53 protein-coding genes, 4 tRNA genes and 3 rRNA genes (2 of these 60 running past the window's edge) are annotated in these 56824 nt (G+C 62.1%); 20 read left to right on the top strand and 40 right to left on the bottom strand.

Annotated features, from left to right (window positions below; translation table 11 throughout):
* Positions 1-663, top strand: partial view of a response regulator transcription factor gene (locus ATK23_RS14700; RefSeq protein WP_066143553.1) — the 3' portion only. It extends 6 nt beyond the left edge of the window; the window shows 663 of its 669 coding nt (coding positions 7-669); its start codon lies off the left edge, out of view; it ends in the stop codon at positions 661-663.
* An 18-nt stretch (positions 664-681) separates the two neighbouring features.
* Here the strand turns inward: ATK23_RS14700 and ATK23_RS14695 are convergent, their stop codons facing one another.
* The 6 genes from ATK23_RS14695 to ATK23_RS14670 form a co-directional block, all read right to left on the bottom strand.
* Positions 682-1500 carry a polyphosphate polymerase domain-containing protein gene (locus ATK23_RS14695; protein WP_052253847.1) on the bottom strand — a complete coding sequence of 273 codons (819 nt, stop codon included), beginning with the start codon at positions 1498-1500 and terminating at the stop codon, positions 682-684.
* Complete coding sequence (locus ATK23_RS14690) at positions 1500-2168, bottom strand: DUF4956 domain-containing protein (protein WP_066143549.1); 669 nt, start codon at positions 2166-2168, stop codon at positions 1500-1502. Before ATK23_RS14690 ends, ATK23_RS14695 begins: the two co-directional genes overlap by 1 nt.
* A gap of 243 nt (positions 2169-2411) precedes the next feature.
* Positions 2412-2828 (bottom strand): DUF3151 domain-containing protein, encoded by a 417-nt coding sequence (locus tag ATK23_RS14685; RefSeq protein WP_066143546.1) that lies wholly within the window; start codon positions 2826-2828, stop codon positions 2412-2414.
* A gap of 2 nt (positions 2829-2830) precedes the next feature.
* Positions 2831-3853 (bottom strand): class II fructose-bisphosphate aldolase, encoded by a 1023-nt coding sequence (gene fbaA / locus ATK23_RS14680; RefSeq protein WP_066143544.1) that lies wholly within the window; start codon positions 3851-3853, stop codon positions 2831-2833.
* Between the two features lie 196 nt (positions 3854-4049).
* On the bottom strand, positions 4050-5330 hold the full coding sequence (locus ATK23_RS14675) for a M23 family metallopeptidase (RefSeq protein WP_066143540.1): 1281 nt from the start codon (positions 5328-5330) through the stop codon (positions 4050-4052).
* Positions 5331-5552: 222 nt separating this feature from the next.
* Entirely contained in the window at positions 5553-6209 is a 657-nt protein-coding gene (locus ATK23_RS14670) for a TrmH family RNA methyltransferase (protein WP_066143537.1), read from the bottom strand.
* 139 nt (positions 6210-6348) lie between these two features.
* Here ATK23_RS14670 and ATK23_RS14665 point away from each other — a divergent pair, with 139 nt between their 5' ends.
* From ATK23_RS14665 to ATK23_RS14650, 4 genes are all read left to right on the top strand, one after another.
* Positions 6349-7191 carry an HAD-IIA family hydrolase gene (locus ATK23_RS14665; RefSeq protein WP_100339296.1) on the top strand — a complete coding sequence of 281 codons (843 nt, stop codon included), beginning with the start codon at positions 6349-6351 and terminating at the stop codon, positions 7189-7191.
* A gap of 80 nt (positions 7192-7271) precedes the next feature.
* Entirely contained in the window at positions 7272-7910 is a 639-nt protein-coding gene (locus ATK23_RS14660; RefSeq protein ID WP_066143532.1) for a TetR/AcrR family transcriptional regulator, read from the top strand.
* Positions 7911-7945: 35 nt separating this feature from the next.
* On the top strand, positions 7946-8731 hold the full coding sequence (locus ATK23_RS14655) for an ABC transporter ATP-binding protein (RefSeq protein ID WP_083515664.1): 786 nt from the start codon (positions 7946-7948) through the stop codon (positions 8729-8731).
* On the top strand, positions 8728-9453 hold the full coding sequence (locus ATK23_RS14650; protein ID WP_066143528.1) for an ABC transporter permease: 726 nt from the start codon (positions 8728-8730) through the stop codon (positions 9451-9453). The genes ATK23_RS14655 and ATK23_RS14650 overlap by 4 nt, the downstream gene beginning before the upstream one ends.
* A 3-nt stretch (positions 9454-9456) precedes the next feature.
* On the opposite strand, the gene ATK23_RS14645 is transcribed toward ATK23_RS14650, so the two are convergent.
* Genes ATK23_RS14645 through ATK23_RS14630 form a run of 4 tightly spaced genes read right to left on the bottom strand, consistent with a single transcriptional unit; the run spans position 9457 to position 15067 of the window.
* A complete protein-coding gene (locus tag ATK23_RS14645) occupies positions 9457-11787 on the bottom strand; it encodes a glycoside hydrolase family 3 N-terminal domain-containing protein (RefSeq protein ID WP_066143525.1) in 2331 nt (776 codons plus the stop codon).
* 48 nt (positions 11788-11835) lie between these two features.
* Entirely contained in the window at positions 11836-12723 is an 888-nt protein-coding gene (locus ATK23_RS14640; RefSeq protein ID WP_066143523.1) for a carbohydrate ABC transporter permease, read from the bottom strand.
* Positions 12720-13760, bottom strand: a complete 1041-nt coding sequence (locus ATK23_RS14635) for a carbohydrate ABC transporter permease (protein ID WP_083515705.1) — start codon at positions 13758-13760, stop codon at positions 12720-12722. Before ATK23_RS14635 ends, ATK23_RS14640 begins: the two co-directional genes overlap by 4 nt.
* Before the next feature lie 8 nt (positions 13761-13768).
* Positions 13769-15067 carry an ABC transporter substrate-binding protein gene (locus ATK23_RS14630; protein ID WP_066143520.1) on the bottom strand — a complete coding sequence of 433 codons (1299 nt, stop codon included), beginning with the start codon at positions 15065-15067 and terminating at the stop codon, positions 13769-13771.
* 216 nt (positions 15068-15283) lie between these two features.
* On the opposite strand from ATK23_RS14630, the gene ATK23_RS14625 reads away from it, so the two are divergent.
* Entirely contained in the window at positions 15284-16348 is a 1065-nt protein-coding gene (locus tag ATK23_RS14625; RefSeq protein WP_066143517.1) for a LacI family DNA-binding transcriptional regulator, read from the top strand.
* A gap of 80 nt (positions 16349-16428) precedes the next feature.
* Here the strand turns inward: ATK23_RS14625 and pyrE are convergent, their stop codons facing one another.
* On the bottom strand, positions 16429-16986 hold the full coding sequence (gene pyrE, locus ATK23_RS14620; RefSeq protein ID WP_174520620.1) for an orotate phosphoribosyltransferase: 558 nt from the start codon (positions 16984-16986) through the stop codon (positions 16429-16431).
* Positions 16987-17025: 39 nt separating this feature from the next.
* Between pyrE and ATK23_RS14615 the strand changes: the two genes are divergently transcribed.
* On the top strand, positions 17026-17463 hold the full coding sequence (locus ATK23_RS14615; protein ID WP_038992004.1) for a MarR family winged helix-turn-helix transcriptional regulator: 438 nt from the start codon (positions 17026-17028) through the stop codon (positions 17461-17463).
* 92 nt (positions 17464-17555) lie between these two features.
* On the top strand, positions 17556-18380 hold the full coding sequence (gene nadE / locus ATK23_RS14610) for an NAD(+) synthase (RefSeq protein WP_066143511.1): 825 nt from the start codon (positions 17556-17558) through the stop codon (positions 18378-18380).
* Positions 18381-18383: 3 nt separating this feature from the next.
* Here the strand turns inward: nadE and ATK23_RS14605 are convergent, their stop codons facing one another.
* Positions 18384-18683, bottom strand: a complete 300-nt coding sequence (locus tag ATK23_RS14605) for a winged helix-turn-helix domain-containing protein (RefSeq protein ID WP_066143508.1) — start codon at positions 18681-18683, stop codon at positions 18384-18386.
* A gap of 105 nt (positions 18684-18788) precedes the next feature.
* The gene (locus ATK23_RS14600) at positions 18789-19931 is read right to left on the bottom strand and encodes an acyl-CoA dehydrogenase family protein (protein ID WP_066143505.1); all 1143 of its coding nucleotides are present in this window, start codon (positions 19929-19931) and stop codon (positions 18789-18791) included.
* 72 nt (positions 19932-20003) lie between these two features.
* Here ATK23_RS14600 and ATK23_RS14595 point away from each other — a divergent pair, with 72 nt between their 5' ends.
* Positions 20004-20507, top strand: a complete 504-nt coding sequence (locus ATK23_RS14595) for a MarR family winged helix-turn-helix transcriptional regulator (protein ID WP_066143502.1) — start codon at positions 20004-20006, stop codon at positions 20505-20507.
* Here ATK23_RS14595 and mmsB read toward each other — a convergent pair.
* Both mmsB and ATK23_RS14585 read right to left on the bottom strand, forming a co-directional pair.
* Positions 20502-21398: a 3-hydroxyisobutyrate dehydrogenase gene (mmsB, locus tag ATK23_RS14590; RefSeq protein WP_066143500.1), complete on the bottom strand. Its 897-nt coding sequence runs from the start codon at positions 21396-21398 to the stop codon at positions 20502-20504. The genes ATK23_RS14595 and mmsB overlap by 6 nt on opposite strands.
* On the bottom strand, positions 21395-22447 hold the full coding sequence (locus tag ATK23_RS14585) for a 3-hydroxyisobutyryl-CoA hydrolase (protein ID WP_066143497.1): 1053 nt from the start codon (positions 22445-22447) through the stop codon (positions 21395-21397). The genes mmsB and ATK23_RS14585 overlap by 4 nt, the downstream gene beginning before the upstream one ends.
* A 105-nt stretch (positions 22448-22552) precedes the next feature.
* Between ATK23_RS14585 and ATK23_RS14580 the strand changes: the two genes are divergently transcribed.
* Positions 22553-23353, top strand: coding sequence for an exodeoxyribonuclease III (locus ATK23_RS14580; protein ID WP_066143494.1), 801 nt, complete (start codon positions 22553-22555; stop codon positions 23351-23353).
* Between the two features lie 14 nt (positions 23354-23367).
* On the top strand, positions 23368-24210 hold the full coding sequence (locus ATK23_RS14575; protein WP_052253858.1) for a DUF8083 family protein: 843 nt from the start codon (positions 23368-23370) through the stop codon (positions 24208-24210).
* A 56-nt stretch (positions 24211-24266) separates the two neighbouring features.
* Here ATK23_RS14575 and ATK23_RS14570 read toward each other — a convergent pair.
* From ATK23_RS14570 to ATK23_RS14555, 4 genes are all read right to left on the bottom strand, one after another.
* A tRNA-Asp gene (locus tag ATK23_RS14570) sits at positions 24267-24340 on the bottom strand.
* Positions 24341-24401: 61 nt separating this feature from the next.
* Positions 24402-24474 (bottom strand) — tRNA-Phe (locus ATK23_RS14565).
* Between the two features lie 49 nt (positions 24475-24523).
* Positions 24524-24597: transfer RNA gene (locus tag ATK23_RS14560), tRNA-Asp, on the bottom strand.
* Between the two features lie 55 nt (positions 24598-24652).
* A tRNA-Glu gene (locus ATK23_RS14555) sits at positions 24653-24725 on the bottom strand.
* A gap of 150 nt (positions 24726-24875) precedes the next feature.
* On the opposite strand from ATK23_RS14555, the gene ATK23_RS14550 reads away from it, so the two are divergent.
* Both ATK23_RS14550 and ATK23_RS14545 read left to right on the top strand, forming a co-directional pair.
* Positions 24876-25235, top strand: coding sequence for a metallopeptidase family protein (locus ATK23_RS14550; RefSeq protein ID WP_223308857.1), 360 nt, complete (start codon positions 24876-24878; stop codon positions 25233-25235).
* A gap of 793 nt (positions 25236-26028) precedes the next feature.
* On the top strand, positions 26029-27552 hold the full coding sequence (locus tag ATK23_RS14545; protein ID WP_066143489.1) for a C40 family peptidase: 1524 nt from the start codon (positions 26029-26031) through the stop codon (positions 27550-27552).
* 76 nt (positions 27553-27628) lie between these two features.
* On the opposite strand, the gene ATK23_RS14540 is transcribed toward ATK23_RS14545, so the two are convergent.
* Positions 27629-28606 carry a universal stress protein gene (locus tag ATK23_RS14540; protein WP_066143486.1) on the bottom strand — a complete coding sequence of 326 codons (978 nt, stop codon included), beginning with the start codon at positions 28604-28606 and terminating at the stop codon, positions 27629-27631.
* A gap of 169 nt (positions 28607-28775) precedes the next feature.
* Between ATK23_RS14540 and ATK23_RS14535 the strand changes: the two genes are divergently transcribed.
* Positions 28776-30227: an NCS2 family permease gene (locus ATK23_RS14535; RefSeq protein ID WP_038992017.1), complete on the top strand. Its 1452-nt coding sequence runs from the start codon at positions 28776-28778 to the stop codon at positions 30225-30227.
* Between the two features lie 91 nt (positions 30228-30318).
* Positions 30319-30828: a DUF2087 domain-containing protein gene (locus ATK23_RS14530; protein WP_052253852.1), complete on the top strand. Its 510-nt coding sequence runs from the start codon at positions 30319-30321 to the stop codon at positions 30826-30828.
* On the opposite strand, the gene ATK23_RS14525 is transcribed toward ATK23_RS14530, so the two are convergent.
* Positions 30825-31628 (bottom strand): spermidine synthase, encoded by an 804-nt coding sequence (locus ATK23_RS14525; RefSeq protein WP_100339295.1) that lies wholly within the window; start codon positions 31626-31628, stop codon positions 30825-30827. The genes ATK23_RS14530 and ATK23_RS14525 overlap by 4 nt on opposite strands.
* Positions 31629-31644: 16 nt before the next feature.
* Positions 31645-32151: a GNAT family N-acetyltransferase gene (locus ATK23_RS14520; RefSeq protein ID WP_223308856.1), complete on the bottom strand. Its 507-nt coding sequence runs from the start codon at positions 32149-32151 to the stop codon at positions 31645-31647.
* Between the two features lie 152 nt (positions 32152-32303).
* Here ATK23_RS14520 and ATK23_RS14515 point away from each other — a divergent pair, with 152 nt between their 5' ends.
* Complete coding sequence (locus tag ATK23_RS14515; protein WP_157066419.1) at positions 32304-32684, top strand: hypothetical protein; 381 nt, start codon at positions 32304-32306, stop codon at positions 32682-32684.
* 9 nt (positions 32685-32693) lie between these two features.
* On the opposite strand, the gene ATK23_RS14510 is transcribed toward ATK23_RS14515, so the two are convergent.
* The 7 genes from ATK23_RS14510 to ATK23_RS14480 are packed head-to-tail and all read right to left on the bottom strand — an operon-like array spanning position 32694 to position 37107.
* On the bottom strand, positions 32694-33383 hold the full coding sequence (locus tag ATK23_RS14510) for an O-methyltransferase (RefSeq protein WP_066143475.1): 690 nt from the start codon (positions 33381-33383) through the stop codon (positions 32694-32696).
* Entirely contained in the window at positions 33380-33700 is a 321-nt protein-coding gene (locus ATK23_RS14505; RefSeq protein WP_038992021.1) for a thiamine-binding protein, read from the bottom strand. Before ATK23_RS14505 ends, ATK23_RS14510 begins: the two co-directional genes overlap by 4 nt.
* 53 nt (positions 33701-33753) lie before the next feature.
* Positions 33754-34071, bottom strand: a complete 318-nt coding sequence (locus ATK23_RS14500) for an AzlD domain-containing protein (RefSeq protein ID WP_083515661.1) — start codon at positions 34069-34071, stop codon at positions 33754-33756.
* Complete coding sequence (locus ATK23_RS14495) at positions 34068-34799, bottom strand: AzlC family ABC transporter permease (RefSeq protein WP_245858444.1); 732 nt, start codon at positions 34797-34799, stop codon at positions 34068-34070. The genes ATK23_RS14500 and ATK23_RS14495 overlap by 4 nt, the downstream gene beginning before the upstream one ends.
* A complete protein-coding gene (locus ATK23_RS14490; RefSeq protein WP_066143472.1) occupies positions 34780-35466 on the bottom strand; it encodes an alanyl-tRNA editing protein in 687 nt (228 codons plus the stop codon). The genes ATK23_RS14495 and ATK23_RS14490 overlap by 20 nt, the downstream gene beginning before the upstream one ends.
* 5 nt (positions 35467-35471) lie before the next feature.
* On the bottom strand, positions 35472-36545 hold the full coding sequence (locus tag ATK23_RS14485) for a glycerophosphodiester phosphodiesterase (RefSeq protein ID WP_157066418.1): 1074 nt from the start codon (positions 36543-36545) through the stop codon (positions 35472-35474).
* A 4-nt stretch (positions 36546-36549) separates the two neighbouring features.
* Positions 36550-37107, bottom strand: a complete 558-nt coding sequence (locus tag ATK23_RS14480; RefSeq protein ID WP_066143466.1) for a dihydrofolate reductase family protein — start codon at positions 37105-37107, stop codon at positions 36550-36552.
* 234 nt (positions 37108-37341) lie between these two features.
* On the opposite strand from ATK23_RS14480, the gene ATK23_RS14475 reads away from it, so the two are divergent.
* Positions 37342-37863, top strand: coding sequence for a hypothetical protein (locus tag ATK23_RS14475; RefSeq protein WP_066143462.1), 522 nt, complete (start codon positions 37342-37344; stop codon positions 37861-37863).
* A 378-nt stretch (positions 37864-38241) separates the two neighbouring features.
* On the opposite strand, the gene rrf is transcribed toward ATK23_RS14475, so the two are convergent.
* The 4 genes from rrf to ATK23_RS14455 all read right to left on the bottom strand — a co-directional run bounded on the left by rrf (position 38242) and on the right by ATK23_RS14455 (position 45163).
* Positions 38242-38358, bottom strand: a 5S ribosomal RNA gene (rrf, locus tag ATK23_RS14470).
* A gap of 164 nt (positions 38359-38522) precedes the next feature.
* A 23S ribosomal RNA gene (locus tag ATK23_RS14465) occupies positions 38523-41656 on the bottom strand.
* Between the two features lie 596 nt (positions 41657-42252).
* Positions 42253-43778, bottom strand: a 16S ribosomal RNA gene (locus ATK23_RS14460).
* The 16S, 23S and 5S rRNA genes sit together here, the layout of an rRNA operon.
* A gap of 620 nt (positions 43779-44398) precedes the next feature.
* Positions 44399-45163 carry a hypothetical protein gene (locus ATK23_RS14455; protein WP_038993642.1) on the bottom strand — a complete coding sequence of 255 codons (765 nt, stop codon included), beginning with the start codon at positions 45161-45163 and terminating at the stop codon, positions 44399-44401.
* A gap of 113 nt (positions 45164-45276) precedes the next feature.
* Between ATK23_RS14455 and ATK23_RS14450 the strand changes: the two genes are divergently transcribed.
* Together ATK23_RS14450 and ATK23_RS14445 are read left to right on the top strand one after the other, a co-directional pair.
* Positions 45277-46467: an alanine racemase gene (locus ATK23_RS14450; protein ID WP_066144663.1), complete on the top strand. Its 1191-nt coding sequence runs from the start codon at positions 45277-45279 to the stop codon at positions 46465-46467.
* Positions 46464-47765, top strand: a complete 1302-nt coding sequence (locus ATK23_RS14445) for an FAD-linked oxidoreductase, L-gulonolactone oxidase family (RefSeq protein ID WP_245858442.1) — start codon at positions 46464-46466, stop codon at positions 47763-47765. The genes ATK23_RS14450 and ATK23_RS14445 overlap by 4 nt, the downstream gene beginning before the upstream one ends.
* Here ATK23_RS14445 and ATK23_RS14440 read toward each other — a convergent pair.
* On the bottom strand, positions 47762-48799 hold the full coding sequence (locus ATK23_RS14440) for an endonuclease/exonuclease/phosphatase family protein (RefSeq protein ID WP_066144659.1): 1038 nt from the start codon (positions 48797-48799) through the stop codon (positions 47762-47764). The two genes, ATK23_RS14445 and ATK23_RS14440, sit on opposite strands and share 4 nt — an antisense overlap.
* A gap of 73 nt (positions 48800-48872) precedes the next feature.
* Entirely contained in the window at positions 48873-50543 is a 1671-nt protein-coding gene (locus ATK23_RS14435; RefSeq protein WP_066144657.1) for a thiamine pyrophosphate-binding protein, read from the bottom strand.
* Between the two features lie 312 nt (positions 50544-50855).
* Between ATK23_RS14435 and ATK23_RS14430 the strand changes: the two genes are divergently transcribed.
* Entirely contained in the window at positions 50856-51137 is a 282-nt protein-coding gene (locus tag ATK23_RS14430; RefSeq protein WP_066144655.1) for a hypothetical protein, read from the top strand.
* A gap of 63 nt (positions 51138-51200) precedes the next feature.
* Here the strand turns inward: ATK23_RS14430 and ATK23_RS14425 are convergent, their stop codons facing one another.
* The 5 genes from ATK23_RS14425 to ATK23_RS14405 all read right to left on the bottom strand — a co-directional run.
* Positions 51201-51746 carry a gluconokinase gene (locus ATK23_RS14425; RefSeq protein ID WP_244213537.1) on the bottom strand — a complete coding sequence of 182 codons (546 nt, stop codon included), beginning with the start codon at positions 51744-51746 and terminating at the stop codon, positions 51201-51203.
* Positions 51743-52972, bottom strand: a complete 1230-nt coding sequence (gene manD / locus ATK23_RS14420; protein WP_066144652.1) for a D-mannonate dehydratase ManD — start codon at positions 52970-52972, stop codon at positions 51743-51745. The genes ATK23_RS14425 and manD overlap by 4 nt, the downstream gene beginning before the upstream one ends.
* A gap of 59 nt (positions 52973-53031) precedes the next feature.
* Positions 53032-54468: a mannitol dehydrogenase family protein gene (locus ATK23_RS14415; protein WP_066144649.1), complete on the bottom strand. Its 1437-nt coding sequence runs from the start codon at positions 54466-54468 to the stop codon at positions 53032-53034.
* On the bottom strand, positions 54465-55874 hold the full coding sequence (gene uxaC / locus ATK23_RS14410) for a glucuronate isomerase (RefSeq protein ID WP_066144646.1): 1410 nt from the start codon (positions 55872-55874) through the stop codon (positions 54465-54467). The genes ATK23_RS14415 and uxaC overlap by 4 nt, the downstream gene beginning before the upstream one ends.
* 77 nt (positions 55875-55951) lie before the next feature.
* Positions 55952-56824: the 3' portion of a LacI family DNA-binding transcriptional regulator gene (locus ATK23_RS14405; protein ID WP_066144643.1), read on the bottom strand. Its footprint extends 147 nt past the window's final position; 873 of the gene's 1020 nt are visible here — the last part of the coding sequence; the start codon falls outside the window, past its right edge — the gene reads right to left on this strand; the stop codon is at positions 55952-55954.

Genomic DNA, 56824 nt, shown 5'->3' with positions numbered 1-56824 from the left:
CAGATACTGATTATTGAAGATGAGCCGCGCATCAGTTCGTTCGTTGCCAAGGGGCTGCGTGCCGCGGGACTGACCTCATCCATCGCGGAAACCGGGCATGACGGTTTCAGCCAGGCCATTGAAGGCGACCATGAGCTGATCATCCTCGATCTGGGCCTGCCCGATGAGGACGGATTCTCGGTGCTGCGCCGCCTGCGCGCCGCGCAGATCGATACGCCGGTAATCATCCTGACCGCGCGCGGCAGCGTGGAAGACACGGTCGCCGGCCTGCAGAACGGCGCCGATGACTACATGGCCAAGCCGTTCCACTTCGACGAGCTGCTGGCCCGCGTACGCCTGCGCCTTCGCTCGGAGGACAATGCCCCCGAGGTGTCTTCGCTGACCCACGAGAACCTGCATATGGATTTGCTGCGCCGCCGCGTGACGGTCGATGAACGCGAGGTCGACCTGTCGGCACGCGAGTTCGCGCTGGCCGAAGCGTTCTTGCGCAACCCCGGACAGGTGCTCAGCCGGGAGCAGCTGCTGTCCCGGGTCTGGGGCTATGACTTCGACCCCGGTTCCAACGTGGTGGACGTGTATGTCCGCTACCTGCGCAACAAGCTCGGAACTGAACGCTTTGAGACGGTGCGCGGATTCGGCTACCGTCTCGCCTCGGATCGGTAGCCGAATCCGCTGCCGGTGCTAGCGCAGCGCCGGGTCCGGGACGAAGCTCTGCTGCAGCAGCCGGCTCCAGCGGTTGGCCGGCAGCTGCGGGTTCAGCAGCGCAATGCCGATGCAGTACTTGGACATCGACACCTCGCGGATGCCCAGCTCTGCCAGAGCCTGGTCCGAAACGCCGCGGCCGTCGGCTGACTTGGTCTCCACGACAATCAGGTCCGGCCCGTCGACTTTCGCCTCGCCATGGGCGTATTCCAGCTCGACATCGCAGGTCAGCCGTTCACCATCGATCGGGTTCACGAACGTCGCGCGGCGGTAGGCGCTGTCCAGGACCGGCTGCAATTGGGGTGCCTCCTGCCCGTACTCGCTGCGCAGCACCGATTCGAGGAATTCCCGGTTTTCCTTGGTCAGTTCGCCAGCAGTGTCCAGGTCCTGCTCTACACGGTGCTTCACCGTGGCGCCACGCAGCCCCTTGGTCTTGATCTCGAACATCGACAGCCCGGTGTCCGCATAGGTGCGCGAGCGCACCTTGTAGCGCCGGCGCCGGCCCTGGCGGTGGGCGCGGTACTGGTCGTAGTCCTCGGTGTCGAAATACACCGATTCGTAGCGGAAGGTGCGCCGGCCGTCGATCTGCATGATCTTGAACTGGTCGCCCAAGCGCTCGGATAGCGCGGTGAATTCCTCCGGGGTCAGCAGGAACTTCTTGTCGACGCGGGTCTGCAGCGCAGCTTCGGAGATCACATCTTCGAGGCTGATGGGCTCCCGGCCGATGACGGCTGCCTCCAGAGCCGCCCTGGCTTGGGAGGAGGCGAGGTCCACACGCTTGTCGGCAAGGGCAGTCATCAAGACCACGACCCCTGCTTCGCTCCGTTCTGCGTGGCCGGGGCGGTCTGGCTGTTGGCCAGTTCATAGGTGCCGGAGAAGCTCTCGGAGGCGCTGGCCTTGGACGCAGGCTTGCTGCCGGCGGCGTTGGTGCGGAAGCGGACATCGACGATGGTCAGGTCGCGCACCATGTCCAGCTCGACAACCACGGTTCGCAGCACCTTGGCATCCAGCAGTTCTTCAAGCGCGGCCTGCAGGTCGACCTTCTTCGGGTAGGCGCGTTCCAGGGTCACGGTCTGGCGTTCGGTGCGCGGGGCGAAGCTCGGGTGGTCGGCAAGGAACATCACCAGAACCAGGGCCGCGGTCGCTGCCGGAGCCAGCCATGCAGGTTCCGGGTGCAGGCCGTTGACCAAGCCGATGGCCAGCGAGATGAAGTAGTAGGCCACTTCTTCCTGGGTCAAGGTGTCGGACCGAAGGCGGATGATCGAGAGGATGCCGAAGAGGCCGAGACCCAGCCCCATGCCCGCACCGCTGCCCGAGAGCAGCAAGGTGACGGCGAAGATGCCCATGCTCAAGGCGATGTAGGCCAGCACGAGGTCGCGGCGGAAGTGGCGGCGGAAGTATACGAAGCACACGAGAACCGTAATACCGATGATGTTGGAGCCCAGTCCCATCCAGAATGACAACATTGCTCTCCCTTTCGAAGACGTGAGGTGATGATCTCTTCGAAATGAACTTTAGGTGAACTAGATGAGTCCGGAAGTAGAACAACATGAGAACGCCCTCATGTTTCTTAATGAGTCATGACCTGCCGGTTTGCTGTTTGTTGAAGGTGACGACGAGACCTTCGCAGGGTTGGAAGCCTGCGTTAAATACCGCTCGGCGGCTCTTCTCCTTGCGAGAAGAGCCGCCGAGCGGTGTTGCGAAATTGGCTACTTGCCGGCTTCGATTTCAGCCTTGGCGGTAGCATCCGAGTCGTTCAGGAACTTGCCGATGCGCTCGACTTCCTCGGTCTCCCCGATGGCAGCAGCCGCCCGGCCCAGCGCGTACAGCGAGCGCAGGAAGCCGCGGTTCGGCTCGTGGCGCCAAGGCACCGGGCCCTGTCCGCGCCAGCCGGCCTTGCGCAGCGAGTCCAGGCCGCGGTGGTAGCCCACGCGTGCGAACGCATAGGACTCCACGATGCGGCCTTCGTTATGCGCTTCGTTGGCAAGCAGTGCCCAAGCCAGTGACGAGGCAGGGAATTTTGCCGCCAAGTCCGCGGCTTCGTCCCCGGCTTCGTGGCGTGACAGCACTTCGGTTTCTTCCGGAAGCAGGGTTTCCGGGATGCCCAGCAGGTTTTCTCCGACCATGGTTACTTCAGCGACTTTCCGGCCGAGCCGAGCTGCTGGGCAGCTTCAACGATGCGGGCAGCCATGGACTCTTCGGCCTTGGCGCCCCACACGCGTGGGTCGTAGGTCTTCTTGTTGCCAACTTCGCCGTCAACCTTCAGCACACCGTCATAGTTGGCAAGCATGTGGCCAGCTACCGGGCGGGTGAAGGCGTACTGGGTGTCGGTGTCGATGTTCATCTTGATCACGCCATAGGCAACTGCGTCAGCAATTTCCTGCTCAGAAGAGCCCGATCCGCCGTGGAATACCAGGTCGAATGGGTTCGCCTTGCCAATCTTGGCGCCAACCTGGGCCTGGATATCCTTCAGGATCTCTGGGCGCAGCTTTACGTTGCCTGGCTTGTAAACGCCGTGCACGTTGCCGAAGGTCAGCGCGGTGATGTAACGGCCCTTCTCGCCGGAGCCCAGGGCTTCAATGGTGGCCAGAGCGTCTTCGACGGTGGTGTAGAGCTTGTCATTAATGGCGTTCTCCACGCCGTCTTCCTCGCCGCCCACGGTGCCGATCTCGACCTCGAGGATCTGCTTGGCGGCATGGGTGCGCGGCAGCAGTTCGGCGGCAATGCGCAGGTTCTCTTCGAGGGTTTCAGCCGAACCGTCCCACATGTGGGAGTTGAAGAATGGATCGCGGCCTGCGGCAACTTCGGCTTCCGAAGCGGCCAGCAGCGGCAGCACGAAACCGTCCAGCTTGTCGGCTGGGCAGTGGTCGGTGTGCAGCGCGATGTTCACGCCGTAGTTCTTGGCAACCTGGCGGGCGAAGGCCGCGAAGCCCAGCGAGCCGGCAACCATGTCCTTGATGGACGCACCTGACCAGTATGCGGCGCCGCCGGTGGAGACCTGGATGATGCCGTCGGATTCAGCCTCTGCGAAACCGCGGATTGCGGCGTTCAAAGTCTGCGAGCTGGTCACGTTCACTGCTGGGAAGGCGTAGCCGCCTGCCTTGGCAGCATCGATCATTGCATTGTACTTATCGGGGGTTGCGATAGGCATGCTTCACTCCTGGTGATTAGCGAGGTTACGCGTCTCCATTGACGGCGGTTCGCCATCCATCCTATCGGCTATGGCACTGGCTGAGTCCTAAATCTCAGATCGTGACACGGGGATTTCCGAGGTTTACGGCAAAGCGAACGGCCAACCCAGACGAGAACTAGTCTCATGACGGTTGGCCGTTGGCTTATTGCGTTCCTTATTCGTTTGTTGCGCTCTGGGAACTGCTTCCCGATGGAGCCACCTGCGTGGTGCCAGTTCTGCTTGGAGCTGGCGCCGAGCTCGTGGACGCATTCGGAGTTTCGCTTCCGGTTGACGTCGACTTCGACGAATCCGTTTCAGCCTCAGGAGCTGGCGTCGTTGGAGACTTCTCGACCGAACCTTTTTCTTCCTTGGATCCCTCAGTGGGCGCGGGGGCTGTTGTCTCAGGAGCAGTCGTCTCAGGCCCCGTAGGCGAGCTCTCGTCAGGGCTCGTCGAACCGTCTGGACTCTGCGACTCGCTTGGGCTCGTCGACGCGTCCGGACTCTTGGAGTTATCCGGACTCTTGGAGCTATCCGGGCTCTGCGAGCCATCTGGCGACTGCGAACCGTTTGGGGATTCGCTCTCGCTTGGCGACGGGCGCTTCGTTTCCGATGGGGTCGGTTTCGGCCGAGGAATGACTGGAGTATCGTCCTCGGGAACGATCACATCTGGATCCGGGCCGCTTGGAGCGCGATCTGGCGTCTGGGAGCCGTTGCCCTTCGGAGCGGTGCCGGCGTTGACCGTCAGGCGCTGCGAATTAATCATTGCCTGACGCTGTCCAGGAATGGTTGGCAGGTAGTTGCGCGGATCGTGCCAACGGCCATCGATGATGACCTCGAAGTGCACATGGCAACCGGTCGAGTTGCCGGTAGTGCCGGCCAAGGCAATCAGCTCGCCCTGTTCGACCCGCTGCCCCACCTTGGCAATCAACTTTGAATTGTGGCTGTAGCCAGTCTGGACATTGCTGCCGTGATCAATAGTCACACGCATGCCTGAGTGGCCTGCCCATGAGGATACGGTGACCGTTCCAGCCTCGGAAGCGTAAACGGGCGAGCCGCAGGCAATCGGGTAGTCCTGGCCGATGTGGATCTGGTTGCCCGGACCGGTTGGGTTGGCACGCCAGCCGTAGGGGCTGGAAATCTTGCGCGTCTTGACCGGGTGCATCAGCTGCAGGTCGCCAGGCAGCTTGCCCAGTTCACCTACCATGCCGGCGAGCAATGCGGAGGATTCGTTGTCATCGCCGGATGCTTCGGACTCAGCATCAGCGCCATCGATCATGCCCACTGGACGTCCGTCAATTGCCAGTTCCTTGCCGGAACCGCCGAAGGCATTCAGTGGAGCGTCGGCGCTGACATAGACAGGCCCGTTGAACATCGACGGATCAGCGACAGCGTCGATGCCTACGGGGATATTTCCCTGCCTGGTATCTCCGACCTGCGCCATGATTGGGATCGCCAAGGCTCCTGTCAGCCCGAGCGCAGCGACGATAGAAGTCGACCATATAACCAATGGTTTCCTGCGTCGCGGCAAACCCGGCAACAACAAGTCGTGGTTCACTTGATGACGTCGTTTCACGACCGCCCTCTCCCAGATCACATTTTCATAACCAAAATCCAGCGTAGGCCGAAAATGGTAACTAATCCAGATGCTCGACTAAACTCGCCAGTATTAAATTTCCAGTTAACCTACATTTTGCCCAAACACGTGCCTGCGCACCCATGCGTGCATGGCAATCCCGGCGGCGGAAGCCGCATTGATTGAACGAGTCGACCCGAACTGCTCGATGGACAAGGTGTCCTTGGCCGCGGCATGGACTTCCGGGCTGAGTCCGGGACCTTCTTGCCCGAAGACCAGCACGCAGTTCTTCGGAAGATCGTAGGTTTCCAATGGAACGGAATCCGGGAAGATATCGATGCCCAGAATGGTCAGCCCTTCGCCTTCGGCCCAGGCAACGAACTCCTCCACCGTTGCATGGTGGCGTACATGCTGGTAACGATCCGTGACCATGGCGCCTCGCCGATTCCAGCGGCGGCGGCCGATGATATGTACTTCCTTGGCCAAGAAGGCATTGGCGCTGCGCACCACAGTGCCGATGTTCATATCGTGCTGCCAGTTTTCAATCGCGATATGGAAATCGTGGCGGCGTTCGTCAAGATCAGCAATGATGGCGTCCATCGTCCAGTAGCGGTATTTGTCCGCGACGTTGCGCCGGTCGCCCTCGGCAAGCAGCTGCGGATCGTATCTTCCGTCGGTAGGCAGCTCCCCTTCCCAGGGGCCCACACCGATGACATGCTGCGCACCGGGATCATTCACTGGTTCATGCGTTTCTTCGTTCACAGTATTAAGCCTAGTTCGTTATGTTCGTGCCCTTGTTCACGGTGCATTTGCACGAGCCTGTGTAATCTCTTAATAGAAGGGGATACTTTCAGTGCCGATAGCTCCCACCACATACTTTCCCAGGGAGGATCCACGCCTCGTGACTACTTCAATCCGCGGTACCCGAACTGTCCACGACATCAAATGCTGGCTCACCGACATGGACGGCGTATTGGTGCACGAGAACCAGGCCATCAAGGGCGCCGCCGAGCTTTTGGGCTACTGGCGCGAAAACAACCTGCGCTTCCTGGTGCTGACCAACAACTCCATCTTCACCCCGCGCGATTTGCGCGCCCGCTTGCTGGCCTCGGGCCTGGACGTCCCGGAGGAGAACATCTGGACGTCCGCGATGGCCACCGCCGAGTTCCTGGCTCGCCAGCGTCCAGGTGGCCGCACCTTCGTCATCGGCGAAGCCGGCCTGACCACCGCACTGCACGATGCAGGTTTCATCATGACCGATCAGAATCCTGACTACGTGGTTCTGGGCGAGACCCGCACCTACTCTTTTGAAGCCATCACCAAGGCCATCCGGCTGATCGAAGGCGGGGCGAAGTTCATCGCCACGAATCCGGACGCCACCGGCCCCTCCACCGAGGGCATCATGCCGGCCACCGGCGCCATCGCGGCCCTGATCTCGCGCGCAACCAACCGCGACCCATACGTGGTGGGCAAGCCGAACCCGATGATGTTCCGCTCCGCCTTGAACCGGATCGACGCGCACTCGGAAACCACCGCGATGATCGGCGACCGCATGGACACCGATATCGTTGCGGGCATGGAAGCCGGACTCCTGACGGCATTGGTGTACACCGGCATCACCGCCCGGGAAGACATGGATACCTTCCCGTTCCGCCCGGACCTTCAGTTCCCTTCCGTGGCTAACCTGCATGCGGAACTCGCCAAGGGCGCCGCGGCAGCGGAAACGCCAGCCGCCAAGAAGTAGCCTTCAGCTGACCCATGTAAGGCCGGGCTTTTGCCCGGCCTTACTGCGTTGGCGCACGGTTCCGGACGTATGCTGAGACCGTGAGCGAGCAAGTACCGAACGAGGTTCCGGGTGCGCGGAAGCGCGGGCGCCCCAAGGGCAGCACCACCGGGACAACCAAGGCGGCCATCCTCAGGGCCGCCTCCAAGGAATTTTCCCATGCCGGATACGAGGCAGCCAGCCTCCGTTCGGTAGCGCGCCGAGCCGGGGTGGATCCTGCGCTGGTGCACCATTACTTCAAGGACAAGGACGACCTGTTCGTCCAGACCATGCACATCCCCGTCAATCCAGGGGAAATCATTGCCCAGGCCGCCACGGCGCCGTTGGAGCAGATGGGCGAGGCGCTGGTTCGCGCGTTGCTCACCACCTGGCGCAAGCCCGCCTTCCGCACGGCGGCAACGGCCATGATCCGGGGACTAATTTCCAGCAGCAGCGCGACGAAGATCCTCCGCCCCTTCCTGCAGAAGGAGATCTTCTCGCGCTTGGGTTCGCGTTTACCCGAAGATAGCGCCGAACCCCGGGTGGCCCTGGTGGCCAGCCAGATTATCGGGCTCATTGTCGCGCGCTACATCATTGACTTGGAGCCTTTGGCCTCCATGGATGACGAGCAGGTGATCAAGCTGGTAGCTCCCACTATCCAGCGCTACCTCACCGGTGAATTGCCTGCGCTGGACCATTGACATACCGCTGGCGGGGGTCTCTAATTCATTATGTGATGAATAAAAAGGCTTGTGTCGATGTGCAGCGCCTCGTGGTCAGACGCGGAAGGTCCCTGGTCCTGGACCAGGTGGGCTTCCAACTAGCGCCGGGACTGATCATCGGCTTGCTCGGACCCAGCGGCAGCGGCAAGAGCACCCTGCTGCGCAGCATCGTGGGCAACCAGATCATCAGCGGTGGAACTGCCACCGTTCTCGGACAGCCCGCCGGGCACAAATCCCTGCGCCATCGGGTCGGCTACATGACCCAGGCCGCCAGCGTCTATGACGATTTGAGCGTCAAGCAGAACATCGCCTATTTCGCCAAGATCCTCGGGCAGCGGGCAGCCGAAGTGGAGCGAGTCATGGAAACCACGGACCTCACGGATCAGTCCGACCGGCTGGCCATGGATCTATCCGGCGGGCAGCGCAATCGCGTGTCCTTGGCCATCGCATTGCTCGGCTCGCCGGACATTGTCATCCTGGATGAACCCACGGTGGGCTTGGACCCTGTCCTGCGGGCGGATTTGTGGGCGATGTTCTCGCGACTGGCGGCCACCGGCCTTTGCCTTGTCGTCTCCAGCCATGTCATGGACGAAGCCATGCGGTGCGATGAAGTACTGCTGCTGCGCGAGGGGAAACTGCTCGGCCAGATGACCCCGGAAGCGTTGATGGAATCAACCGGTGCGCAGAATCCCGAAGATGCTTTCGTTGCGCTGATCGCGGCAGGCGGCACCGCGCAGCCGCCAAGCCGCAAGGCATCTGTTCCGAAGCATCGGGCCGCGGCGGAAGGGAAGCAGCCATGAAACGCACACTCGCCACCACCGGGCGGGTCTTGGCCCAGGTGCGCCACGACCCGCGGACCATCGCGTTGATGCTCATCGTGCCCAGCCTGCTGATCGGCCTGATCGCCTGGATCTTCACCGACACCCCGGCCTTCAGCCGCATCGGTCCGGCCATGATCGCGTTGTTCCCCTTCGTGGTGATGTTCCTGGTCACCAGCATCGCCACCCTGCGCGAGCGGCGCAGCGGCACCCTCGAGCGCCTGCTGAGCATGCCGCTGGCCAAGGGCGAGTTCATCTTCGGCTATGCGCTGGCCTTTACCCTGGTCGCGATTTTCCAAACCATGATCGCTGTCAGCTTCGCCATCTGGGTTTGCGGCCTGGAAATCGAAGGCAGCTTCTGGCTGCTGTTTGCTGTGGCAGCCCTCGACGCGCTGCTGGGAATCAGCCTCGGGTTGATGGCCAGCGCCTTCGCGCGCACCGAATTCCAAGTAGTCCAGTTCATGCCTGCACTGGTCATCCCGCAGTTCCTGCTGGCCGGCATCATCCTGCCCCGCGAGCAGCTGCCCGGAGTGCTGGAAGCCATTGGAGACTGGCTTCCACTGTCCCACGCCATCGACGACCTCTCAGATGTCGCGGCGGGAACAGTGGATTCCGCGACGGCAGGCAGCATGCTGGTCATCGTCGCCTGGATCGCCGTCGCGCTGCTGGTCGGTTCACTGACACTGCGGCGTCGCACCGCATAGCGGCTACGCGATGTCCACCGGGGTATCCATCACGCGGCCTTCGGCCACTTCACGCACTGTCCCGGTGATCTCGAAATCGGCTTGCACTGCAAGATCCTCGCTGCTCGAACCCACCAGCGCCGTGAACGTGCCCGGTTCCACAATGCGTTTTCCAGACAGGCCAGTGAACGAGGTGCGGTCGGCGTGAAGCGTGAAGGTGACCCGCTTCGACTCCCCTGCCTCGAGCGGCACCTTGGCGAAACCGGCAAGCCAGCGGCGCGGACGCACCACCTGCGACACCGCATCAGCAAGGTACAACTGCACCACTTCAGCTCCGGAGCGCGCCCCGGTATTGGTTGCGGTGGCGCTGATCCGAAGGCTCCCGTCGGTAGCAATACCAGTCTCCGACAGCTCCAACCCGGAGATTTCGAAGCTGGTGTAGGAGCTGCCGTAGCCGAAGGGGTACAGCGGCCGCGGATCGAGATTCGTGACGCCTTCGGCATGCCACGCCAGCTTTGAGGCAAGGTAGGTGCCCGGCTGCCCGCCGATATGGTCGGGGATCTGCGCCGGCAGCTTGCCCGAGGGGTTGACCTCGCCGGTCAGCACACTGGCCAGCGCAGGCCCGCCCTCCACCCCCGGCATGAAGCACTGGACGATGGCCGCGGTGCGATCCGCGAACTGCCCGAGCGAGTACGGGCGCCCGGTGACCAGCACCAGCACCGTCGGGGTGCCGGTCGCCAGCACCGCTTCCACCAGATCCCCCTGCCGCCCGGGCAGGCGCAGGTCGACCACGTCGCAGCCCTCTCCCGAGGTGCCCCGGCCAAAGAGGCCAGCGAGGTCGCCGACGGTGACCACCGCGACTTCGGCATTGCGGGCCGCTTCGACGGCCTGGGCGATGCCCGAACCATCCAGATCGGTGAAGTCCACGCCGCGGGCATACTCGATCTGCGATCCGGCGAGCGCAGGAGCCTGCTGCAAGGCTTCGAGGATCGAGGCCATCGGCACGCCGTAGTCCTGCTGCTCGGCAAAGCGCGAGTAGACGTGGTTGGTGAAGGAGTAGCAACCCAGGTGGGTGCGCGGCTGGGAGGCGCTGGGGCCAATGACCGCCACACGTGCCGGGTTCTCCAGGGGGAGAATCTGCTCATTGCGCAGCAGGACGATGGATTCCTCGGCCATCTTCCGGGCATGGGCACGGTTATCCGCCGAATCCAGTTCCACGTCATCGCCCAGCCAGGCCTTGCGCGGGTTCCAGCCTGGGTCCAGCAGGCCCAATTCGAGCTTCTGGGCCAGCACGCGGCGTACCGCGGTGTCCAGGACTTCCTGCTCCAGCGCTCCGGCGCGGACAGCCTGGGCCAAGTTGGCGAAGGCGGTGGTCTCCGGGAGCTCAACGTCCATGCCGGCCTCCAGGGACAGCCGGCCCGCCGCGTCCTCGTCTTCTGCGACTTCGTGCATGCTGTGCAGGAAGCTGACGGACCAGTAGTCGGCCACGACGGTTCCCTTGAAGCCCCAGCGGCCACGCAGCACTTCGGTGAGCAGCCGGTGGCTGCCCGCTGGCGCTTCGCCATCCACGTCCGCATAGGAGTTCATCACTGACTTCACTCCGGCTTCGCGAACTGCGCGTTCAAACGGCGGGAAGACGATGTCCTCCAAGGCGCGCGGGCCCATGGAGACCGGCGCATGGTTGCGTCCGGCTTGCGAGGCCGCGTAGCCGGCGAAGTGCTTCAAGGTGGCGTGCACCCCGGAATCCTGCAAGCCGCGCACATAGGCTACCGCCAGCTCGCCCACAAGGTGGGGGTCTTCGCCCATGGTCTCTTCCACCCGGCCCCAGCGGTAGTCCCGGGCAACGTCCAGGACTGGGGACAGACCCTGGTGCACGCCCATTTTCCGCATGTCGGCACCGATGCGCCGAGCCATGCCTCCAATGAGTTCCGGATTGAAGGTTGCGCCCCAGGCGATGGACGCCGGATAGCAGGTGGCCCCCAGGGTGGTGAAACCGGTCAGGCATTCCTCGTGGGCAATGGCCGGAATACCCAGGCGGTTGGCGGCAATGACCTGCTCTTGCAGTTCAACCAGGCGTTCGCGGCCCTCGGCGGGAGCCAACGGGATGGTGCCGAAGGCGCGGGTGATATGACCCAATCCGTCCTTGATGGCGTCTTCGAAGTCGGGTCCGGCGCCGAAGGTGTTGGCCATCGGCGCCACATTGCTCTCGCCATCCTGGCTTGCTTCCGCAGGGCGGATCCAGAACGAGCCCAGCTGCGCGGCTTTCTCTTCCAGTGTCATTTCATCCATCAGCGCGGCGACGCGTTGCTCGGCAGGAAGTGCGGTGTCATGCCAGGCTTGCTCGACAGTTTTCATGGTTTTTCCTTGTCTTCAAAAGATTTCGATAGCTTGAGGCGCGCTGGATCAGCCCTTGACCGCGCCCTGCAGTCCATTGACGATGCGTTTCTGCATGGCCAGGAAAAAGACCAGTGCCGGGATCATGGCCAGCGCGGTGAAAGCGAAGACGCCGGCGGTATCCGCCGAGTGCTCGCTGGAGTAGTCTGCGACGCCCAGCGGCAAGGTGCGCATCTCCCCCCGCAGCAGCAGCAGCGGAAGCAGGTACGCGTTCCATGACCCGACGAAGGCCAGCACGCCGACGGTGACCATGCCCGGTCCGGACAGCGGCAGCAGGATCTTCCAGAAGAAGCCCATGCGGCTGGCGCCATCGAGCTGGGCCGCTTCTTCCAGCTCCTGCGGTAGCGCCATCAGGAAGGGGCGCAGGATGACCACGGTCATGGGCAGCGCGAAGGCCGCCTGCGGCAGGGCCACACCCCACCAGGTGTTGCCCATGCCCAGGTCTCGGGTGATCAGGATGAACAGCGGAACGATTGCCACGGTGGCGGGGAACAGCAAGCCGAGCACGAAGACCATGAAGATCGGTTCGCGCAGGCGGAACTGGTAGCGGGCCAACGGGTAGGCGGCCATGATCCCGAAAACCACCACGATAACGGTGGTGATCAGCGCAATCATCGTGGAGTTCAGCGCGTACTGCCAGAAATCTGGGTTCTTCAGCACGCGCGTGTAGTTCTCCAGCACCCAGGGAGCGGGAAGGCCTGCCGGGTTCTCGGCCAGCTGCGCGTTGGTGCGGAAGCCGCCGAGCACCCCGTAGATGACCGGACCCAGGGTGATCGCGACGACCGCCAAGGCGATGGCGTAGACCAGGACGTTTCCACCCTGCCGGCCATTGCGCTTTTTGGCGCGGCGGGCCTGTGCCGGCGTGTGCTGCGGGCGGGTGGTCAAGGTGGCGCTCATGCTTTGGCTCGCTTCCGCTTCGGGCGCTCGACATCCGGTTGCGCATCGCGCTTGAGGATGAACTGCTGGTAGGAGATGGCCAGCACCAGGGCGACGATGAACAAGATGACCGAGGCAGCCGCGGCAATGCCGAAGTTCTGGCGCTTGGTTCCTTCCGAAACCAGGAAGCTGGCCATGGTGGTCGTGGCGTTGGCCGGGCCACCGCCGGTGAGGATCCAGACCATGTCGAAGAGCTGGAGCGATCCGATCATGGACAGGAAGCCCCAGGTGCGCAGGGTGGGCCCCAGCAGCGGGATGGTGATCTTCCGCTGGATCTGCCACCAGGAGGCGCCGTCGATTTCCGCCGCTTCGTAGAGCTCGGACGGCACGCCCTGCAGTCCGGCAAGGAACAGGATCACCGCCAGCCCAAGGTACTTCCAGGTCAGTACGCCCAGCACGGTCCACAAGGCGAGTTCCGGCGTGCCCAGCCAGCCTTGGACCGGTCCTTGGATCCCCAAATGGGACAAGATGGTGTCGATAACCCCGTACTGCGGCTGCAGGAGCTGGAACCAGACCACGCCGGCAATGACTTCGGAGAGCACGTAGGGCACGAAGATGATAGTGCGCAGCAAGGACTGGATCTTCATCTTCCGATTCAGCAGCAGCGCGATGCCCAGGCCGATCGGGAGCTGCAGGGCGATGGAGCCTCCGATGATGACCAGGTTATGGACCAGGGCATCGGTGAATACCTCGTTGCCCAGTACCCGGACGTAGTTCTTGAAGCCTACGAAGTCCACCAGCGGGCCGAAGCCCTTCCAGTTGTACACCGAAAAGCGCACCGCTTGGATGATGGGGACCAGCATGAAGACCGCGATCAGCAGCAATGCCGGGCTGACGAAGAACAAGATCTCCAGATTCTTGCGCTTCTGTGCTGGCTTGCGTCCGCGCTTGGAGTCTCTTGGAGCTGGCAGCGCGTTTGCCTTGGAACGCTCCTTGTCGGCAAGATCGGTGCCGCCGCCAGTTGATAAGCTGGCGGCGCAGGTTACTTCTTGGGCCACGGCGGGGATCACTTCTCCAGGTCAGCGGCATCTTGGCTGGCGTCGACGATCTTCTGAGCGTTGGACTTGCCGGCAAAGAGCAGGGCAATTTCATCGTTCATTGCGCCGCCAATCGATGCGCCGAAAGCGGTGTCGAAGTAGAGCTGGAAGTACGGAGCACTGTCACGCACGTCCATCAGCGAGGCCAGTGCTGGGTCAGCGATCGCGTCCTTGGCATCCGGGTTGGTCGGCAGGCCCATGTCCAATTCGGCGAATCCGCGCTGGACTTCGGTGGAGAGCATGTACTTCACGAAGTCGACGGCCGCATCTGGCGCGCCTTCGGAAACTGCCCAGGCGTCGCCTCCGCCAAGCTGCGCGGCAGGGTCGCCTTGTCCGCCCTCGATGGCAGGGAATGGGAACCAGCCGGTGTCCTCGCCCATGCCCGCGCCGTCCTCGGTCAGGCCCTGCATGACCCCTGGCTCCCAGTGGCCAGCCAGTTCCATGGCTACCTTTCCTGTGGCCAGCAGGCCGGAAGCGGAGGTCGGGCCGGACTGCGCCGGGGTGGAGAGGAAGCCCGGGTTGAACGGCTGGGCCTTGATCAGCTTGTCCACATCTTCCCCGGCCGCCACGAAGCACTGGTCGCTGAAATCGAGATTGGCGACCGAGTCGGCAAGGGTCTGCTGGGAGCATTCGCGCACTGCCGCGTAGTACCAGTAGTGGGCTGCTGGCCACTTGTCGCCAGCGCCAATGGAAATCGGGTCGATGCCGGCCTGCTTCAGCTTCCCGGTGGCCTCGATCAGTTCGTCGAAGGTCTGCGGAGCCGAATCGATGCCCGCTTCCTTGAACAGCGCCTTGTTGTACCAGAACCCCGCGCCGCCCAGGGAGAACGGCAAGGCGTAGGTCCTGCCATCGAGCTGCCAGCCGCCGGCGCTCTCGCCGAGGAAGGCGATTTCCTCGGCGGCCGCATCGGTCAGGTCCTTGGTCAGTCCCGCGGCCACGTGCGCCGCCAGCTCGCCGCCGCCACGTTCCATGTAGACATCCGGGGCATCGCCGCTCTGGAAAGCCGCATCGAGCTTGGTGAGCATGTCCTCGTGCTGCATTGCGTTGACTTCTACGTTCACACCTTCGTGGGCGGCTTCGAAGTCGGCCGCCACTTTTTCGTAGTAGGCCTTGCCGTCGCCATTGTTGGAGTTGTGCCACCAGGTGATTGTGGTCGTTCCGTCAGCCGACTTCCCATCCTCTTTTGCGCCGGCGGCGCAGCCAGTGGCCAGCAAGGCGGTTGTGGCGGCCAGCGCCAGGATCTGCGCACCTAGGGTCTTGGATAACATGCTCGTGCTCCTCAGCTGTGATGATGACCTGCCGGCTTCGGGCGGCAGGCGATTGGCTCCACCAAGAATTTCACCGTGACGCAGGTCATGTCAATCGTTTTCGATAACGTTTTCCAAATCCATCGCGAAAACGTTATCGAAAAGTTCGCGATTCCCCGCCATTTCCCCGTGAAACCACGATTTCCCAGAGCGTTTTGCGCTACTGTTAGTCGAGTGATGACCCCTCAGACCGGAATTCCCGAGATCCCCGCCCAGCAGCAGCTCTCCGGCGAGCCCTCCGGCTCACGCGTGACCATCAACGATGTCGCGCGCGCCGCGCAGGTCTCGGTCTCAACCGTGTCGAAGGTCGTCAACGGCCGCTACGGGGTTGCCCCGGCTACCATCGCCAAGGTCCACCAGGTCATCAGCGCGCTGGGTTACGAGACCTCGCTGGTCGCTTCTTCGCTGCGCAGCACCCGCACCAACATCATCGGCATCCTGGTTGCGGAATTCGAGCCCTTCTCGCTGGGCCTGCTCAACGGCATCTCCGCGACCCTGCGCGGAACGGAATACGATCTAATGGCCTACGCGGGCAATCTTTCCCCGGACGGGCATGCCGGCTGGGAGCGCCGCTCGCTGTCCCGTTTGGGAGGAACCCTGATCGACGGCGCCATCATCGTCACCCCCACGGTGGAGGTCCCGCATAGCTCGGTTCCGGTCGTCGCCATTGACCCGCATACGGGGCCGCAGATGCCGCTGGCCATCGATGTGGACAACCGCGCCGGAGCCTACACTGCCACCAAGCACCTGCTGGATCTGGGCCATCGCCGCATCGGGCATATCCGCGGACGAGCGGATCTGGCATCCGCGCACCTGCGCGAGCAGGGCTACCGCCAAGCACTGGAAGAGGCCGGCGTGGAATTCGACCAGCAGTTGGCGCGCGACGGCGATTACCAGCATGACGCTGCCGTGCAGGCCGCCAATGACCTGCTCGATCTGCCCGAACCGCCCACCGCAATCTTTGCGGCCAACGACCTTTCGGCCCTGGCCGCGTTGGAAGTTGCCGGCGAACGCGGGCTGCAGGTTCCCGGCGATCTCTCGATCATCGGGTTCGACGACATTCCCGAGGCAGCACAGGCCACTCCCCCGCTGAGCACCGTGCGCCAGCCGCTGCATGAGATGGGCGCCCAAGCGGTGAACATGCTGCTGGCTCTGCTTTCCGGCGAGAACGTCCAATCCCCGGACCACTTGCCAGCGGTGCTCGTTCCGCGCGAGACCACCTCGCGTGCGCGCAACTGCTAACGGGCAAAGCAGAGCACCCCGCTACGCACCGGAAATTTTCCACTGCGCAACGAGGTGCTGTCCGTGCGATCCTGCGCTGGCTACAGGCCCAGCTCGTCCTTGCCGTAGGCGAACAGGTAGGGGACGCCGGCTTCTTCTTCGATGCGTTCCTTGGCTCCGGTGTCCCGGTCAACGATCACTGCCACGGCAATGACGTTGCCGCCTGCCTTGCGCACACCTTCTACAGCGGTCAGCGCGGAGCCGCCAGTGGTGGAAGTATCTTCAAGCACGATGACATCGCGGCCTTCAACGCTTGGCCCCTCAACCTGGCGGCCCATGCCGTAGGACTTCTGCGCCTTGCGGACCACGAATGCATCGATGGCGCGCTGCCGGGCACGTGCGGTGTGCATGATGGCGGTGCCTACCGGGTCGGCCCCCATGGTCAGGCCGCCAACATTGGTGAATTCCAGCTTGGCCTCGTCCAGCAGGTCAAGCATGACTTCGCCAACCAAGCCGGATGCTTCCTGATGCAGGGTGACACGGCGCAGATCGATGTAGTAATCGGCTTCCTTGCCCGAGGACAAGGTGACCTTGCCGCGCACAATGGCTAGTTCTTGGATCAGTTCTTTTAGTCGCTCACGCGCGCTGGTTTCGCTCATACCCTCGATTCTAGTCGGCATCATGGCTAGGCTGATTCCATGAACGCAAAACGCCCCTTGGGTTACTGGTTGAAATTGGTGGATTCGCTGATTGACGAGCAGTTTGCAGCGACTCTGGAAGAACATGGTGTGACGCGCAGGCAATGGCAGGTGCTCAACCTGCTGGAGCAGCAGCCTGCCACCGAGGCGCAGCTGGACGCCGGGCTTTCGCCGTTCTTCGCCTCCCCGGATGAACCGCAATCATTGCGGGAACACCTTGCCGAGCTGATCGAATCCGGTTGGGTTACGGCAGTGAACGGCGAATATTCCATCACCGAGCGAGGGCACACTTCGCTGCTCAAGCTCAGTGAGCTGGTGGAGAAGATCCGCACCCAGTTCGGCCAGGACCTGGATGGTTCAGAATATGATGCCGTGGTCGAAACCTTGGAGAAGATCGCCCGGAACCTGGGCTGGGACCCCGACCGGGAATCCGCGTAGCCCCGCCCGGATGTGTTGAGAACAGATTAACTTTCGTTCCCAACCGGTGCAGCAGTACCGCACGGCGATGGCTCATGCCTAGGATTAGAAGCATGCGTGAACTGCAAGCAAAGATCATTGAAGAGCTGGGCGTGCGCCCGGAAATCGACCCGGCGGCCGAGATCCGCCGGCGCATCGACTTCCTCAAGGACTATCTGGCCGCCACCGGGGCGAAGGGTTTCGTGCTGGGTATTTCCGGCGGCATCGATTCGACGCTGGCTGGCCGTCTAGCCCAGCTGGCAGTTGAAGAGGTGCGCGACGCCGGCGGCGAGGCCCGCTTCGTGTCGGTGCGCCTGCCGCATGGGGTGCAGAAGGATGCTGCCGATGCTCAAGCCGCCATGGATTTCGTGGCTGCCGACGAGCAGTTCGAGGTGAACATCCAGAAGCCGGTCGCCGCCTTCGACGAGGCCCTGGCTGATGCAGGGCACCCGGCACTGAGCGATTTCAACCGCGGCAACCTTAAGGCCCGCTCCCGAATGCTGATGCAGTATGCCATGGCCGGCGACCGCGGGATGCTGGTACTGGGCACCGACCACGCGGCCGAGTCGGTCACCGGCTTTTTCACCAAGTTCGGCGACGGTGCAGCGGATCTGTTGCCCTTGGCCGGGCTGAACAAGCGCCAGAACCAGGCGCTGCTGCGCGAGCTGCAGGCCCCTGAGCTGCTGTGGGCCAAGGAGCCGACCGCGGATCTGCTGGATGGCCAGCCCCTGCGCGCAGATGAAGACGAGCTCGGCCTGACCTATCCGCAGATTGACGATTACCTCGAGGGCCGAGAGATCGATCCGTCCGCTGCCGAAGCCATCGAGCGGCGCTTCCTGGGATCACGGCATAAGCGCACCGTGCCTGCCACCTACTGGGACAAATGGTGGCGCGCCTAGCGGTTATCCCAATCCGGTAATTTCCTTCAGCGCCTGGACATGTTGCGCAAAGGCCTCTTGCCCGGACGAAGTCAGCTTCGCCCAGGTGCGGGGCCTTTTGCCCACGTACCCCTTCTTGATCTGCACGTACCCTCCGGTCTCCAGTGCGCTCAAATGCCTCGACAGCACCGAATCCGAAATGCCGATGGCTTCCTTCAAGGACTTGACGTCAGCTTCATCCACGGCTTGCAGGGAACCCACCAGCGAAAGCCGCACCGGATTGGAGAAGTCGTCATCGAGCCGTTCGCGGGCACGGGTGCTCATTTGCGCACCATCGCAATTCCGCTCAGCGACAACGGCGCGAGACGATGATCCAGATCAGCGCGATGGCGCCTCAGCCCATGGGCCCGGCTCCGAGCAACGCAACTTCTACACGAAGGCGCTCACTCCGGTCAGCGCGCGCCCGACGATCAGCGAGTTGATCTCATAGGTGCCTTCATAGGTATGGAGAATTTCGACATCGCAGAAGACCTTGGCCATTTCGAAATCGCTCACCACGCCATTGCCGCCAAGCATCGCCCGGCCCAACGCGGCCGACTCCCTTGCCAGGCGGGTGGCAGTCGACTTCGCCATGGCAGCATCCTCCATGCGCAGTTTTCCACGCTCTTGCTTGCGGGCAATCTCGCACATCATGGAGAGGCAGGCGCCCAGATTGCCTGCGATTTCGGCCAGCGGCTGCTGGATCAGCTGGAAGGCGGCCAACGGCTTGCCGAACTGCTGGCGCTGCGTGGCGTAGGCCTTGCAGATGTCGAGCGTGGCCATCATCGCGCCGGCAGCCTGCCATCCCACCCAAGCACGCGATTGCATCAGCAGCTGGTTTGCGGCGGCGAAGCTGGTGGCCCCGGGCAACTTGTTCGCTACTGGAATCCGCACGTTCTCCAGCCGGATATCCGCATTCTGCATGCCGCGCAGCCCGATCTTGTTTTCAATCTTGGTGGCGCTGTATCCAGGGCGGTCCGATTCAACGAGGTACGCTCCGATCTGCGCAGTCTCCTCGTCCTTGGCCCAGACCAGCGCGAAATCGCTCAGCGTACCCATGCCGATCCAGCGCTTGGCGCCGTTGATGACGTATTCGTCCCCGCCGCGGTGCGCGGTGGCGCCTATGCCTCCGGCGATATCCGATCCATGCTCCGGTTCGGTCAGCGCAAATGCGCCGAAGGCTTCAAAGCCGGCGAGCTTGTCCTGCCACCGCGCCCGCTGCTGCTCCGACCCCAGTTCGTGGATCATCCCAAGCACCAGTTCGTTATGGATGCCGACCACTGATGAGGTTGAAATATCGGCCCGGGCGAGTTCTGCATGGATCAGCCCGCGCAGCAGATGAGAGCTGTCCTCCAGCTGCAAACCACCCAGCCCCAATTCGGCCAGCTTGCCGATCAGCTCGGCGGGAAATTCTTCGCGGTTCCAGTAGCCAATCGACTGGCGGCGCACCTCGCGCTGCGCCACCTGGCTGATTTCACGCAGCCGCTGCCGTTCGGCTTCCTCCAGTTGTCCGGCCATATTCAAGAGGTCCATCTGGGGATTCCTTCCAAACCATAGGAAGTCCAAGTATATTGTTGGACTAAGTCTTCTTTTGGGGGTATGCAAATGACTTCTCCGCTGCCACGCGATCCAATCGCGCAAGCCAGGGAACAGTGGATTTCCCATGGGTGGTCAGCCGAGGCCGATTCCATGGCCGCGATTACCGCGGTGATGCGCACCGCATCGATCTACTTGCAGCGGGCCGACGCCATCCTCAAGCCTCACGGACTGACGTTTGCGCGATTCGAAGTGCTCGCCCTGCTCGGCTTCTCGAAGCGCGGTTCCCTGCCGATGAGCCAGGCCAGCCAGCTGCTGCAGGTTCACGCAACCAGCCTGACCAATTCGGTAGACCGGCTGGAAGCCACCGGCTTGGTGCGGCGCATCCCGCACCCAACCGACGGCCGCACCCGGCTATTGGAGCTCACGGCCGCAGGCCAGCAGGTGCTGCCCGCGGCCCGTGACGACCTGAACGAAAAGCTCTTCGCCCGAAGCAATCTTTCGGGCACCGACGCAACCGAAATCTTCGAAATCCTGGCCCGCTTCCGCAAGGCCTCCGGGGACTTCCTATAGCGAGCCGTCGCGGATCGCGTTGATGATCCCGGAGAAGTCGGTGCCCGCATTGCCTTCATCGCTGAATTTGCGGTACAGCGCCGCGGCAAGGGAGCCGAGCTGGGCATCGGTCGTCGTATGCTCCAGCGCACTGGCTGCCAGGCCCAGGTCCTTGGCCATCAATGCGGCGGCGAATCCCGGCTGGTAGTCCCGATTGGCAGGAGAGGCTGGCACCGGCCCAGGTACAGGGCAATTGGTCGTCACCGACCAGCACTGTCCCGAGGCCGAGGAAATGACATCGAACAGCGCCTGGTGCTCCAGGCCCAGCCGCTCTCCGAGCACGAACGCCTCGGCAGCGCCAATCATCGAGATGCCCAGCAGCATGTTGTTGCAGACCTTGGCGGCCTGTCCGGCGCCGTATCCGCCGCAATGCACGATGCGCTTGCCCATATGCTCAAGCACGCCGGTGATCTCCTCGAGATCCTCGGACTGCGCACCGAGCATGAAGGTCAGGGTCCCCGCTTCCGCCCCGACGACGCCTCCGGAAACCGGGGCATCGGCGCTGCGATGCCCCGCGTCAACCGCAAGCTGCTCCGCTTCACGGGCCTGTGCTACATCGATGGTGGAGCACTCCAGGAAGAGCGTATTGGGCTTGGCGCTCTCCAGCAGGTATTCACGGTAGGCATCGAGCACGTGCTTGCCCGAGGGGAACATGGTGATGACGATATCGACATCGGTGGCCGCCTCTGCGCCTGTCGCCACGGTGGCTATGCCTGCTTCTGCGGCCGCCTGCACCGCGGCAGGAACCACGTCGAAGCCCTTGATCCGGTAGCCGGCTTTGTGCAGGTTAATGGCCATGGGCAGTCCCATATGGCCCATGCCGAGGAATCCGATAACTGGTTTGACGCTCATGAGTGGCTCTTTTCCTCTAGATCTTCAGCGAGCAGTGCGAAAGTCAGTTCTGCTCCCGGCAAGGGTGCCAGGTGCCTTTGCGTGCGTTGGGCCGAAGTTTGGCCGGGGACAGTTTCGGTCCATTGCGGATTGCGGTCCTTATCGACCACTGCGGCGCGAATGCCCTCGGCGAAATCTGGGTCGTCGAGCCGATTTACGGCGGCCCGGTATTCCCGCTGCAGATCCGTTCTCAAATCGGCTCCAGCCAGGCGAAGGAGTTCTTCGGCTAGGCGTACCGAGCTTGGGCAGGCAGCGGCCAATGCCTTCAGCGCTTCCTGGGCTTGCGGCGAGTCGTTGCGCTCCAGTGCATGCACTACTGCTGGGATGCTTTCTTCGCCAAAGGACTGCACCCATTCTTCGTGCAGGAATCCGGGCTTCGGGCTCTGCGCATAGTCGGCCAGCACTGCCGCAGCGGGCTGGGTTTCCAGCTCGGCGAGCAAGTCAGGGATCTTCTCCTGCGGCACATAGGAGTCGGCCAGGCCCAAGGCGATGGTGTCGGCGGCGCCGAATTTCATTCCGGTCAGGGCCGCCAAGCGTCCGGCGGCATGCGGCGCACGCGCCAGCAAATGCGTTCCACCCACGTCTGGGAAGAATCCGATGCCGACTTCCGGCATGCCGCACCGGCTGGCTTCAGTAACAATGCGATGGCTGCCGTGCGCCGAAATGCCGATGCCGCCACCAAGGACAATTCCGTCCATGAGCGCAATGTACGGCTTGGGGTACTCGTCGATCAGGACATTGAGCTGGTATTCAATGCGCCAGAAGTCGGCCGAAGCGCCACTGCGGTCCAGGATGTCCCGGTAGATCGCCACGATATCCCCACCGGCGCACAGGCCGCGCTCCCCAGCACCCATGACCGCTACTTGGGCGATCTCCGGGTCATTGCGCCATTGAAGCAGGGCGTCGAGGAATTCCCGGCACATGTCCGTGGTGAGCGCGTTGAGGGCCTTGGGCCGGTTCAGCGTTATGAGTCCCAGGTGCCCCCGGCGTTCGGTCAGAATCTCAGGCAACAGACTCTCCTTTGAGTGATTGAGGTCACCTACTGATGTCGAATATACTCGGACTTCCAACTAAATTGAAGTGGCACAGGACAGCAAACTTGATAGGTTGAACTAGTGAAGATTGCAACCTGGAATGTGAACTCGCTGCGAGCCCGCGCCGACCGTGTTGAGGATTGGCTGCGACGCACCGATGTAGATGTCCTGGCTATCCAGGAAACTAAGTGCAAAGACGACAATTTCCCCTGGGAACTGTTCGAGAACAACGACTACGAGGTGGCGCACTTCGGAGTCAACCAGTGGAATGGCGTCGCCATCGCTTCCCGCGTTGGCCTCGAAGATGTTGAACGTACCTTCCCTGGGCAGCCGGAATTCGGCAAGGCCGGAAAGAACCCGATCCAAGAGCCTCGCGCCATCGCGGCAACCTGCGGCGGGGTGCGCATCTGGAGCCTGTACGTCCCGAACGGGCGCGCGCTGGATGACGAGCACATGGGCTACAAGTTGAACTGGCTGGACGTGCTCAAGCAGGAATCCGCCGGCTGGCTGGAGCAGAATCCCCAGGCGCAGATTGCCTTGATGGGCGATTGGAACATCGCACCAAAGGACGAAGACGTCTGGAACATCGACTTCTTCATCGAGAACAAGATGACCCACGTGTCAGCACCAGAGCGTGCCGCCTTCGCTGCCTTCGAGGAACTGGGCTTCACCGATGTGGTGCGCCCGCATACCGAAGGCCAATACACCTATTGGGACTACACGCAGTTGCGTTTCCCGAAGGGCGAAGGCATGCGCATTGATTTCTCGCTCACCTCGCCGGCGCTCACCGCACGGGTAATCGGTGCGAGCATTGACCGCGAGGAACGCAAGGGCAAGGGCGCCAGCGACCACGCCCCGGTCATCGTGGAGCTGGCCGGCTAGTCATGACGGCAAAGATGACTGGGCCCGCCGCAGAGCTGACGGCCGCCACAGCGCACCTTCGCGTCTATGAGCCGCTGGATGCCTTTGAGGATTGGGCCCAGTCCATCATCTTGCGTACTCCCCGGCGCACCGGGGAGCAATGGGACGCCTTCGAGAACGAGCGGCTCTGGAGCCGCACCCTGCGCAACGTCTCCGACCCGTTCCCGCACGACGAGCCGGAATTCTTCCGCAGCGTGAAGTCCTTGGACTACCAAGGCACCGAGCACACCCGGTACTGCCCAGGACAGCTGCAGGCACGCAGCCTGCTCGCCGCCGAACAAGCCGAAGAAGCCATGCGGACCGAGGTGTTCGACCTGCTGGTGCCGCCGGCAGCGCGGCAGGCCAATGCCCAACGCGTTGATGCCGACCGCCTGGCCAAAGACCTGACCCATCTGCACACGAGGACCTCGTCGTGGGGCATCCCGCTTGGCTGGTTCGCCCTCTTCCGCGAAGATGACGAGCACGAGCTGGTGCATAGCGGCGAGCAGTTGAAATCCGTTCGCATGTACGCCTCCTTCGAGCAAGCCATTAATCGCCTGTCCTGGGCAGTGCAGACGCTGGCGACCCATGCGCCGCAGTCGCAGCTTTTCGAGGAGCTGGGCAGCCTGGGCGGCTGGCTGGAAACTTTCGACAGCCGCTCGGTGATTGAACTGGATTACGGACTGCTGGCAGAAATTGTGTGGCCAGATGAATCCGTGAATGACCTGATGCACGGTATTCAGGCATTGGAAGACGAGGACCTGACGAGTGCCGCTGCGGCATACCGCCGGCTGAGCAGTCGCTGGATCGGCCCGCGGCATCTGGGTCGCGCAAACTAGCTATCTGTCCCCGGATACAGCAAAAGCTCCGGAATCCGGAGCTTCTGTTTAGTATGCGACCCTGACGGGACTTGAACCCGCGACCTCCGCCGTGACAGGGCGGCGCGCTAACCAACTGCGCTACAGGGCCTGGTGCTTTGAATAAATCCAAGTCACACAGTAAAACCCCCGGGATGAACCGAGGGCCTGCGTGGCTCCGACCGGCGTCGATCCGGTGACCTTTCGATTTTCAGTCGAACGCTCTACCAACTGAGCTACAGAGCCTGGTACCACTAAGTGGACACCAAATTTACTATTGGAATAGTAAATTGAGCGACCCTGACGGGACTTGAACCCGCGACCTCCGCCGTGACAGGGCGGCGCGCTAACCAACTGCGCTACAGGGCCTTGCTTTCGCAAGCCAATGGATTTCTCCATCTGGCAACCACTAAGTGGTTGCTTGTACCCCCAACGGGATTCGAACCCGTGCCGCTGCCGTGAAAGGGCAGTGTCCTAGGCCGCTAGACGATGGGGGCCTAAGTTGTTCGCTTCGGTTTCTTGCTTCTCCGTAGCGGACTCCAATAACTATACGCAGTGTTTTTTGCTTTTGCAAAATCGGCTCCTGGGCGGGTTTTGCCCATGCCAAATCGGGTGCACAGGCATAGTCTGGAACCATGCTTTTCGAGATGGATGACGACGAATTCCAGGCCCTGGTCGAACAGGCTATCGACGCGATTCCAGAGGCCGCCTTCGCAATGATGGACAACGTCATCTTCTTCATCGAAGACGAGTACGAGCCTCTCCCTGGAGAGCCGGAAAACCCTGAGATTCTGGGGTTATACGAGGGTGTCGCACTCACGGAACGGGACCTGGATTGGGGCGCCGGAGCACTCCCGGATCGCATTACGATCTTCAAGAATCCGACGCTTCGAGCCTGCGAAACACGTGAAGAAGTGGTGCGGGAAATCGGGATTACGGTGATGCACGAAGTGGCCCACCACTTCGGAATCGACGATGCGAAATTGCACGAATTAGGGTGGTCGTAGCGCCGAAATCGCAAAATCTTCTTTTGAGATCTGCCTCACAAAACAATTAGATTCCGGCGACCTGTTTCCAGCCGATAGAGACCAGGGCCACAGGCCAGCGATCGAAACTAGCCGCTGGGGCACATCCTCCACCCGGAAGGCGACGCGACTCAATTGCGATGCCTATAACCAAAGTGGTGCTTAATAGGCCGGCACCTGCCGCACTCGCGCCGGCCCAGCTCGGCGAGACGAGAAATTGCCGCCGGAAGAACTTGGCATGGCCACTTTCCCTTGCCGCCACGGCAAAGTCCGGTGGGCAGCAAAGGATCTTCATGCACTTCGCAGGGACGATCCCTTTTTAAAGGCAACGCTTTGAGCCGCACCTATTCACCCCGCACGTTACCCAAACTTCATGGCAAGTAAGCCCTTGGTAACGAAGCGAGACGCATCTATTAGTTATTTCCCAATTGCTCTCGATAAGTCACACAGGACCGAAAAACCATTATCTGTGCAGATCACCGCCGAATAGGCCCGAGAATTACACGGATGGGATTCATGTGACTGATGTGAACAGTGTTGCCAAGCGTGTCTTAATTGGCCTAATGTGCTATTTGGAGTCTTATCCGAATCGTGACCTTCATATTGCTGAAAGTCACGACTCACGCACTCCGCGTCATCCATGTACTTAGTGAGGAACGATATGGCTACTCGCCACACGCTCGGTGTTGCTGCAAGCACCCTGGCCCTAGCGGTGTCCTGCCTTGCAGGCGCTTTGCCCGCTTCCGCATCTACTTCAGCTTCACTCCCTCAGTCTGTGGCGATCGCTGCCGCACCAAGCGCTTCTGCGCTGCCGTCGGACGCGGAAGTCCAGGAAGCAAAGAAGGACAAAGCTTCGACGAACGCGATGATCGCGCGAATCGAAGCTTCTCTTGCTTCCAGCCGTGCCGAGTTGCAGCGCGTTGAAACCGAAGCCGCACAGGCCCAGGAATCCCTGCTTACTGCCGGCGAAGAGCGCGATCTGCGCACCGCTGCAGCTGAGAAGGCCGTTGAACAGCTTGAGTACGCAAAGACTTACTTGGAGCAGAGCCGCAACGATCTGGGCGCTATCGCCTCAGATATCTACCGCAACGGCGCTGGTACCTCGACCCTGAGCCTGCTCCTTGATGACAACCAGGAAGGCGACCTGTTCTACAAGGCCGCTACCATCGACGCATTGAGCGAACAGAAGGTTCAGTCCGTCAACACCGCCACCGAGGCCGAGGGCCTCGTTTCGGCTTGGCAGGAATACGCCGACGCGGCACAGAATGCCGCGCAGGAAGCCGCAGCGAACTATGACGCCGCTGCAGCGACCGCGAACAGCACCTTGGCCACCTACGAAGCAGCTATCGAACCAGAGCAGCAGCTGCGCGATGAATTGATCGGCCACCTTGCTACCTTGAAGCAGAAGGAAGAAGCCGAGGTCCGCCAGGCGGTTGAAGAGCGCGAGGCGCAGGAGCAGGAAGAAGCTCTTGCGGAAGTGATCGCCGAAGAGGAAAACGTCAACGTTCCCGAAAAGGACATCTTCACCATTCAGCCGCTCACGATCGAAAAGCCTCGCGAGCTGCAGCAGACCGAATCTGAAGAGGAAACGGTCGAGCCTGAGCCTGAGCAGGTTGTAGAAGAACCGGAAGCTTCCGAACCACCTGCAGCTCCGAAGCCGGAGCCAACCAAGAAGGCCGAACCGAAGCCGGAACCAACCAAGAAGGCCGAACCGAAGCCCGAACCCACCAAGAAGGCCGAGCCGAAGCCAGAGCCGAAGCCCAAGGTCACCCCGAAGCCGGAGCCGAAGCCCAAGGTCACCCCGAAGCCGGAGCCGAAGCCCAAGGCCACCCCGAAGCCGGAGCCGAAGCCCAAGGTCACCCCGAAGCCGACGCCCAAGCCGGAACCAAAGCCAGAGCCGAAGCCTGAGATTGCTCCGCAGTCCAGCAACTACTCGGCAGCGATTTCCTGGGCCTTGAATACTGCAGATGATCCAAGCAAGTACTACGTCTACGGCGCCAACGGACCGGATGCCTTCGACTGCTCGAGCTTCTCGCAGCGCGCCTTCGGCAAGTCCGGCATCAGCCTGCCACGCACCTCGTCGCAGCAGTTCGCCAGCGCCCCGCAGTACGTGTCGCTGAGCAATCTGCGCCCGGGCGACCTGGTGTTCTCGTCATCCAATGGCGGATCCTCGTTCTACCACGTAGCCATCTACATCGGCAACGGCCAGGTAGTCCACGCTCGCAACCCGAGTGCCGGCATCTCGGTGACTCCGCTGAGCTACGTCAACAACCTCTACCCGAAGGCAGCCCGCTACTAAGCTGGATCCCCTCGAGCACGAAGGCCGCGCACCCGGTGGGTGCGCGGCCTTGTGCATGCTGGCTGTTGCGGCGCGGCTACTGCTCCTGCGCCCTGGTGTCGAAGTCCTTGCGGTTCTCCAGCCGAGGATCGTCCGAGTCCGGCACAACCATGACCGGGCCCTTGGAGTGGTGCAAGACGCCCTGCGAGGTCGAGCCGAGCAGCATCCCGGTGAAGCCGCCACGGCCGCGGGAGCCGGTCACGGTCAGCACCGCATGCTCGGACTCGCGGATCAGCACCTCAACCGGCGGCCCGGAGACCACATCGGTTTCGATCTTCACCGTCGGATAATGCGACTTGAGCCATTTGGTGCCCACGCTCATCTGGTAGCGCACGTCTTCGAGCACGGCTTCCTGGTCCACGGTCGCCGGCATCCAGGCCAGCGCCGCTCCCACCGGCGGCACCGCGCAGATCAGCCGCAGCGTCAGGTCGCTGGCGATGGCCGCCTCCGCTGCCGCCAGCACCGCAGAACGGGCGCGGTCCGAGCCGTCGACGCCGACCACAATGCATTTGCGGTCCGCCGCGACGGCGGCGCCGGCTTCCTCCTGCTCCTTGGCCATGGCCAGCGGAACCACGACAGTTGGGCACTTGGAGTGCGCTGGCAGCGCCGAGGAGACCGAACCGAGCAGGCGGCCCACGAAGCCACCGCGGCCGCGGGTTCCGACTACTACCAATTCCGCGTCCTGGCTCAGATCCAGCAGCACGCCCGATGGGTCCCCGGACTCGATATAGGTGCGGATGGTTGCTGTGCTGCCTTCGAGCTCTGCACGGGCCTGGCGCACAATGTCCTCGGCACCCCCGCGAATCAGATCGTCGTCCAGGGTTGAGTAGCCCGCGTCCATGGAGGATGCGGCAAACACCGGGATGGTATAGGCGGACACGATATTCAATACGCTGCCGCGGCGCACCGCTTCGCGTTCGGCCCAGCGCAAAGCGCATTTGCTCTGCTGGGAACCGTCTACGCCAACGACAATTCCTTCGATCTTCTCTGCTGCTACTGGTGCTTCGTCACTCATCAGACTCGCTCCTCAAATACCTCAGATACAACGGGTTGTGACTTCCCTTACCACCAATGTACTTGCTTCCGCAGTTCTGGGTGTGAGTTGGGTCTAAAGTTTTCGCGTACAGCCTACTGAATAGCTGGATCGATATGAATCAGCGGCTGAAACGTCATAGAATTTTTCCATGCCCTCCTCCACAAAATCCCCGTCCGGGACTGCTATAAGCGCTCGCATCGACCGATATTTCAAGATTTCGGAACGGCGTTCAACGTTCTCCACCGAAGTTCGCGGCGGCATCGCCACCTTCTTCGCGATGAGCTACATCGTCGTCCTCAACCCGCTGGTTCTTTCCGGTGCCGATTCCTCGGGCGGCGAGTTGGGCATCCAGCGCGTTGCCGCAGTGACCGCATTTGTCGCCGGCATCCTGACCATCCTGATGGGCATCTGGGCCCGTCACCCATTCGCCATGGCCACCGGCTTGGGCGTCAATGCCTTCGTGGCCATCACCGTGGCCACGAACCCGGAACTGACCTGGGCCGACGTCATGGGCTTGGTGCTCATTGCCGGTGTGGTCATGTTCGGCCTGGTGCTTACCGGATTCCGAACCGCGGTGTTCAACGCGGTTCCCGCCGGGCTGAAGACCGCGATCGTGGTGGGCATCGGCATGTTCATCGCCCTGATCGGCCTGGTCAATGCCGGATTCGTCCAGCGCCTTCCGGATGCCGCGAACACCACCGTGCCGGTGGGCCTGGGCTTCGACGGCGAGCTGATGGGCTGGCCGATCCTGGTCTTCGTCGTCGGCCTGCTGCTGACCATGGCCCTGGTGGTGCGCAAGGTCAAGGGCGCAATCCTGATCGGCATCGTCGTTTCCGCGATCCTCGCCAACATCCTCGAAGCTGTCTTCCACATCGGCGCGATGGAAACCAACACCTGGTCGCTGGTGGTTCCGTCGCTGCCTGAATGGACCCTGCCGGACCTGTCGCTGATCGGCCAGGTCAGCGTGTTCGGCGCCTTCAGCAAGATCGGCGTCACCGCCGCCTCGCTGCTGGCCTTCGTCATCCTGCTCTCGATCTTCTTCGACGCCATGGGCACCATGGTGGGCCTGGCTTCCGAAGCCGGTTCCATGGACGAGAACGGGCAGATCCCCGATGTGGACAAGGTCCTGCTGGTGGACGCGGCCGGCGCAATCGTCGGCGGCGGCACCTCGAGCTCCTCGGCGCAGATCTTCGTGGAGTCCGGCGCCGGCATCGGCGAGGGCGCCCGCACCGGCCTGGCCTCGGTGGTCACCGGCCTGCTGATGATCGTGGCGATGTTCCTGAGCCCGCTGATCTACCTGGTGCCTTTCGAAGCCGTGGCTCCGGCCCTGGTGGTCGTCGGCTTCATGATGATCACCCAGGTTTCCAAGATCGACTGGAACGACTGGGGCATCGCGCTGCCGGCCTTCCTGACCTTCACCCTGATGCCGTTCACCTACTCGATCGCCAATGGCATCGGCGCCGGGTTCATCTCCTACGTGTTCATCCGCGCCACCCAGGGACGCGCCAAGGAAATCCACCCATTGATGTGGGTTGTTTCCGCGGCCTTCGTGCTGTTCTTCGGCATCGGCCTGATTGAAATGTGGGCCGGGGTCAAGTAGCCCCGCAGCCCTTCGGCGCCCCGCCATCGCAGTCGCGATGGCGGGGCGCCTTTTGCCTTCGCACCGGCGGGAACTGGATAGGATGGGGCCTATGAGCGAACAGCAGAATACCGCCGGGCAGTGGATCCAGGTGGCAGCAGGCTTGAAGAACCCTTCGATGCGCCGGCTTCTCGGCGCGGTGCTCAGCGGGCAGGGTGCGCCCGAGCCAGCCAGCAAGTCCGAGCGCAAGGACTTGGAACGCTGGGCCAGCATCGGGCTGCTGCGCCACGACGGCTCCGGGTGGGCACTGGATGATGAACTGCTGGAGAAGACCTTGGCCTCGGCCTCGGCCGCGAAGGCCAACCGCAGCGGGATCCGCCGCTTCTTCGACGGGCACCGGCTGCAATCCCTCCCAGCGAAACCGGCGGACCGCCACGAGGTGGTTCTCTACCTGCGCAACGCGGTCATCGGCGATGGGGAAGAGCTGCGCGAAGAGCAGCTCAATGAACGCCTGCGGGTGTTCCACCCGGATGTCGCGCTGCTGCGCCGCTACATGGTCGACCACGGCCTGCTGCAGCGCGCCGCCGACGGCACCGGCTACCGGATGGGCACCGTCAGCTAGCCGGTAATCGGCGCGGCGCCGGTGGCGAAGCGGCGCACGGCTTCGCCGGCAACCAGCTGCGCGGGCAACGGCGCGGTCCGCAGGCTGCGCTCGAAGGCCGGGCCGAGCTTGAGCGGCTCGTCGCTGGCCAGGAACACGATGTTCCCGTAGCGGCGGCCCTTGAGCATCGGCGGGTCGGCGACCATGGCCACATGCTCGAAGACCTCCAGCAGCGTCGCGGCTTCCGCCTTGGCGCCGGCCAGGTCCGCGGTATCGCCGCAATTCATGATGTAGACGCCACCGGCGTCCAGCACCCGCTGCGCTTCACGGGCGTAGGAGGCAGTGGTCAGCACGCGCGGGGTGGTGCTGCCGGCAAAGACATCGCGGATGATCACATCGCGGCTCGCATCGCTCAAGGTGGGCAGCACCTGCGCCGCGTCCCCCACGCGCAGGCGCACCAGCGGGGCACGCGGCACCTCGAAGTTCACGCGCACCAGCTCGGCCAGCTTGGCATCCAGCTCCACCACGACCTGTCGGGCGTTTTCATAGCTGGCGGCAACCCAGCGGGCCATGGAGCAGCCGCCTCCGCCGAGGTGGAGCACGCGCAGCTTGCGGGCGCGGCCATCAAATTGCCCGGCAGGAAAACCGATGGTGAAGATCGGTTCCATCCAGCGCATGTACTCGAAATCGAGATAGGTCGGATCATCCAAATCCACGTGCGAGGACGGCACGCCGTTGACCTTCAGGATGTAGCGGTTGGCACCGTAGGGATCGGCCTCGATCACCGCCGTACCGGTGTCGATCGGAAATTCTCCGAACATTGATTCCTTGGTATCCCTAGCCACGTGCGCGCACCATCCGTTGCTCGATCAAGCCTTTCCAGCTGCCAGCCAGGGCTTCGCTGGTTCCATCGGGGGTGAATCCCTGCTTCGCGAAGAAGGCCAAGGCCCGCTCGTTGCCCTGCAAAACCCAGACCAGCGCATCGCGCTCGCCCAGGACCACGTCGAAGAGGTGCTGGCCCAGCCCGGTGCCGTAATACTCTGCCAGGACATAGAGCATGCCCAATTCGATGTCTACCCCGGCGTCCTTGTCCTCGTCGATGGCCGGCGTCCCGCCGGCGAGCCCGATGATGCGTCCATCGCGGTCTTCGGCGATGAAGAATTGCGCGCCGGATGCCAGCCCGCGTTCCCACCAGGCTACCTGGCCATCGAGCTGGCCTTCATGGTGGGTGAAAAATGATTCATCTCGAAGTTCGGCGTACGCTTCCCTCCAGGCTTGCAATTTCATCTGCAGTGCGGGGCGGACGTCTTGTTCAGTAGCCAGTCGGATTCGATAGTCGTTCATTTGCGGCACTTCTCTAGCCTACGGCAGTGGCTTCGCTAATTTCTTCCAACTCACCAAGGCACCCTCCTACTAAAGTAGGATTGCGGACTATCCAGATGTTTGAAAAACTTTTGATGTCGTTGCAAATTTCTTGGATCAAGAGGGGGTCGGGCTTGGACCGGAATACAAAATACGCTGCCTTGACCGGTGGCCTTGTCGGTTCACTGACCCTGACCATCAGCCTTTCCTCGACCTTTTGGGTGATTCTGCTCGGTTGCGTCCTCTTGGCCGCCGGCTTCAGCATTCTTGCCAGATTCGAACGTTTCTGGGGCCCCGCCGAGCCGGACCATTACTACTACATCGTCCCCATGCTGGTTGGCCCAGTAGTTGCGGGCCTGGTGCGCAGCACCGAGCAGGCCCTGTGGGTAGGCCCGCCGATGGGCGTGCTTTGCGGATTGGGCGTGTACTTCTTGATCCTGAAGTCGCCGCCGTTCAAGCAGGACGAAGCCGGGGAACTCGATGCCGAGCTCCCCGAGCACTCTCCTACGCGCTAGCCGTGGCCGCTAGAGGACTCGCGCGAGCGCGAATCCATCCCAGCCATTGACGCCCACGGTCTGCAGGGCGGTGGCTGATACGCGCGGGTCATCGCGCAACCACCGCAAGGAGTCCTGGATCCCCCGCACATCGGCCTCCTGCGTCCCGTGCCGAGCCGGGTCATCCAAGACTGCGCCGCTGCGCACCACGTTGTCGAGCACCAGCACGGTCCCTGGACGCGACAGTTTCACTGCCCGTTCGAGGTAGGCCACGTTGTTGCGCTTATCTGCATCGATGAAGATCAGGTCAAATGGTGCAACTCGCTTAGACAAGAGCGAATCCAGCGAACCTTGGGCCGCGCCCAACTTGATTTCAACGCGTTCCGACAGTCCTGCCCGCTGCAAATTCTCGCGCGCAACCGAGGCGTGCAGAGGTTCGAATTCGCAGCTGATGACGGTACCGGCTTCTCCCACGCCCCGGGCAAGCCAGCTGGTCGAATAGCCGCCGAGGGTTCCGATTTCCAGGACCCTGCGTGCGCCTGTGATCTCGGCGAGCAGCTGGAGGAACTTGCCCTGGGCCGGGCTGACTTCAATCCGCGGCAATCCGGCGCTATGGGAATGCTCGCGGCCTGCTTCCAAAGCGTCAACACGCAGCCCCAGCTCCCGCTCCAGGTACTCGTCGACTGCCCCGGCATCGCGTTCGGCTGAATGGTGGATCATGACGACATTTTCTCCTCACTATCCTTGATGGCCTTCTCGAGCCGCTGGATCTTGCCGTCAAGCTCGCCCTCGTAGCCGGGGCGGATGTCGGCTTTCAGCACCAGCGATACGCGCGAACCGAATCGACCAGCAGCCATGGTGGCTTGCTTGACCACCTCCATGACTTCATCCCATTCGCCTTCGATCTCGGTGAACATGGAGCTGGTGCGATTGGGAAGACCGGAATCCCGGACGACTTTCACCGCTTCAGCCACTGCGTCATGGACCGAGCCATTGGGGTTGTCATTACTAGGTGCTACTGAGAAAGCTACAATCATGTTTCCACTGTCCCACTACGCGCTGGGCTTGTCATCTGCCGTGCAGGCAATATTTAGGCAGCCAGTCCACTCGCCCTGAGCAAGATGGCCGCCAGGGCACCAGCAACAACGACGACAAGATAGGGCGCCTTGAAAATCAGCGCAATAATCGCGGCCGGGAGAGCGCCAATCCTGGCATCGATGACCAGTTCCTGTCCCGAGGTGAAGGCATTCACCGTCACCAAGGAAGCCAGCAGCGCGATGGTCAGCGTGGCGGCGACATGGGACATGGTCGGCGAGTCCAAGACCCTGCGGGGCACAAAGAAGCCGCAGAGCTTGATGGCGTAGGCCGTCAGGCAGGCCCCGAGAATCCACCAGCTCAACTCGTTCACGCTTTCTCCTCCTCAATGCTTTCCAGTTCACCATGCTCGGTCGCCGCCGGGGCACGGCGGCCGGTGGCCACGGCGTAGATCGCGGCGCAGGCCGCCGTCACCAGAATCGGCAAGCCCGGCGCGGTCACCGGTACTGCCAGCGCGGTGAGGATCGCCGCGGCAATTGCGATCATGATCGGTTCAACTGATTTCAGCCGCGGCCAGAGCAGCCCGATGAAGGCCGCAACCGCGGCGCCATCCAGGCCCCACGCAGCAGGGTCGCCCATGCGTTCGCCGAGCAAGGCGCCAACGAGGGTGAACAGGTTCCACAGGACGTAGACGCCGGCACCGGCGGCGATGAAGCCACGGCGCTTTTCGGCCGGGTCGGATTGCCCCAAGCTCACTGCGGTGGATTCGTCGATGGTCACCTGGGCCATCCAAGGCACATGCCGTCCCAGCGGGCGCAAGGCTTGCTTGATCTGCATCCCGTACACGGCATTGCGGATGCCCAGCAGCGAAGCCGCGGAGAATGCCGCCGAGGCGGCACCGCCGCCGGAGATTACCCCGATGAAGGCGAACTGCGAGCCGCCGGTGAACATCAGGGCGCTCAGCGCAACGGTTTGCCATAGATTCAGGCCCGCGGCGATGGACAGCGCCCCGAAGGAAATGCCGTAGAGCCCGGTGGCGATCGCGATGGAAAGGCCCATCTTGGTCGCAGGCGTGAACCAGCTAGCGGACGTGGCGGGCATCGTACCTGACCTTGTAGACACCGCGTTTGACCTTCGCCTCGCCGATTTCAACGTGCTCCAGCTGGTCCAGATGCTTCACGTGGGTGCCGCCGCACGGTTCAGCATTCACCCCGGCGATGGTCACGGTGCGGATGCCCTCTTCATCGATGGCGGTTGTGACTTCACCGCCACCTGCAATGAGTTCATTGATGTGGTCTTGGATCATGGCCTTCGCCGCCGCCCGTTCGTTCTCATCGCCCAACGGCAGATCAACGGTCACCGGATCGAAGTCGAGCCGGGATTGCCCGGGGAAGTGCGAGTGGCCCTTGTGCTGCCAGCCGCGATCTTCACCGGCAAAGCCCAGGACGTGCCCGGCGGTGTGCAGGGCTGCATGGGCAAGGCGCAGCTCGCCATCGATCTCGGCTTCGACCCGATCTCCCACCTGCTTGGTGCCGGCACCGTACAGGATCACCAGACCGTTCTCGCCGCGCTGGACCGATACCGGCAGCCCGTCTACGGTGCCCGAGTCTTCAGGCTGGCCGCCGCCGCGCGGATGGAAGATATTCGGGCTAAGGGCAATCCACTGGCCTTCGTCATCGCTGCCCGCAGCAATGACTTCAGCTTCGGTGGCGAAAACATAGGTGTCCTGCAGGTACAGATTGACCTGTGCGGTTTCTTCGGTGCTCATGTTTCCTAGCTCAGCTCCAGTTCTTTGCGTAGTTCTGCCGGACGGTTGCTGGTCAGTTCCCCAACGCCCAGGTCCACCAGGAATTGCGCATCTGCCGGACGGTCGACCGTCCAGATCCGCGCTTTCAATCCTTGCTCCAGCCACCGGCGCACAAGATGCTCGTTGGCTCGGGTCCAGGCGACGCCGGATCCGACGATTCCAGCTCCCCCTGCGTTGATCAGTTCGATTCCTTCAGGCACGGAGCGGTACAGCACCTCGTAGACACCGGCCCTGCCCACGTCACCCGAATCAATCAGTTGCTGGACGTAGTCCGGATTGACTTCGGTCATCAATTGGCACAACAGCGCAGTGCTGACCGTGCGGGCCAGATAGCGCAGGGAATTCGGCTCGAAGCTCATCAAGGTCACGGCAATCTGTCCCTGCGAGCCGGCGGTCCCGGTTTGCGGGTCGAACCCGTGCGCTGCAAGGACCTGCAGCACGCCCTTTTCCAGCAGGTGGCCATAGGGGCTTGGATGCTTGATTTCGATGGCCAAACCAATTGGCTTGCCGCGTTCTTCAATGAGAGCGAAGAGTTCGCCGAGGCTCAGGAGCTGCTCGTTTTCGGTCCCATACTCGGCCGGGACGATGCTCGGTACGACTCCGGTGAAGTCCATGGCTTTCATTTCCGCCAAGGTATATCCGGCAACGAGACCGGATGAATCGGAGGTGCGGTCGACCGTTGGATCGTGGTGGCAAACAACGATTCCGTCTTTGCTCAGATGGACGTCGCATTCAATTCCATCGGCACCTTCGTCGATGGCCTGTAGATAGGCGGCACGAGTGTTCTCCGAATATTTATGGGAGCTGCCGCGATGGGCGAAGAAAAGCGTATCCATGCTCCCTACGCTACGCGATCCCCGCTCCTTGATACTGTAGATTAGCCTTGGCTCGACGCATATTTCATCGACTGCGTTCAGGTCTTTTGCGTGCAGTTGCAAGCTCCTGCGGCCATCATGAAAAACTCGAAACTCCCCGGCAAGAAAAGGTGTCTGCATTTCCGATTCTGCCCCGGATTCCCAAGGCAAAATCGTCATCCGCATGGGATCAGCGAACTCGCCGATAACTGGCTGCAATTGCACCGCTGGAGAGCGGTTGTGCTGAGATCAATTCCAGATGACGGGATTTCTGCAACCCTGCCTGGTGCAGCGTTGGACCATGGCCGGCGATAACTGGGTGAATTAGGAAGTGGTACTCATCGATGAGTTCCATCCTGTCCAGAGCTGTTGCCAGCTTGCCGCTGCCCAGAAGCACACCATCGGGGTACTGGTCTTTCAGCCTCAGTACACAGGCGCGCAGCTCTCCACTTAACAGGTGGGAGTTATTCCATGAATATGCCGTGCGAGTGCTCGAGACAACGTATTTGGGCTTCGTCTCCAGTTGCTGTGCCCAGCGAAGCAGCGCTGGCGGCGCTGAGATGTCGCCCCGAGCCACAGCTGGCCAGTACTCCTCCATTAGTTCGTAGGTAACACGACCCCAGAGCATCGCTCCATGCGCATTCATCAGTCCCGTGAAATAGTCGTGCGATTCATCGTCGGCGATGCCTTCTCGATGATCGACGCAGCCATCCAGCATGACGTTGTAGCTAAATGCCAGTAAACCCATCAGAAGCTCCTGCAGCCATTTGCTTGCCGGACGAACCCCGGTGCCCTGACTCTAGGATTAGGCGCTTATTGCGTCAAGCAGCTGTCTTAGGGCACCAGGGAATTTGCGGTGAACGGGGACTGCGCGATCGCGACAGAAATAACTGTCCACAGTCCAAGACCGGGGTACTCGCTGCCGGGCAGCCATGCCGAGTTCGGCTTCCGCGATCCTATGCATCAAAGGTAGGCTCGCTTCATGACACAGCCAGACTCAGTCATCAGTTTGTCCCCTGTCCCACACGACCTTGTGCCCATTATCCAGGGCTTGGTCCAAGGCTCTTGGCCAAAGACTGAAGTTGAGCGTGAGGCCCTGTTCGATGCGCTTGGATTCGTATCAGGCACCGCGATTGATTCCGACGACCAGGATTCACCTCATCAGATGACGAGTTTGGACCTCGGCCTGCCAGGAAAAATATCGAGTACTTGGGATACGTACCGTCAACAATTCCTCAGTGTCTGTACGTTCCTCTACAGTTCTCGGGTCCCCCAAGATCCAGTCACCCGGTCTGGGTTTGCTGTTTTGCAGGCAGAACTCTCAGAGGTGTATGGCGCTCCGGAACGCCCCTGGGGAGACGAGGATCAGTCCATTCGCATTTGGCGATGCAATGGCCGGAGCATCACCTTGCAGTTATTCAATCGGCGGGATAGCACCGTGATGCTCACGGTTGAAGATTTGGCGCTCGCTTCAGTCATTGAATCTGAAGAAGCGGCCCATTAGCCTTCTCAATTCTTGGATCGGATGAAACAAGCCATTGCCACGGCGATTGTTCCCGCGGCAGCGCCAATCAACGCGACGGCAAGCACGATCAGTAGAACTTTGATCAGGGTCTACGGGATATGCAGCGTGAACTACGCTATTCCGATAGCAAAAAACGTCATCAAACACCAGTGATGCGATCGCCGGTCCTGCGGACAGGAGCGACGCTTTTTTCTCAGCCATACCTCGATGATGGGCCGGCTGCGAGGCTGGACAACAGCCGCGGCAATTAAACGAGTGCAGGGCCAGACGTTGCGCTTGGCCACCCGCACCACCAGCACGGGTTAAACAGGTGAGGCTCCAACCAAACGGTTAGAGCCTCAAACCCACTTAGGTTAAGTCCGGCGGTGACCTACTCTCCCACACCCTCACGAGTGCAGTACCATCGGCGCAATGGGCCTTAGCTTCCGGGTTCGGTATGGGACCGGGCGTTTCCCCCACGCTATGACCGCCGTAACAATCACGAAGCACACAAACCAAATATTTCCTGGTCAGTGTTTTCCGGTGCTACAAAGTCTTGTAACTCATCTTGCATTTATTGGTTAGAGGTTGTTGTCTCGTAACCGCATAGTGAACGCGAACAGCATTGAAAAATATCAGTTCAATCATTGTTTTATTGTGTGTTGTAAGCCATCGGCCTATTAGTACAGGTCAGCTGCACAAGTCTTCAGTCCTTGCTTCCACATCCTGCCTATCAACCCAGTGGTCTAGCTGGGGGCCTCTCACACACAAAGGTGCATGGAAATCTCATCTCGAAGCAGGCTTCCCGCTTAGATGCTTTCAGCGGTTATCCCTTCCAAACGTAGCTAATCAGCGATGCACTTGGCAGTACAACTGACACACCAGAGGTTCGTCCGTCCCGGTCCTCTCGTACTAAGGACAGCCCTTCTCAAATTTCCAACGCGCGCAGCGGATAGGGACCGAACTGTCTCACGACGTTCTAAACCCAGCTCGCGTACCGCTTTAATGGGCGAACAGCCCAACCCTTGGGACCTACTCCAGCCCCAGGATGCGACGAGCCGACATCGAGGTGCCAAACCATGCCGTCGATATGGACTCTTGGGCAAGATCAGCCTGTTATCCCCGAGGTACCTTTTATCCGTTGAGCGACGGCCCTTCCACGAGGTGCCGCCGGATCACTAGTCCCGACTTTCGTCCCTGCTCGAGCTGTCACTCTCACAGTCAAGCTCCCTTGTGCACTTACACTCGACACCTGATTGCCAACCAGGCTGAGGGAACCTTTGGGCGCCTCCGTTACATTTTAGGAGGCAACCGCCCCAGTTAAACTACCCATCAGGCACTGTCCCTGAACCAGATCATGGTCCGAAGTTAGGTGACCGGTACAGCCAGAGTGGTATTTCAACGATGACTCCACCTGAACTAGCGTCCAAGCTTCACAGTCTCCCACCTATCCTACACAAGCTGCACCGAACACCAATACCAAACTATAGTAAAGGTCTCGGGGTCTTTCCGTCCTGCTGCGCGTAACGAGCATCTTTACTCGTACTGCAATTTCGCCGAGTTCATGGTTGAGACAGCGGGGAAGTCGTTACTCCATTCGTGCAGGTCGGAACTTACCCGACAAGGAATTTCGCTACCTTAGGATGGTTATAGTTACCACCGCCGTTTACTGGGGCTTAAATTCTCAGCTTCGCCACAAGGGCTAACCAGTCCTCTTAACCTTCCAGCACCGGGCAGGAGTCAGTCCGTATACATCGTCTTGCGACTTCGCACGGACCTGTGTTTTTAGTAAACAGTCGCTTCCCCCTGGTCTCTGCGGCCCACACCCGCATCAGAGAAGCAAGTTCTCATCACGGGGCAGGCCCCCCTTCTTCCGAAGTTACGGGGGCATTTTGCCGAGTTCCTTAACCATGATTCTCTCGATCGCCTTAGTATTCTCTACCTGATCACCTGTGTCGGTTTGGGGTACGGGCGGACTGGGACCTCGCGCCGATGCTTTTCTAGGCAGCATAGGATCACCGAATCACCCCGAAAACGGGGCGCCTATCAGGTCTCAGAATATATGAGCGGCGGATTTGCCAACCGCTCTTCCTACACCCTTGGACCAGGTCAATTCCATTGCCTGGCTCGGCTACCTTCCTGCGTCACACCTGTTAATACGCTGACCTCACTGCATCGGTTCCCACCACACCACCAGCAACCATTCCCGAAGGAACAAATCACCGGATCCGTCATGGTTAGCATCCACAGCTCAGTATGGGCGGTCCTTCGCCGGTACGGGAATATCAACCCGTTGTCCATCGACTACGCCTGTCGGCCTCGCCTTAGGTCCCGACTAACCCAGGGCAGATTAGCTTAACCCTGGAACCCTTGATCATTCGGCGGACGGGTTTCTCACCCGTCATTCGCTACTCATGCCTGCATTCTCACTCGTGTGGCCTCCACCGCTGGTTTCCACCGCGACTTCACCGTCCACACGACGCTCCCCTACCCATCCAAACACCCAATCGAAACCAGGTTAATATTTGAATGACGCAACTTCGGCGGTGTGCTTGAGCCCCGCTACATTATCGGCGCGGAATCACTTGACCAGTGAGCTATTACGCACTCTTTCAAGGGTGGCTGCTTCTAAGCCAACCTCCTGGTTGTCACAGCAACTCCACATCCTTTTCCACTTAGCACACGCTTAGGGGCCTTAGTTGGCGTTCTGGGCTGTTTCCCTCTCGACTATGAAGCTTATCCCCCACAGTCTCACTGCTGCGCTCTCACTTGCCGGCATTCGGAGTTTGGCTAAGGTCAGTAACCTTGTAGGGCCCATCGCCTATCCAGTAGCTCTACCTCCAGCAAGAAACACGCAACGCTGCACCTAAATGCATTTCGGGGAGAACCAGCTATCACGAAGTTTGATTGGCCTTTCACCCCTACCCACAGCTCATCCCCTCCATTTTCAACTGAAGTGGGTTCGGTCCTCCACACGCTCTTACACGCGCTTCAACCTGGCCATGGGTAGATCACTTCGCTTCGGGTCTAGATCACGCCACTCAAACGCCCTATTCAGACTCGCTTTCGCTACGGCTTCCCCACACGGGTTAACCTCGCGACGTAACACTAACTCGCAGGCTCATTCTTCAAAAGGCACGCCATCACCAGGGAACAAGTCCCCAGCTCTAACGGATTGTAAGCGCACGGTTTCAGGTACTATTTCACTCCCCTCCCGGGGTACTTTTCACCATTCCCTCACGGTACTGATTCACTATCGGTCATCAAGTAGTATTCAGGCTTACCAGGTGGTCCTGGCAGATTCACACAAGGTTTCACGGGCCCCGTGCTACTCGGGTATCAACACTAGAACGGCAGACACGCATTACACCTACGGGACTATCACCCTCTCTGGTCCGGCATTCCAACCGATTCACCTATACGCCTGCACCTCATCCCACCAGCAAGATAGCGCTGGTACATGTCAACCCCACAACCCCGGTGATGCAACGCCTATCCGCTATCACACACCAACCGGTTTAGCCCCATCCGCGTTCGCTCGCCACTACTAACGGAATCACTGTTGTTTTCTCTTCCTGCGGGTACTGAGATGTTTCACTTCCCCGCGTTCCCTCCACACAGCCTATACATTCAGCTGCAGGTCACACCACATAACATGGTGCGGGGTTCCCCCATTCGGAAATCCTGGTCTCAACGTCCGGTTATCGACTCCACCAGGCTTATCGCAGATTCCCACGTCCTTCATCGGCTCTTGATGCCAAGGCATCCACCGTGCGCCCTTAAAAACTTCAACACAAATCAAAGTCTCAGAATTGAGCAATAAAACAATCTAACAAAATCACGCAGACAAGACTCCAACACCAACCAATCCCAGGAAAAGGACCAGCCAGCTCATCTCATCTGCAAGATGCTCGCGTTCACTATACAGTTCCCAAACAACAACCCCGCACCCCCGCAACAACACCCCAAAACCAACACCAACCAAAGGCCAGCATCAATCCAACAGGACATCCTTGCAGCAAACACAGGACAAACACCGAAACACCAAGAACCCCTCACCCAAGCGAACACCACCAGGACCCTCCCCACAGGAAGAACCCCGGCAACCATTCACCAGGAAAGGAGGCTTGTTGCCTCAAAACCCAACAGCATGCCAAACCATACAAACCACACAACACCCACACACCGCATTCCAGCACCGCAAGAAGAAAACCCCCTGCAATGCGTACTAGCAGATGCCCAAGCACCACGCGGCCACAGCCAATACCCCGCACCAGCATCAGCCAGCACGTTTTCCGGTATTGAGTCCATTGATATTCCACCCATGAGCAACCCACCCGGACAACACTCGTGTCCAGCATGGGCAACCAATAATGGTTAGCTCCTTAGAAAGGAGGTGATCCAGCCGCACCTTCCGGTACGGCTACCTTGTTACGACTTAGTCCCAATCGCCAGTCCCACCTTCGACGACTCCCCCCACACAAGGTGGTTAGGCCATCGGCTTCGGGTGTTACCAACTTTCGTGACTTGACGGGCGGTGTGTACAAGGCCCGGGAACGTATTCACCGCAGCGTTGCTGATCTGCGATTACTAGCGACTCCGACTTCATGGGGTCGAGTTGCAGACCCCAATCCGAACTGAGACCGGCTTTTAGGGATTAGCTCCACCTCACAGTATCGCAACCCATTGTACCGGCCATTGTAGCATGCGTGAAGCCCAAGACATAAGGGGCATGATGATTTGACGTCATCCCCACCTTCCTCCGAGTTGACCCCGGCAGTCTCCCATGAGTCCCCACCACTACGTGCTGGCAACATGGAACGAGGGTTGCGCTCGTTGCGGGACTTAACCCAACATCTCACGACACGAGCTGACGACAACCATGCACCACCTGTGAACCAGCCCCGAAGGGAAACCCCATCTCTGGAGCGGTCTGGCACATGTCAAGCCTTGGTAAGGTTCTTCGCGTTGCATCGAATTAATCCGCATGCTCCGCCGCTTGTGCGGGCCCCCGTCAATTCCTTTGAGTTTTAGCCTTGCGGCCGTACTCCCCAGGCGGGGCACTTAATGCGTTAGCTACGGCGCGGAAAACGTGGAATGTCCCCCACACCTAGTGCCCAACGTTTACGGCATGGACTACCAGGGTATCTAATCCTGTTCGCTCCCCATGCTTTCGCTCCTCAGCGTCAGTAAATGCCCAGAGACCTGCCTTCGCCATCGGTGTTCCTCCTGATATCTGCGCATTTCACCGCTACACCAGGAATTCCAGTCTCCCCTACATCACTCTAGTCTGCCCGTACCCACCGCAGATCCGAGGTTGAGCCTCGGACTTTCACGGCAGACGCGACAAACCGCCTACGAGCTCTTTACGCCCAATAAATCCGGATAACGCTTGCGCCCTACGTATTACCGCGGCTGCTGGCACGTAGTTAGCCGGCGCTTCTTCTGCAGGTACCGTCACTTTCGCTTCTTCCCTACTGAAAGAGGTTTACAACCCGAAGGCCGTCATCCCTCACGCGGCGTCGCTGCATCAGGCTTTCGCCCATTGTGCAATATTCCCCACTGCTGCCTCCCGTAGGAGTCTGGGCCGTGTCTCAGTCCCAGTGTGGCCGGTCACCCTCTCAGGCCGGCTACCCGTCGTCGCCTTGGTGAGCCATTACCTCACCAACAAGCTGATAGGCCGCGAGTCCATCCCCCACCGATAAATCTTTCCACCACAAAACATGCGTTCCATGGTCATATCCGGTATTAGACCCAGTTTCCCGGGCTTATCCCAGAGTCGGGGGCAGGTTACTCACGTGTTACTCACCCGTTCGCCACTAATCCACCCAGCAAGCTGGGCTTCATCGTTCGACTTGCATGTGTTAAGCACGCCGCCAGCGTTCATCCTGAGCCAGGATCAAACTCTCCATAAAAAAATAAAAAGCCACCAGCAACCCCTTGGAAAAGAAGGGCGAAGCCGATGAAGTCCTGGCGAATAATAAAACACTCAAGAACACTGCACGGGGGTGCAATGCCTCAAGCAAATGTTATGTATTCACCAAATAAAAATATTCGGTATCAACAAACTTGGCACACTATTGAGTTCTCAAACAACAAACACTTACCGGTTCTTTACCCACCATTCCAGGCGGTAATTTCGTCCAGCGTTATATTCATATTCTATAACTTCGAATTCCTGAAAGTCAAATCCATTGTTTGTGATTTGAACCAGTATTCTCAGTTCCCATTCTTTTCAATTCCTTATCCACAAGACTGTGGAAAAACCTTGATTTTCTGGGGTTCTGCCGCCGTTGAGCTACGGGTTTTTTGTTCCGTTTTGTTCTCGGCGACAAGGAAAAACTATACACAGGTTTTGGGGGTCCTGCAAATCGGGTGGGTGGTTTTGGCGGGTGACCGTGCCCACTTAATTTCGCAACGCCGATTAAAGCGCGAGTTCTAGCGGATCGGTACCCGAAAACATTTCATGCAACGCACGAAAAGACATCTTAGAAACGGAAGCCGACCACCAAGGTGGTCGGCAATCCCTGTACAGCTAGTCTTCGACGATCTCAGCGTCGATGACCCGTGGATCATCCAGCGGCAACGAGCTGGGCACCACCGTAGGGATTCCCTCGAAGGCAACCGCGGCATTCTCGATCACGCGCTTGGCCATGTACCGATTGCCGACACCGCCGATGGCCGCGCCAACGCCAAACGGAACCAGTCGGCCCATGGTGCTGGCAGCCTGGGTGCCGATGATCTTTCGCAAGAACTTCTTCTGCATGGTGCGCTGCATGGCGGAGTAGATGCTCGTGGACTTGCCGGCACCGAAGGACTTGGCCCAGCCCTGGACCGGTCCTCCGCCGCGGCCTGCGGCTTGGGCAGTCAAGCCGGCAATCATTGAGCTGCCTTCCTCGCCCATCATGATGCCCATAACCAGCACTCGTGACCGATCCGGGTCTTCGATGGCAATGCCGTGCAGTTCTGCCAGGCTCTGCGCATACAGCGCAGAAGCTTCCAGGAAGCCCAGCGTTGCAGCAACGGAAAGGCCCAGCGCCACGCCGGTGCCGACAGCAGGGACGGCTGCGGTTCCACCCACGGCTGCACCGGTGCCGGTAACCACACGCAGGTAATCGCGCTCGACAATGGCTGCCAGCTCGGCTGCCGTGGCTTCCGGGTGCTTCTTGCGCAGCCGCTTGATGTAGGCAAGCACCAGCGGGCGCTGCACGCCGATGCCCTTCATGATGGCATCCTGCACGCCGGAGCGCGGCTTTCCATCCTTGCCAAGCAACGTCATTGAAATCGGATCGTTTTTCATGATGGCTCCAGCTTATCCGCAAGACCCTGAGAGTTGCCTTGAGCGCTCTGCCTTCACACAAGCGTCTTGAAAAATTCCTTGAAACTCCCCGATGCTGGTGAAAGAGTTGGCTTATGAAGAACGCTCAGGCCAAACGGTATAACCATGCCTTGAAAAGTGCCGGGATCTCGGAGCACCCGGTCTCTTTGCTCGATCTCGATGCCTTCGATTCAAACGTGATCGCCCTACGCGAACGGGCCGGCGGCGTGCCGATCCGCATCGCTTCCAAGTCCCTGCGTGTACGCAAGGCGTTGGAGCGGGCGCTCGACGAGCCAGGCTTCCGGGGCGTTCTCTGCTTCACGTTGGCCGAAGCATTATGGCTGGCCAGCCACGGTTTGAAGGACTTGGTGGTTGCGTACCCGCAAACGGATGCCGAAGCGATCAGCCGGTGGGCGGCCAGCGAGCAGGCCTGCGAAGCTGTCACCCTCATGGTGGATACCGAAGAGCAGCTGGATCTGATCGACAGAATCGCGCCGGGGCACCCGGCATTGAAGGTCGCCTTGGAACTGGATGCCGCCTATTACCCCAGCGGCGATATCCGCATCGGCGCCGCACGTTCGCCGCTGAGCCGGCCGGAACAGGTCGCGGCGCTGGCCGCCGAGGTGCACCGTCGCCGCAACTTCATCCTGGACGGGTTGATGGGCTACGAATCCCAGATCGCTTCGGTTCCCGATGGAGGGTTCAGCCCCAAGGCGCTGATCGCGCGCAAGCTGCGCCAAGCCAGCGCCGCCGAACTGGCCGAGCGCCGGGCCGAAACCGTCGAATTGGTCCGGGAGCTGGGCGAGCTGCGTTTCGTGAATGCCGGCGGCACAGGTTCGGTGGAAAGCACTGTCCAGGAACCCGCTATCACCGAGATTGCCGCGGGTTCAGGGCTGTTCGCACCCGCGCTGTTCGATTCCTATCGCGCATTCCGACCCGCCCCTGCCCTGTATCTGGGCTTCCCTGTGGTCCGCCGTCCCGATGAGCGAACAGTCACCATCCTCGGAGGCGGTTGGACCGCATCGGGTCCAGCCGGCAAGGACCGGCTGCCAAGAATCGAGCACCCAAAGAAGCTGCGCTATCTGTCCATGGAAGGAGCCGGCGAGGTGCAGACCCCGCTCACCGGCCCCAGCGCACACCGCATCGCCATTGGCGAAACGGTCTGGCTGCGCCATGCCAAGGCCGGCGAACCTGCGGAACGGGTTAATAAGGTGGCGGTGTATTCCAAGGGCAAGATCATCGAGCAGTGGCCCACCTACCGCGGGGAAGGCAAAGCATTCCTGTGAGCACCTTCAAGAACTTCGCGCGCACCGTTGTCGCGCACCCGGCAGCCATCCGCTCCCCGCGCAGCATCGCGGAATTGGCGCAGGTCCTGGCGCAGGCCGCCGACCAGCAGCAGCCGGTGCGTGCGATCGGCGCAGGCCATTCCTTCACTCCGCTGGCGGCTACCGACGGCATCTTGCTGAACCTGGATGGCTTCCAGGGAATCGAGGAAGTCGACGCCCTCACCCACGAGGTGACCTTCCGCGCCGGGACCCGGCTATGGCAGATCCCCGCACTGCTCAAACCCTTCAATCTCGCGTTGGAGAATATGGGCGATATCGACAAGCAATCTGTAGCCGGAGCCATCAGCACCGGCACCCACGGCACCGGCCTGCGATTCAGCGGATTCAGCGGAACGGTCACCGGGGTGCAGCTCCTGCTGGCCGATGGCACCCACCTGCGTGCCAACTCTCAGGAGAACACCGAACTATTCGAGGCCTCCCGGCTTGGCCTGGGAGCTCTGGGGGTGCTCACCCACGTGCGGCTGCGCTGCGTCCCGCACTACATGATGCGTGCGGAGGAAATCATCGAACCCATCGGGCTGATCGCCGAAAGCTTCGTCGAGCGCGCATGGGAAGAAGACCATCTGGAATTCTTCTGGTTCCCGGGCACCGGCAAGGCCCAGGTGAAGATCAATACCCGCCTCGACGGCCAAGTCCCGGCCGAGCAGCCGCCGGCGGCAGCCCGCTGGCTGAATGATGAAGTTGTCTCCAATGGCGCATTGCAGCTGCTCAGCTCGGTGAGCGCGGCGCTGCCGAAGACCACGCCGGCCTTGGCCAAGGTGGCGTGCGCCGCGTTGCCCGAAAGCAGCCGCATCGCACCGTGGAACGAAGTGTTCACCAGTGCGCGGCGGGTGCGTTTCACCGAAATGGAATATGCGCTCCCGCTGGCCAACTTCGATGAGGCTTTCGCCAGCGTGCGGGCGTACTTCAAGCGTTCGGGAACCGGGGTCTTCTTCCCAGTCGAGGTGCGCACCGCGGCCGAGGATTCCACCTGGCTGGGAACTGCCAGCGGCCGGCAAACTGCATATATTGCCGTGCACCGCTACATTCGCGATCAGGCTCGGGGATACTTTGCAGCCATGGAAGAGATCTTCCGCTCCCTGGGCGGCCGGCCGCACTGGGGCAAGGAGCATACGCTTCAGGCTGGGGAATTGGCTCAGCTCTACCCGAAGTTCAGCGATTTCACGCGGGTTCGCCAGGCTGCCGATCCGGAGGGCAGATTCCTCAATCCGTATCTGCGCAGCTTGCTCGGCGCCTAGAATTGGATGTCGGCCCAGATCAGCGGGCTTGATTCCTTCGCGAAGTCGGGGACTGTTCCCGGCAACGCCTGGGAAGTGCTCGGCTGGTTCTCCTTGATGCGGCCCTGGCCCAATACCTGCCACGTTTCGCTCGGCACCAGGTAGCTGCCCGAAGCATTGACAGCGTTCGCGTGCTTGAGTTCCTTGAGGAAAGGGTCAACGCGATCAGCGGAGCCGTCTTGCAGGCCCAGTGCACCGGCAATGACAAAGCGGTCTTCGCCCACGCCTTCTGCATGTTCGCCCTCGTCGGTGCGAACATAGTTCTCGCCGGAGAGATAGCCGTCGATGACCTTCAGCTCGTCCATCTGGCGTGCCTTGGCGAATTCCTCATCCTGCGCATCCGGCTGGGTTTGCGTCGCCAGGATGTGCACCGGCTCGCCACGGTACTGGATGGGAATGTCCCATAGGCCGGTGCTCATCACGGGGATGGACGCTGCCAGCACGCCGGATAAGTCGGTGTGGTGCAGCATATCGTTGGCAACCTGTTGCCACTTGAGCTGGGAAACGCTGGCGACCTGCTCTTGGGCGATCGGGTACTTCGACAGCACGACGATCGACCCCTGCTCCGCGAATGCGGCCTGGCCCCACGCGTCCTCGGCGCTGCCGATCACGCCGTCGGCGTTCAAGTCGGCGCCGCTTTGCAGGCCTTTGGAGCCCACCGCCAGATAGGAATACCCGTAGTCCACGTCGGCGCGGTCGTCGCCCAGATTGTTCAGATAGTTCTCATTGAGCGCGTCAACTGCCTCCTGGGTGGCGTCCATATCCGTCAGCACCACCACGTCCGCGTTGGCGCTGCTGATCTTGTCCGCAACCTGGGCTGCCTGCCGGTCGGTTCCGCGCATCAGGGCCGCGGGCAGCTCTTCGGGGGTTTCGCCGGTGAGACTTGCCTGGATGGTTGCCACGCGCAGCGAGGTCTCCGAAAGCTGCGCGGCATTGGCGCCTGCTGGGTCGCCGGGTCCGGTGGGTGCGGCAAGTGCGCCGGTTGCGGGGAGCATCAGAAGTGCCCCTAAACCCAGGCTCGCTGTTCCGACTAATAACTTGCGCACCCATCCACCCTACGACGTTCAGCTACCGCTTTCCAGCACCTTTACCGGATTGTAATGCCGCAGCCGCAGCGGCCTTCTTGTTCGCGGAAAGGACTTCTTCCATATACGGCGCACGCACATGCGTGGATACCCGGGCGTCCACCAGGCATACGCCGCGGGCGCCTGCATCAACCCACTGCTGCACGGCGGCGAGGTCTTCCAGCGTGCCAACGCGGATTCCGGTCGCTCCCATGGAGTTGGCAATGCCGGCAAAATCCACGGTAGGGATCAGCATCGGATCTTCGTGCAGGCCGACGGATCCGTACTGGTGGATTTCCGCACCATAGGCGGAGTCGTTGTAGATGACGATGACGCCGCTTTCCACGCTGCGCACGATCGATTCGAGGTCTGCCAGGCCCATCAGGAATCCGCCATCTCCGGCGGCCAGCACGACCGTGCGGCCTTCCGCCGCCGGGGCCGCACCCACCATGGAGGCGATGCCCAGGCCGATGGACTGGTAGGCGGTTCCCACACAGGCCAGGGAGCGCGCACCGGAAGTCGACCAGTACATCGGACCCCAGCCGATGAAGTGCCCGCCATCCTGCACCAGCACGCGGTTGGCCGGCAGGATGCCCTGCAGCTCGCTGGCCACGCGGCGCGGATCCAGCTGCCCGTCGGAGGCCTGCTCGTCGCCGGCGGGGCGGCTGCGCAGCTCGGACAGGTCGAGGCCTGCGCGCCATGCGTCATCGGCTTGCTCCACGGCACCGAGCAGGTCCGCGGCAGCCAGGGCCGCATCGCCGGTGGCGAAGTAGTCGACGCGCGGATTGGTGGCCGCGCATCCCAGATCGATCTGGATCAGGGTGGCATCGTCTGCCACTAGCTCGCCAAAGCGCATGGTGAACTGGTTCAGCGAGGCGCCGAGCACCAGTACGGTATCTGCCTGCGCGATGATCGCGGCGTTGGCCTCCGTGGAGAACCCTCCGGTGATGCCCAGGTCGAACTCGTAGTCCAGCAGGTCGCGGGCCAGCAGCGTGCCCGAGGTGGTGGCCCCCAGCTTCTGAGCCAGCGCCTGGACCTGCTCGGCGGCATCAATTGCGCCGCGGCCATAGAGGATGTGGGTGCGCTGCGAGGCGTTGAGCTTGGCACCGATCTGCTCCAGCTGGGTGGAGTTCAGCTGCGGCGCCGGCGGGGTGCTGCGCAGGGAGGCGAAATCGGGAAGCTGCTCTTCGAGGGAATCCAGCGCTGCCAGGTCGTAGGGAATGGCCAGGACCACCGGCAGCTGCTCGCGCAACGCATGGGCCGCCGCCTCAAGGGCGGTCGCACCCGGAGTGTTGCGGTCGACGACGTAGCGGGGCGCCCGCACCGCGGCATCGATCGCGGCTTGGTCCACGTCCCAGCCGCGCAGGCCCGACGTCGGCGCGTCGCCGGTGACGAACAGCAGCGGGGTCCGCGCCGCGGCGGCCTCGGCCAGGGCAGTGGTGGTATTGGTGTAGCCGGCACCGTAGGTGGTGGAGGCGATGGCCAGCTTGTTGGAGATGCGGAAGTACGCGTCGGCGGCCGAAACGGCGGCCGATTCATGGCGCACTGCGGTGTAGTCGAAGCCTGCACGCACCGCGGCGTCGAGGAAGTGGGCGTTGCCGTTGCCCATCAATCCGAAAATTCGCGGGGCCAGGGGCTTGAGGGCATGGGCAATGGCAGCTGAAACGCTGGACATTATGGACTCTTTTCAAGAAATCGTGCTGAAGAAATTCCATATATGTCTGCCGTTACCGGTTGCTTCACCGCAACGGGTATCGCCCCTTTTGAGAGCGCCGGAACCAGCTGGAGCCGTGTTCCTGACTCACTGATGATAAGGCAGGAACCCTGCTCGGCGCTAGGAGCCGGTGACCGCGACTCGGAAAGCCAGGGACGCAAACTCCTCCAAAAGTACCATGTACTGCAACTACCAGAATCGATACAATCGAGATAACTCTTAGTTGACTTGAACCTTATAAGGCAACCATCGAACCTTATCGAGAGGGAACGCATGCTGAAGTTCTTCGGGATCACCACTGGCGCACCGGCCAGCGGCAAAGTCCGCGCATGGCAGGGCGTGGACCGCAAGCACCGGGGCATCGCCTTCGCCGTGTCGCTGGTGCTGGCATCGGCCGCGTTCCTGGCCGCCCGCTGGCTGCTCTCGGGCCTGCCGCCCGAGCACTCCCTGCCTTATGTTCCCTGGCTAGCCGCCGCAGCCCTGCTGCTCATCAGCACCCTGGTGGCCGAGCGCTCGATGATCAGCAACCAGCCGGCCGAAGCTGGCGGCATCTAGGCGCAAAAAAGCTGGGGGAAGATACGGGCAACCCGTATCTTCCCCCAGCTTCGCGCCAACCGGCTAGGCGTTGCCCAGCCAATCGGCGGCGTCGTTGACCAGCTGCTGAGGCGAGGCCGAAATATCCAGCACCACGCCGCGCTCGTCAGCCTGCAGCTCGTCAAGCGTCTCGAACTGCGATTTCAGCAGCTCCACCGGCATGAAGTGCCCGGTGCGCTCGGCCATGCGCTGGGACAGCAGCTCGAAGCTGCCGTTCAAATGGATGAACACCGTATCCGGCGCCTGCGCCCTGATCTGGTCGCGGTACTTGCGCTTGAGCGCAGAGCACGCAATGATCAGCGGCTTGCCATCCTCGGCGGCCAGCCGCTTGCCGATTTCGCCGAGCCACGGTTCGCGGTCTGCATCATCCAGCGGGATGCCGGCAGACATCTTCGCGATATTCGCCTGCGGATGCAGGGAATCCCCGTCGAGGAACTCCGAGGCGATCCGCTGGCCCAGCAGCTCGCCCACGGTGGATTTGCCGCAGCCGGAGACCCCCATGACCACGATGCGTCCGGCCCCGGTGCCCGATGGCGCCGACAGCGGCTTGTCCATGATCGCCTCGCTCACCAGTCGTGCACCGTGCCGTCAACCAGGCGGTTGTACGGCAGGTAGGCCTGCTGGTACGGGTAGGACAGCGCGGCTTCCTCGTTGAACTCGACGCCCAGGCCAGGCTTGTCGCCTGGGTGCAGGTAGCCGTCCTTGAAGGTCATCGACTGCTCGAAGACGGTGTTGGTGGCGTCCGAGTGCTGCATGTACTCCTGGATGCCGTAGTTGTGGATGGCCAGGCCCACGTGCAGCTGGGCGGCGAAGCCCACCGGGGAGATGTCGGTCGGGCCGTGGAAGCCGGACTTGATCTGGTACTGGGCTGCGTAGTCCATGACTTTCTTCAGCGGCGAGATGCCGCCGAAGTGGGTGGAAGCCGCACGCACGTAGTCGATCAGCTGGTCCTTGATCAGGGTCTGGAAGTCCCAGATGGTATTGAAGATCTCGCCGATGGCCAGCGGGGTGGTGGTGTGCTCGCGCACCAGGCGCAGGGCGTCCTGGTTCTCGGCCGGGGTGCAGTCCTCGAGCCAGAACAGGTCGTAGGGTTCCAGCGACTTGCCCAGCTTGGCAGCCTGCAGCGGGGTCATGCGGTGGTGGCCGTCGTGCAGCAGCGGGATCTCCGGGCCGAATTCGTTGCGCACCGCTTCGAACACTGTCGGCAGGTGGCGCAGGTAGGCGCGGGTGTCCCAGTCCTCTTCCTGCGGGTAGGTGCCGCGGCCGGCCGGCTCGTAGTCGTAGCGTTCGCCGGAGGACTGGGCCTGGGCGGCTACGCCGTAGACAGCCTTGATGCCCGGCACCGCGGTCTGCACGCGGATGGACTTGTAGCCCAGTTCCAGGTGCTCGCGGATCGAGTCGAACAGCTGCGGTATGTCGGTGCCCGAGGCGTGGCCGTAGGCGCGCAGCCCGCGGCGCGAGGCGCCGCCGAGCAGCTGGTAGACCGGCATGTTCGCGGCCTTGCCCTTGATGTCCCACAGGGCCATGTCCACCGCGGCGATCGCTGCCATGGTGATCGGGCCGCGGCGCCAGTAGCTGGAGCGGTAGATGAACTGCCAGGTGTCCTCGATCTGGTGCGCGTCGCGGCCGATCAGCAGCTGCGCGACGTGGTCCTTCAGGTAGGAGGCGACGGCCAGCTCGCGGCCGTTCACGGTGGCGTCGCCGATGCCGACCAGGCCGGATTCGGTGGTGACCTTCAGGGTCACGAAGTTGCGTGACGGGCTGGTCACGAAGACTTCTGCCTTGATGATTTTCATGGCGTTCCTTTCGGGGAACGCGGGCTTCGGTGCCCGCGCGAATACTTGTGGAGAAAAAGCTAGTTGGCGAAGCCTGGGCGCAGCGCGGTGATCGCGTCGACGGCTTCGGCCTCGCCGGCCAGGCGGGAGTCGATGATTGCCACCAGGGCGGCGCTCTGCGCGGTGCTGCCGGCTTCCAGCGCGGCGTCATCGAGCACCGCGACGAGCGCTTCGGCATTCGCGTCGGCGATCGGCGTTCCGGCCGCGTGCTGCGCTGCGAGCTGCTCGCACCAGGCGGCGATCAGCCGCAGGGCGGCGTGCCCGTCGCGTCCGGCGTCCCGCTCGGCCCGGTAGACCGGCAGCGCGCGGGCTGCCAGCTTGATCGAGCCGTCCATGGCGATCTGCGCCAGGTGGTGCGCGATGCGCGGATTCCCGAAGCGCGCACGCAGGGCGCGGCGGTATCCGGGGATATCCAGTTCAGGTTCCTGCAGGTGCGCGGCGGCCGCATCCCAGAACTCCTCGACCCAGCCGGAGACCTGCTCGTCGGCTAGCGCCTGTGCCACGGTCTGGTGCCCGCGCAGCTGCCCGGCGAAGGACATCAGCGTGTGGGCGCCGTTGAGCAGCCACAGCTTGCGGCGCTCGAAGGGCTCCAGCTCGGCGACGAACTGCGCCCCGGCCTTCTCCCAGTCGGGGCGGCCTGCGGGGAAGTCCCCGCACAGCACCCAGGAGCTGAAGGGCTCGGTGACCACCGGGCTGGCATCGGCGAATCCGGTGGCGGCGGCCACCGTGGCGACGTCGGCGTCGGTGGTGCGCGGGGTGATGCGGTCGATCGAGGTGTCTACGAAGGAGACGTTCTCGCGGATCCAGTCGGCCAGCTGCCCGTCGATCTGCTCGGCGAGGGCCACGATGCTGGCTTCTGCCACCGACCCGTTATCCGGGAGGTTGTCGCAGGAGACTACCGCTAGCGGCCAGCCATCGCCGGCCCGTCGGGCGGCCAGGCCCACCAGGATGCGGGCCGGGACGGTGCGCAGCACCAGCTGCGCGGCGCCGAGCGCCGAGGGGGCGAAGACCCGTCCGTCGTAGGCGTCGGCCAGCTCCGCCAGGTCGGCGGCCACGGAGGGATCCGCCAGGTCCAGACGCGGTGCTCCGGCTCCGGCAGCCATGCGGTATCCGGCCTCGGTGATGGTCAGCGTCAGGATCGCGGTGGCCGGGTCGGCCAGCTTCTCGGTGAGCAGCGGCAGGTTGTTGCCGTCATGGGCGGCCAGGATCGAGTCCACTACCTCGAACTCGTCGGCTTCCGACCCGCGGGTCACCAGCGTGTAGAGCCCGCCTTGCGGGGCCAGCGCCGCGGCGGCGGTGGCCGAACGCCCGGTGAAGGCGGTGATGCCCCACTCGCTATCGGCCTTGGCGGTGTACCAGGCCTGATGGGCGCGGTGGAAGGCGCCCAGCCCGATGTGCACGATGCGCGGCCGGCGCGCCGGCGCGGCCACGGCGCTGCGGTCCAATGCCGCGCTCACAGCTTGAACGCCCGTCGCGGTGCGGCGTCGACGATGTCGACAATGATCTGGTGCGCGCGTTCCTCGGTGATCCGGTGCTCGGCGACCAGCCGGGCCAGGAAGGAGGCCTCGATCCGGCGCGAGGCGTCGTGCCGGGCAGGGATGGAGCAGAAGGCGCGGGTGTCGTCGATGAATCCCGAGGAGCGGGAGAACCCGGCGGTTTCGGTCACCGCGGAGCGGAAGCGCGCCATCGCATCCGGCGCGTCCAGGAACCACCACGGGGCGCCGATGTACACCGACGGGTAGAAGCCGGCCAGCGGCGCGATCTCGCGGGAGAACACGGTCTCGTCGATGGTGAACGGGATGAAGTGGAAGCCCGGCGCGGTGCCGAAGTCTTCCAGCAGCGGGCGCAGCCCGCCGGCGTAGTCCACCGCGAAGGGGATGTCGTGCCCGGTGTCCGGGCCGAAGACCGCCAGCGTCGCCGCGTGGGTGTTGCGGTGCACCCCTGGATGCATCGTCATGACCAGCCCGTCCTGTACGGCCATGGCTGCCTGCTGGTACATCATGTGCGCTTCGAAGGCCAGCGCCTCGGCCATGGATGCGGTGCCTGCCATGCCCTTGGCGAACAGCGCGGCGGCCTCGTCGCGGTCCAGCTTCAAGGTGGCGGGGGTCTGCGCGCCGTGGTCCGAGGACACCGCCCCGTGCTCGACGAAGTACTGGCGGCGGGTGGCCATGGCGGCCAGGTAGCCGTCGTAGCCGGCCTTGCCCTCGCCGGCGGCCTGGATCAGCGCATCGGCCTTCTGCGCGAAGTCGGCGCCCCAGAACTTGATGTAGGCATCCGGGCGGAAGGTCGGCAGCACGCGCGGGGCGAAGGAGGAATCCTGCGCCAGCTGGCGGTGCGCGGCCAGGTCATCGAGCGGGTCGTCGGTGGTGGCGAGCACCTCGATGCTGAAGGAGTCCATCAGCGCGCGCGGGCGGAAGTCCGGGGCGTCGATGCGCGCCTGGATCGCACGGTAGGTCGCGTCTGCGTTCTCGGCGGTGATTTCCCGGTCATCGATGCCGAAAACCTCGATGAATTCCTGGCGCAGCCAATAGCCTGAGGCGGTGCCGTCGAACAGGTGGTAGTTGGCGCAGAAGGTCTTCCACGCGTCCAGCGCGGAGACCTTCTGGCTGCCGCCCACGCGCAGCGCATCCAGCGGGACATTGTTGGCGTGCAGCAGGCGGGTGACATAGTGGTCGGGGCTGATCAGCAGCGCGGTGGGGTCCGGGAACGCGTCGTCGCGGGCGATCATCCCGGCATCCACATGGCCGTGCGGGGAAATGATCGGCAGGTGCTCCACGGCGGCGTGCAGCGAACGGGCGATCTCGCGGACACCGGCGTCCGCGGGCAGCAACCGATCAGGGTGGTTGGCTATCGAAGAAGACATGACTCGATCGTCCTTACCCCCATGGCCGGATGGCAACTAGTTGCCATGAGTTGCACCATACCCCTGTGCCGCGCGCCTCAGCCCCGCGGCGGGGCGGCGGTGGAGCCGCGCACCGCCAGCCGGGTGGGCAGCACCACCGGGCGGTCCGGCGCATCGGCGGCCCCGCGCGCAATGGCCAGCAGGTTGCGCACCGCGGCGGCGCCCAGGGCGTGCAGCGGGGCGGCGACGCTGGTCAGCCCGGGGGTGACCAGATCGGCGTCCGAGGAGTTGTCGAAGCCCACCACCGAGATGTCCCCGGGCACGTCGAACCCGTTCTTCTGCGCCTGGCGCATGAACCCGATGGCCAGCTGGTCGTTGTAGGCGAGCACCGCGGTGGCATTCGACGAAAGCACCTGGTCGGCGATCTGCGCGCCGGCGGCGATGGTGGGCACCCGCGGGGAGAAGAGCAGGGACTTGTGGCCGTGCTCGGCGGCGCACATCTTCAGCGCCCGCCAGCGCATCCCGTTTGCCCAGGACGCTTCGGGGCCCGCCAGGTAGGCGATATTCCGGTGCCCCAGCTCGCGCAGGTGGGCGACCGCCCGGATGATCCCCCGCTCGTTGTCGGTGACGACGCTGGCCACCCCGCTCACTCCCCGGTTCATCACGATCGTCGGCTTCTGCTTGGCCATGGACCGGATCCCCGCGTCGGACATGCGCGAGCTGGAGAGCACGATCCCGTCCACGATGCCCAGCGAACGCTCGATGGCTTCGCGTTCCACGATCCCCGATTCCCGGGTGTTGGCCAGCAGCATCGTGTAGCCGTTCTTGGCGGCCTCCTCCTCGGCCCCGCGGATCATCTCGAAGTAGACCGGGTTGGAAATATCGGCGATGACCAGCGCAATGGTGCCGTGCCGTTCCTTGCCTTCGGGCATCGGCCGGCGCATCTCCATGGAACGGTAGCCCAGCTCGGC

This window comes from Glutamicibacter nicotianae, assembly GCF_002797775.1.
Classification (GTDB): domain Bacteria; phylum Actinomycetota; class Actinomycetes; order Actinomycetales; family Micrococcaceae; genus Glutamicibacter; species Glutamicibacter nicotianae.
This window is presented reverse-complemented; position numbering and strand designations above follow the sequence as displayed.

Coding starts and splice junctions, on each gene's coding strand:
- ATK23_RS14430 (WP_066144655.1), top strand. CDS start 50,856: ATGCTGAAGTTCTTCGGGATCACCACTGGCGCACCGGCCAGCGGCAAA.
- ATK23_RS14595 (WP_066143502.1), top strand. CDS start 20,004: ATGACTTCTCCGCTGCCACGCGATCCAATCGCGCAAGCCAGGGAACAG.
- nadE (WP_066143511.1), top strand. CDS start 17,556: ATGCGTGAACTGCAAGCAAAGATCATTGAAGAGCTGGGCGTGCGCCCG.
- ATK23_RS14520 (WP_223308856.1), bottom strand. CDS start 32,151: ATGAACGACTATCGAATCCGACTGGCTACTGAACAAGACGTCCGCCCC.
- ATK23_RS14605 (WP_066143508.1), bottom strand. CDS start 18,683: ATGAGCACCCGTGCCCGCGAACGGCTCGATGACGACTTCTCCAATCCG.
- ATK23_RS14535 (WP_038992017.1), top strand. CDS start 28,776: ATGCCCTCCTCCACAAAATCCCCGTCCGGGACTGCTATAAGCGCTCGC.
- ATK23_RS14550 (WP_223308857.1), top strand. CDS start 24,876: ATGGATGACGACGAATTCCAGGCCCTGGTCGAACAGGCTATCGACGCG.
- ATK23_RS14485 (WP_157066418.1), bottom strand. CDS start 36,545: ATGCGGATGACGATTTTGCCTTGGGAATCCGGGGCAGAATCGGAAATG.
- ATK23_RS14540 (WP_066143486.1), bottom strand. CDS start 28,606: ATGAGTGACGAAGCACCAGTAGCAGCAGAGAAGATCGAAGGAATTGTC.
- ATK23_RS14510 (WP_066143475.1), bottom strand. CDS start 33,383: ATGATCCACCATTCAGCCGAACGCGATGCCGGGGCAGTCGACGAGTAC.
- manD (WP_066144652.1), bottom strand. CDS start 52,972: ATGAAAATCATCAAGGCAGAAGTCTTCGTGACCAGCCCGTCACGCAAC.
- ATK23_RS14685 (WP_066143546.1), bottom strand. CDS start 2,828: ATGGTCGGAGAAAACCTGCTGGGCATCCCGGAAACCCTGCTTCCGGAA.
- ATK23_RS14630 (WP_066143520.1), bottom strand. CDS start 15,067: ATGTTATCCAAGACCCTAGGTGCGCAGATCCTGGCGCTGGCCGCCACA.
- ATK23_RS14490 (WP_066143472.1), bottom strand. CDS start 35,466: ATGAGCACCGAAGAAACCGCACAGGTCAATCTGTACCTGCAGGACACC.
- ATK23_RS14650 (WP_066143528.1), top strand. CDS start 8,728: ATGAAACGCACACTCGCCACCACCGGGCGGGTCTTGGCCCAGGTGCGC.
- pyrE (WP_174520620.1), bottom strand. CDS start 16,986: ATGAGCGAAACCAGCGCGCGTGAGCGACTAAAAGAACTGATCCAAGAA.
- mmsB (WP_066143500.1), bottom strand. CDS start 21,398: ATGAGCGTCAAACCAGTTATCGGATTCCTCGGCATGGGCCATATGGGA.
- ATK23_RS14690 (WP_066143549.1), bottom strand. CDS start 2,168: ATGTTGTCATTCTGGATGGGACTGGGCTCCAACATCATCGGTATTACG.
- ATK23_RS14475 (WP_066143462.1), top strand. CDS start 37,342: ATGACACAGCCAGACTCAGTCATCAGTTTGTCCCCTGTCCCACACGAC.
- ATK23_RS14530 (WP_052253852.1), top strand. CDS start 30,319: ATGAGCGAACAGCAGAATACCGCCGGGCAGTGGATCCAGGTGGCAGCA.
- ATK23_RS14695 (WP_052253847.1), bottom strand. CDS start 1,500: ATGACTGCCCTTGCCGACAAGCGTGTGGACCTCGCCTCCTCCCAAGCC.
- ATK23_RS14600 (WP_066143505.1), bottom strand. CDS start 19,931: ATGGACCTCTTGAATATGGCCGGACAACTGGAGGAAGCCGAACGGCAG.
- ATK23_RS14575 (WP_052253858.1), top strand. CDS start 23,368: ATGACTGGGCCCGCCGCAGAGCTGACGGCCGCCACAGCGCACCTTCGC.
- ATK23_RS14505 (WP_038992021.1), bottom strand. CDS start 33,700: ATGATTGTAGCTTTCTCAGTAGCACCTAGTAATGACAACCCCAATGGC.
- ATK23_RS14455 (WP_038993642.1), bottom strand. CDS start 45,163: ATGAAAAACGATCCGATTTCAATGACGTTGCTTGGCAAGGATGGAAAG.
- ATK23_RS14625 (WP_066143517.1), top strand. CDS start 15,284: ATGACCCCTCAGACCGGAATTCCCGAGATCCCCGCCCAGCAGCAGCTC.
- ATK23_RS14480 (WP_066143466.1), bottom strand. CDS start 37,107: ATGGGTTTACTGGCATTTAGCTACAACGTCATGCTGGATGGCTGCGTC.
- ATK23_RS14645 (WP_066143525.1), bottom strand. CDS start 11,787: ATGAAAACTGTCGAGCAAGCCTGGCATGACACCGCACTTCCTGCCGAG.
- ATK23_RS14450 (WP_066144663.1), top strand. CDS start 45,277: ATGAAGAACGCTCAGGCCAAACGGTATAACCATGCCTTGAAAAGTGCC.
- ATK23_RS14440 (WP_066144659.1), bottom strand. CDS start 48,799: ATGCTCCCCGCAACCGGCGCACTTGCCGCACCCACCGGACCCGGCGAC.
- ATK23_RS14435 (WP_066144657.1), bottom strand. CDS start 50,543: ATGTCCAGCGTTTCAGCTGCCATTGCCCATGCCCTCAAGCCCCTGGCC.
- ATK23_RS14495 (WP_245858444.1), bottom strand. CDS start 34,799: ATGCCCGCCACGTCCGCTAGCTGGTTCACGCCTGCGACCAAGATGGGC.
- uxaC (WP_066144646.1), bottom strand. CDS start 55,874: ATGTCTTCTTCGATAGCCAACCACCCTGATCGGTTGCTGCCCGCGGAC.
- ATK23_RS14640 (WP_066143523.1), bottom strand. CDS start 12,723: ATGAGCGCCACCTTGACCACCCGCCCGCAGCACACGCCGGCACAGGCC.
- ATK23_RS14655 (WP_083515664.1), top strand. CDS start 7,946: ATGAATAAAAAGGCTTGTGTCGATGTGCAGCGCCTCGTGGTCAGACGC.
- fbaA (WP_066143544.1), bottom strand. CDS start 3,853: ATGCCTATCGCAACCCCCGATAAGTACAATGCAATGATCGATGCTGCC.
- ATK23_RS14525 (WP_100339295.1), bottom strand. CDS start 31,628: ATGTTCGGAGAATTTCCGATCGACACCGGTACGGCGGTGATCGAGGCC.
- ATK23_RS14615 (WP_038992004.1), top strand. CDS start 17,026: ATGAACGCAAAACGCCCCTTGGGTTACTGGTTGAAATTGGTGGATTCG.